General features: G+C 66.1%; 56 protein-coding genes, 2 tRNA genes, 1 pseudogene and 1 CRISPR repeat array (2 of these 60 cut by a window edge). Of the genes and pseudogenes, 41 read left to right on the forward strand and 18 right to left on the reverse strand.

All coding sequences use genetic code 11. The features are described 5' to 3' along the window. The 7 genes in view from casA to cas2e are tightly spaced (at most 14 nt apart) and all read left to right on the forward strand, a layout consistent with a single transcriptional unit that may run on beyond the window. Positions 1–90, forward strand: partial view of a type I-E CRISPR-associated protein Cse1/CasA gene (gene casA / locus B0B01_RS10555; protein WP_076649821.1) — the 3' portion only. The gene continues 1,392 nt to the left of window position 1, outside the view; only the last 90 of its 1,482 coding nucleotides appear in the window; its start codon lies beyond the left edge, outside the window; it ends in the stop codon at positions 88–90. After that, positions 87–596, forward strand: a complete 510-nt coding sequence (casB, locus tag B0B01_RS10560; RefSeq protein ID WP_076649822.1) for a type I-E CRISPR-associated protein Cse2/CasB — start codon at positions 87–89, stop codon at positions 594–596. Before casA ends, casB begins: the two co-directional genes overlap by 4 nt. Then, positions 593–1,669 (forward strand): type I-E CRISPR-associated protein Cas7/Cse4/CasC, encoded by a 1,077-nt coding sequence (gene cas7e, locus B0B01_RS10565; protein ID WP_076649823.1) that lies wholly within the window; start codon positions 593–595, stop codon positions 1,667–1,669. The genes casB and cas7e overlap by 4 nt, the downstream gene beginning before the upstream one ends. Then, on the forward strand, positions 1,662–2,348 hold the full coding sequence (cas5e, locus tag B0B01_RS10570; RefSeq protein ID WP_076649824.1) for a type I-E CRISPR-associated protein Cas5/CasD: 687 nt from the start codon (positions 1,662–1,664) through the stop codon (positions 2,346–2,348). Before cas7e ends, cas5e begins: the two co-directional genes overlap by 8 nt. Beyond that, the gene (gene cas6e / locus B0B01_RS10575; protein ID WP_076649825.1) at positions 2,345–3,082 is read left to right on the forward strand and encodes a type I-E CRISPR-associated protein Cas6/Cse3/CasE; all 738 of its coding nucleotides are present in this window, start codon (positions 2,345–2,347) and stop codon (positions 3,080–3,082) included. The genes cas5e and cas6e overlap by 4 nt, the downstream gene beginning before the upstream one ends. Positions 3,083–3,096: 14 nt before the next feature. Further along, the gene (gene cas1e / locus B0B01_RS10580; protein ID WP_076649826.1) at positions 3,097–4,035 is read left to right on the forward strand and encodes a type I-E CRISPR-associated endonuclease Cas1e; all 939 of its coding nucleotides are present in this window, start codon (positions 3,097–3,099) and stop codon (positions 4,033–4,035) included. Continuing rightward, positions 4,035–4,313, forward strand: coding sequence for a type I-E CRISPR-associated endoribonuclease Cas2e (cas2e, locus tag B0B01_RS10585; protein WP_200805418.1), 279 nt, complete (start codon positions 4,035–4,037; stop codon positions 4,311–4,313). Before cas1e ends, cas2e begins: the two co-directional genes overlap by 1 nt. Positions 4,314–4,398: 85 nt before the next feature. Beyond that, positions 4,399–5,342: a CRISPR direct-repeat array (repeat unit 29 nt; unit sequence CTGTTCCCCGCACACGCGGGGATGAACCG). A 50-nt stretch (positions 5,343–5,392) separates the two neighbouring features. Here the strand turns inward: cas2e and B0B01_RS10590 are convergent. Both B0B01_RS10590 and B0B01_RS10595 read right to left on the reverse strand, forming a co-directional pair. Continuing rightward, positions 5,393–5,467 (reverse strand) — tRNA-Asn (locus B0B01_RS10590). A 54-nt stretch (positions 5,468–5,521) separates the two neighbouring features. Continuing rightward, positions 5,522–6,463: an MBL fold metallo-hydrolase gene (locus tag B0B01_RS10595; RefSeq protein WP_083946290.1), complete on the reverse strand. Its 942-nt coding sequence runs from the start codon at positions 6,461–6,463 to the stop codon at positions 5,522–5,524. Positions 6,464–6,534: 71 nt separating this feature from the next. Between B0B01_RS10595 and B0B01_RS10600 the strand changes: the two genes are divergently transcribed. After that, positions 6,535–7,854 carry an ATP-binding protein gene (locus tag B0B01_RS10600; RefSeq protein ID WP_076649829.1) on the forward strand — a complete coding sequence of 440 codons (1,320 nt, stop codon included), beginning with the start codon at positions 6,535–6,537 and terminating at the stop codon, positions 7,852–7,854. Positions 7,855–8,028: 174 nt separating this feature from the next. On the opposite strand, the gene bmt is transcribed toward B0B01_RS10600, so the two are convergent. Further along, complete coding sequence (gene bmt, locus B0B01_RS10605) at positions 8,029–9,051, reverse strand: betaine--homocysteine S-methyltransferase (RefSeq protein ID WP_076649830.1); 1,023 nt, start codon at positions 9,049–9,051, stop codon at positions 8,029–8,031. Positions 9,052–9,147: 96 nt separating this feature from the next. Continuing rightward, the gene (locus B0B01_RS10610) at positions 9,148–9,477 is read right to left on the reverse strand and encodes a DUF1476 domain-containing protein (RefSeq protein ID WP_076649831.1); all 330 of its coding nucleotides are present in this window, start codon (positions 9,475–9,477) and stop codon (positions 9,148–9,150) included. 168 nt (positions 9,478–9,645) lie between these two features. On the opposite strand from B0B01_RS10610, the gene purC reads away from it, so the two are divergent. The 4 genes from purC (at position 9,646) to B0B01_RS10630 (ending at position 16,798) form a co-directional block, all read left to right on the forward strand. Continuing rightward, on the forward strand, positions 9,646–10,401 hold the full coding sequence (gene purC / locus B0B01_RS10615) for a phosphoribosylaminoimidazolesuccinocarboxamide synthase (RefSeq protein WP_076649832.1): 756 nt from the start codon (positions 9,646–9,648) through the stop codon (positions 10,399–10,401). Positions 10,402–10,558: 157 nt separating this feature from the next. Further along, positions 10,559–12,301 carry a sensor histidine kinase gene (locus B0B01_RS10620; protein ID WP_234967757.1) on the forward strand — a complete coding sequence of 581 codons (1,743 nt, stop codon included), beginning with the start codon at positions 10,559–10,561 and terminating at the stop codon, positions 12,299–12,301. A gap of 16 nt (positions 12,302–12,317) precedes the next feature. Continuing rightward, positions 12,318–13,652, forward strand: coding sequence for a sigma-54-dependent transcriptional regulator (locus B0B01_RS10625; RefSeq protein ID WP_076649834.1), 1,335 nt, complete (start codon positions 12,318–12,320; stop codon positions 13,650–13,652). A gap of 479 nt (positions 13,653–14,131) precedes the next feature. Beyond that, positions 14,132–16,798 (forward strand): Rne/Rng family ribonuclease, encoded by a 2,667-nt coding sequence (locus tag B0B01_RS10630; RefSeq protein WP_076649835.1) that lies wholly within the window; start codon positions 14,132–14,134, stop codon positions 16,796–16,798. Between the two features lie 107 nt (positions 16,799–16,905). Here the strand turns inward: B0B01_RS10630 and B0B01_RS10635 are convergent, their stop codons facing one another. Next, entirely contained in the window at positions 16,906–17,139 is a 234-nt protein-coding gene (locus tag B0B01_RS10635; RefSeq protein ID WP_076649836.1) for a sulfurtransferase TusA family protein, read from the reverse strand. 120 nt (positions 17,140–17,259) lie between these two features. Here B0B01_RS10635 and B0B01_RS10640 point away from each other — a divergent pair, with 120 nt between their 5' ends. Next, positions 17,260–18,012 carry a cytochrome c biogenesis CcdA family protein gene (locus tag B0B01_RS10640; protein ID WP_076649837.1) on the forward strand — a complete coding sequence of 251 codons (753 nt, stop codon included), beginning with the start codon at positions 17,260–17,262 and terminating at the stop codon, positions 18,010–18,012. 139 nt (positions 18,013–18,151) lie between these two features. On the opposite strand, the gene B0B01_RS10645 is transcribed toward B0B01_RS10640, so the two are convergent. Genes B0B01_RS10645 through B0B01_RS10670 form a run of 6 tightly spaced genes read right to left on the reverse strand, consistent with a single transcriptional unit; the run spans position 18,152 to position 23,624 of the window. Further along, positions 18,152–18,952: an MBL fold metallo-hydrolase gene (locus tag B0B01_RS10645; protein WP_076649838.1), complete on the reverse strand. Its 801-nt coding sequence runs from the start codon at positions 18,950–18,952 to the stop codon at positions 18,152–18,154. Continuing rightward, positions 18,949–19,767 carry a TatD family hydrolase gene (locus tag B0B01_RS10650; RefSeq protein WP_076649839.1) on the reverse strand — a complete coding sequence of 273 codons (819 nt, stop codon included), beginning with the start codon at positions 19,765–19,767 and terminating at the stop codon, positions 18,949–18,951. The genes B0B01_RS10645 and B0B01_RS10650 overlap by 4 nt, the downstream gene beginning before the upstream one ends. Before the next feature lie 58 nt (positions 19,768–19,825). Beyond that, a complete protein-coding gene (locus B0B01_RS10655; protein ID WP_076649840.1) occupies positions 19,826–20,917 on the reverse strand; it encodes a DNA polymerase III subunit delta' in 1,092 nt (363 codons plus the stop codon). After that, positions 20,914–21,561: a dTMP kinase gene (gene tmk / locus B0B01_RS10660; protein WP_076649841.1), complete on the reverse strand. Its 648-nt coding sequence runs from the start codon at positions 21,559–21,561 to the stop codon at positions 20,914–20,916. The genes B0B01_RS10655 and tmk overlap by 4 nt, the downstream gene beginning before the upstream one ends. Further along, positions 21,558–22,847: a D-alanyl-D-alanine carboxypeptidase family protein gene (locus B0B01_RS10665; RefSeq protein WP_083946175.1), complete on the reverse strand. Its 1,290-nt coding sequence runs from the start codon at positions 22,845–22,847 to the stop codon at positions 21,558–21,560. The genes tmk and B0B01_RS10665 overlap by 4 nt, the downstream gene beginning before the upstream one ends. Before the next feature lie 18 nt (positions 22,848–22,865). Then, positions 22,866–23,624 (reverse strand): SPOR domain-containing protein, encoded by a 759-nt coding sequence (locus B0B01_RS10670; protein ID WP_234967758.1) that lies wholly within the window; start codon positions 23,622–23,624, stop codon positions 22,866–22,868. 385 nt (positions 23,625–24,009) lie between these two features. On the opposite strand from B0B01_RS10670, the gene B0B01_RS10675 reads away from it, so the two are divergent. From B0B01_RS10675 to der, 3 genes are all read left to right on the forward strand, one after another. Then, positions 24,010–24,702, forward strand: a complete 693-nt coding sequence (locus B0B01_RS10675) for a hypothetical protein (RefSeq protein WP_076649843.1) — start codon at positions 24,010–24,012, stop codon at positions 24,700–24,702. A gap of 115 nt (positions 24,703–24,817) precedes the next feature. Continuing rightward, positions 24,818–26,155 (forward strand): PQQ-like beta-propeller repeat protein, encoded by a 1,338-nt coding sequence (locus B0B01_RS10680; protein ID WP_076649844.1) that lies wholly within the window; start codon positions 24,818–24,820, stop codon positions 26,153–26,155. A gap of 69 nt (positions 26,156–26,224) precedes the next feature. Beyond that, complete coding sequence (der, locus tag B0B01_RS10685; protein ID WP_076649845.1) at positions 26,225–27,751, forward strand: ribosome biogenesis GTPase Der; 1,527 nt, start codon at positions 26,225–26,227, stop codon at positions 27,749–27,751. Between the two features lie 62 nt (positions 27,752–27,813). Here der and serS read toward each other — a convergent pair whose 3' ends face one another. Then, positions 27,814–29,106, reverse strand: coding sequence for a serine--tRNA ligase (serS, locus tag B0B01_RS10690; protein ID WP_076649846.1), 1,293 nt, complete (start codon positions 29,104–29,106; stop codon positions 27,814–27,816). Between the two features lie 205 nt (positions 29,107–29,311). Here serS and yajC point away from each other — a divergent pair, with 205 nt between their 5' ends. The 10 genes from yajC to B0B01_RS10740 all read left to right on the forward strand — a co-directional run bounded on the left by yajC (position 29,312) and on the right by B0B01_RS10740 (position 36,146). Further along, positions 29,312–29,596 (forward strand): preprotein translocase subunit YajC, encoded by a 285-nt coding sequence (gene yajC / locus B0B01_RS10695; RefSeq protein WP_076649847.1) that lies wholly within the window; start codon positions 29,312–29,314, stop codon positions 29,594–29,596. Between the two features lie 33 nt (positions 29,597–29,629). After that, positions 29,630–31,294, forward strand: coding sequence for a protein translocase subunit SecD (gene secD / locus B0B01_RS10700; RefSeq protein WP_076649848.1), 1,665 nt, complete (start codon positions 29,630–29,632; stop codon positions 31,292–31,294). A 1-nt stretch (position 31,295) separates the two neighbouring features. Then, complete coding sequence (gene secF / locus B0B01_RS10705; protein WP_076649849.1) at positions 31,296–32,264, forward strand: protein translocase subunit SecF; 969 nt, start codon at positions 31,296–31,298, stop codon at positions 32,262–32,264. Between the two features lie 113 nt (positions 32,265–32,377). After that, complete coding sequence (locus tag B0B01_RS10710; RefSeq protein WP_076650186.1) at positions 32,378–32,731, forward strand: Mth938-like domain-containing protein; 354 nt, start codon at positions 32,378–32,380, stop codon at positions 32,729–32,731. A gap of 53 nt (positions 32,732–32,784) precedes the next feature. Then, positions 32,785–33,405, forward strand: coding sequence for a heme ABC exporter ATP-binding protein CcmA (ccmA, locus tag B0B01_RS10715; protein ID WP_076649850.1), 621 nt, complete (start codon positions 32,785–32,787; stop codon positions 33,403–33,405). Then, positions 33,402–34,058, forward strand: coding sequence for a heme exporter protein CcmB (gene ccmB / locus B0B01_RS10720; RefSeq protein WP_076649851.1), 657 nt, complete (start codon positions 33,402–33,404; stop codon positions 34,056–34,058). Before ccmA ends, ccmB begins: the two co-directional genes overlap by 4 nt. 45 nt (positions 34,059–34,103) lie before the next feature. Continuing rightward, positions 34,104–34,853: a heme ABC transporter permease gene (locus B0B01_RS10725; RefSeq protein ID WP_076649852.1), complete on the forward strand. Its 750-nt coding sequence runs from the start codon at positions 34,104–34,106 to the stop codon at positions 34,851–34,853. Beyond that, positions 34,850–34,999, forward strand: coding sequence for a heme exporter protein CcmD (gene ccmD / locus B0B01_RS10730; protein WP_083946177.1), 150 nt, complete (start codon positions 34,850–34,852; stop codon positions 34,997–34,999). The genes B0B01_RS10725 and ccmD overlap by 4 nt, the downstream gene beginning before the upstream one ends. A 1-nt stretch (position 35,000) precedes the next feature. Next, positions 35,001–35,543, forward strand: a complete 543-nt coding sequence (locus B0B01_RS10735) for a DsbE family thiol:disulfide interchange protein (RefSeq protein ID WP_076649853.1) — start codon at positions 35,001–35,003, stop codon at positions 35,541–35,543. Positions 35,544–35,708: 165 nt separating this feature from the next. Further along, positions 35,709–36,146 carry an acetyltransferase gene (locus B0B01_RS10740; RefSeq protein WP_076649854.1) on the forward strand — a complete coding sequence of 146 codons (438 nt, stop codon included), beginning with the start codon at positions 35,709–35,711 and terminating at the stop codon, positions 36,144–36,146. Positions 36,147–36,237: 91 nt separating this feature from the next. Here B0B01_RS10740 and B0B01_RS10745 read toward each other — a convergent pair whose 3' ends face one another. Continuing rightward, positions 36,238–36,750, reverse strand: a complete 513-nt coding sequence (locus B0B01_RS10745) for a MarR family winged helix-turn-helix transcriptional regulator (protein WP_076649855.1) — start codon at positions 36,748–36,750, stop codon at positions 36,238–36,240. A 210-nt stretch (positions 36,751–36,960) separates the two neighbouring features. Between B0B01_RS10745 and ectA the strand changes: the two genes are divergently transcribed. Genes ectA through B0B01_RS10765 form a run of 4 tightly spaced genes read left to right on the forward strand, consistent with a single transcriptional unit; the run spans position 36,961 to position 40,681 of the window. Then, positions 36,961–37,500, forward strand: coding sequence for a diaminobutyrate acetyltransferase (ectA, locus tag B0B01_RS10750; RefSeq protein ID WP_076649856.1), 540 nt, complete (start codon positions 36,961–36,963; stop codon positions 37,498–37,500). Positions 37,501–37,545: 45 nt separating this feature from the next. Continuing rightward, entirely contained in the window at positions 37,546–38,838 is a 1,293-nt protein-coding gene (ectB, locus tag B0B01_RS10755) for a diaminobutyrate--2-oxoglutarate transaminase (protein WP_076649857.1), read from the forward strand. A gap of 4 nt (positions 38,839–38,842) precedes the next feature. After that, entirely contained in the window at positions 38,843–39,238 is a 396-nt protein-coding gene (locus B0B01_RS10760; RefSeq protein WP_076649858.1) for an ectoine synthase, read from the forward strand. A 6-nt stretch (positions 39,239–39,244) separates the two neighbouring features. Then, positions 39,245–40,681 carry an aspartate kinase gene (locus B0B01_RS10765; protein ID WP_076649859.1) on the forward strand — a complete coding sequence of 479 codons (1,437 nt, stop codon included), beginning with the start codon at positions 39,245–39,247 and terminating at the stop codon, positions 40,679–40,681. A 170-nt stretch (positions 40,682–40,851) separates the two neighbouring features. Here B0B01_RS10765 and B0B01_RS10770 read toward each other — a convergent pair whose 3' ends face one another. Then, positions 40,852–41,202 carry a RidA family protein gene (locus B0B01_RS10770; RefSeq protein WP_076649860.1) on the reverse strand — a complete coding sequence of 117 codons (351 nt, stop codon included), beginning with the start codon at positions 41,200–41,202 and terminating at the stop codon, positions 40,852–40,854. Positions 41,203–41,540: 338 nt separating this feature from the next. On the opposite strand from B0B01_RS10770, the gene B0B01_RS10775 reads away from it, so the two are divergent. From B0B01_RS10775 to B0B01_RS10825, 11 genes and pseudogenes are all read left to right on the forward strand, one after another. Continuing rightward, entirely contained in the window at positions 41,541–42,077 is a 537-nt protein-coding gene (locus B0B01_RS10775) for a TetR/AcrR family transcriptional regulator (RefSeq protein WP_234967759.1), read from the forward strand. 123 nt (positions 42,078–42,200) lie between these two features. Further along, positions 42,201–43,298 (forward strand): efflux RND transporter periplasmic adaptor subunit, encoded by a 1,098-nt coding sequence (locus B0B01_RS10780; RefSeq protein WP_083946292.1) that lies wholly within the window; start codon positions 42,201–42,203, stop codon positions 43,296–43,298. Positions 43,299–43,307: 9 nt separating this feature from the next. Continuing rightward, on the forward strand, positions 43,308–46,424 hold the full coding sequence (locus tag B0B01_RS10785) for an efflux RND transporter permease subunit (protein WP_076649862.1): 3,117 nt from the start codon (positions 43,308–43,310) through the stop codon (positions 46,422–46,424). Continuing rightward, a pseudogene (locus tag B0B01_RS10790) lies at positions 46,390–47,178 on the forward strand (TrbI/VirB10 family protein); the annotation flags it as partial. The gene B0B01_RS10785 and the pseudogene B0B01_RS10790, both read left to right, overlap by 35 nt. A gap of 2 nt (positions 47,179–47,180) precedes the next feature. After that, positions 47,181–47,417 carry a DUF2274 domain-containing protein gene (locus B0B01_RS10795; protein ID WP_076649863.1) on the forward strand — a complete coding sequence of 79 codons (237 nt, stop codon included), beginning with the start codon at positions 47,181–47,183 and terminating at the stop codon, positions 47,415–47,417. A 106-nt stretch (positions 47,418–47,523) separates the two neighbouring features. Then, complete coding sequence (locus tag B0B01_RS10800) at positions 47,524–47,892, forward strand: hypothetical protein (RefSeq protein ID WP_076649864.1); 369 nt, start codon at positions 47,524–47,526, stop codon at positions 47,890–47,892. Beyond that, positions 47,889–48,086 carry a helix-turn-helix transcriptional regulator gene (locus B0B01_RS10805; protein WP_076649865.1) on the forward strand — a complete coding sequence of 66 codons (198 nt, stop codon included), beginning with the start codon at positions 47,889–47,891 and terminating at the stop codon, positions 48,084–48,086. Before B0B01_RS10800 ends, B0B01_RS10805 begins: the two co-directional genes overlap by 4 nt. A 162-nt stretch (positions 48,087–48,248) precedes the next feature. Next, positions 48,249–48,569, forward strand: coding sequence for a hypothetical protein (locus B0B01_RS10810; RefSeq protein ID WP_076649866.1), 321 nt, complete (start codon positions 48,249–48,251; stop codon positions 48,567–48,569). Further along, positions 48,566–48,919 (forward strand): toxin-antitoxin system TumE family protein, encoded by a 354-nt coding sequence (locus tag B0B01_RS10815; protein ID WP_076649867.1) that lies wholly within the window; start codon positions 48,566–48,568, stop codon positions 48,917–48,919. The genes B0B01_RS10810 and B0B01_RS10815 overlap by 4 nt, the downstream gene beginning before the upstream one ends. Next, positions 48,916–49,305: an HVO_A0114 family putative DNA-binding protein gene (locus B0B01_RS10820; protein ID WP_076649868.1), complete on the forward strand. Its 390-nt coding sequence runs from the start codon at positions 48,916–48,918 to the stop codon at positions 49,303–49,305. Before B0B01_RS10815 ends, B0B01_RS10820 begins: the two co-directional genes overlap by 4 nt. Next, positions 49,302–50,855 (forward strand): recombinase family protein, encoded by a 1,554-nt coding sequence (locus tag B0B01_RS10825; RefSeq protein WP_200805419.1) that lies wholly within the window; start codon positions 49,302–49,304, stop codon positions 50,853–50,855. Before B0B01_RS10820 ends, B0B01_RS10825 begins: the two co-directional genes overlap by 4 nt. 65 nt (positions 50,856–50,920) lie before the next feature. Here B0B01_RS10825 and B0B01_RS10830 read toward each other — a convergent pair. The 4 genes from B0B01_RS10830 to B0B01_RS10845 all read right to left on the reverse strand — a co-directional run. Further along, positions 50,921–51,010: transfer RNA gene (locus tag B0B01_RS10830), tRNA-Ser, on the reverse strand. 105 nt (positions 51,011–51,115) lie between these two features. Next, positions 51,116–53,080, reverse strand: coding sequence for an ABC transporter permease (locus B0B01_RS10835; RefSeq protein ID WP_076649869.1), 1,965 nt, complete (start codon positions 53,078–53,080; stop codon positions 51,116–51,118). Next, positions 53,077–54,108: a quaternary amine ABC transporter ATP-binding protein gene (locus B0B01_RS10840; RefSeq protein WP_076649870.1), complete on the reverse strand. Its 1,032-nt coding sequence runs from the start codon at positions 54,106–54,108 to the stop codon at positions 53,077–53,079. The genes B0B01_RS10835 and B0B01_RS10840 overlap by 4 nt, the downstream gene beginning before the upstream one ends. Before the next feature lie 171 nt (positions 54,109–54,279). Next, positions 54,280–54,867: the 3' portion of an ABC transporter substrate-binding protein gene (locus B0B01_RS10845; RefSeq protein WP_076649871.1), read on the reverse strand. 369 nt of this gene lie beyond the right edge of the window; 588 of the gene's 957 nt are visible here — the last part of the coding sequence; its start codon lies off the right edge, out of view — the gene reads right to left on this strand; it ends in the stop codon at positions 54,280–54,282.

The raw sequence follows: 54,867 nt of genomic DNA on the forward strand, positions 1-54,867 counted from the left end.
GCCACCTTCGCCGGGTGGAACAGGCTGGGCAGGGATGCCTATCAGAAGCTGGGTCTTCAGCCCCGCCGGCGCAGGAAGGAGGCCGCATGAGCGATGCGACAAAAAACCCCGGCCAGATCGCCCTTGGCTGGTGGAAGCAGACCCTCCGCCCTGATGACGACACCGGCCCCGCGCGGGCCTTGCGGGCAAGGCTGCGGCGGGCGGATCATGTCACCGATATTCTGGCCGAGGGCCGGGTGATCGAACTGCATGACCGACTTGGCCGCAAGACCGACGCTTTGACACTGGCCGCGCTGGCGCAGGTTCTGGCGCATGTCGAGCGCCATGACGGGCGCCGTATCGCGCAGGTTTTCGGCGCGGGCGATCCCGAGGCGCTGTCGCCCCTGCGCTTTCAGCGGCTGATCCGCTCGGACGACCGAAGGGAGCTGGCGACGGGCCTGCGTCGCGCGCTGCCTTTGGCCGGGCGCGCCTGCAACGTGGCGGCGCTGGCCGAGGACATTCTTTTCTGGGGCGAAAAGTCCCGGATCCGCTGGTGTTTCGATTATTACGGTGCCGCGCCCCCGCGCCCGGCCGCCGCCGAGGAGGAGACCGAATGACCACCTTTCTGCAACTTCACCTGCTGACGGCCTATCCTCCGTCGAACCCCAACCGCGACGACCAGGGCCGCCCGAAAGAGGCGCATTACGGCGGCGCCCCCCGGCTGCGGCTGTCCAGCCAGTCGATCAAGCGGGCGCTGCGCATGTCCGACGGGTTCCAGCAGGCGCTGGTCGGGTCTTTGGGCGAACGCACGAAACGGCTTGGCGATGTGATCCGCAAGGCGCTGGCGGATGACGGTGTGGACGCGGCGAAAGCGCGCGAAATCGCCGAATCGGTGGCCAAGGTCTTCGGAAAGATCGAGCCGGTGGACAAGAAAAACCCCGATCTGGTCCAGGGCACGACGCTGGCCTTCATCTCGCCCGAGGAACGGACCCATGCGCTGGACCTCGCGCGCCGCGCCGCTGCGGGAGAGGGACTGCCGGCGGACAAGGATCTGGCGAAAACCGTGCTGCGCAGTGCGGGCGGGGCGGTGGACATCGCCATGTTCGGCCGAATGCTGGCCGACAACCCGGATTTCAACCGCGAGGCCGCCGTTCAGGTCGGCCATGCCATCACCACCCACCGCGCGCAATCCGAGGACGATTTCTTCACAGCCGTCGATGACCTCAAGACCCGCGATGAGGATGCGGGCGGGGCGCATCTGGGCGAACATGCCTTCGGCTCGGGCGTCTATTACCTCTATGCCTGCGTGAACACCGATCTGCTGGTCGAAAACCTTGGCGGCGACCGCGAACTGGCCGCGAAGGGGCTGGACGCGCTGGCCCGCGCGCTGGCGACCGCCACGCCCAGAGGCAAGCAGAACAGTCATGCGCATCACCCCTTTGCGGGCTATGTGCTGGCCGAGATCGGCAGCCATGCGCCTCGCGACCTGACCGGCGCTTTCCTCAAGCCGGTGCAGGACGAGGATCTGCTGGCGGCCTCGATCACGGCGCTGGAGGCGATGCGCGGCCGGATCGACGCCGCCTATGACAGCGCGCCCGTGCGCGAGGCGGTGATGAATGTCGCGGCGGAAGAAGGCAGGCTGAACGACATTGCGGCCTTCGCGGCTTCGGCGGTGGCGGCGAATGGCTGAGCATCTGGTCTTCACCCTCTGCGCTGCACTGGGCAGCATGGGGGAACTGGCCGGGCATGAGCGGCGCGGCTCGCTGACATGGCCCGGTCGTTCTGCTGTGATCGGGCTGGTCGCGGCGGCAATGGGCGTCCGGCGCGGCGATGATGCCGGGTTCGCGCGGCTGGACGGCTTGCGCATGGCGGTGGGGGTGATCGACGATGGCGTGCCGCTGCGCGATTACCACACCGTCGAGACCGTGCCGACCGCCGCCGCCCGCAATCCCGACAGCCGCCCCGCCGCCATCGCTCGCGCCGGGCGCAAGACGAACACGACCATTACCCTGCGCGACTATCGCGCGGGAGTGGCCTATGTCGTGGCGCTCTGGCCCGGCCCGGGGCTGGAGGACCTGGCGCAGGCGCTGCGCCGGCCGGTCTTTACCCTTTATCTGGGCCGCAAGTCCTGCCCGCTGGCCGCGCCGCCGGCGCCGCGTGTCCTCGAGGCCGAGGGGCCCTTGCAGGCGCTGGCACTGACCGACCGTCCGCCCTTCGGCTATCGGGGCGCGCTGCGGCTGGTGGCGTCGGACGAGCGTCTGTCGCCGGGGGACGCGCAGGACAGCCGCAACGATCTGCCCGTGGATCGCGCCAAGTGGCACTTTGCTCAGCGCCCTGTGTTCATCCACCGGCCTGCGGAGGCGACATGACGCTGTATCTGTCGCGGGTGACGCTGGCGCGCAATCCGGCGACGACGGCACTGAAGGCGCTGATCGACCCGATGGAAGGCCCTGCTGCCCGCGACCGGCTGCACGATCCCGACCGGGGCCGGATCATGGATGCCCATCACCGGCTGATCTGGACGCTGTTCGCGGATGATCCCGACCGCACTCGCGATTTCCTGTGGCGGGCCGAGGGAGGTGGGCGCTTCCTGATCCTCTCACCTCATTCTCCCGCGACGGATGGCGCGGGGCTGTTCCTGCCGCCCGAGGTCAAGCCCTTTGCCCCCGATCTGCGCGCCGGCGACCGGTTGGGTTTCGTCCTGCGCGCCAATGCCACCAGAACGCGCAAGACCGTACCCGATGCCCGTGCAAAACGGGTCGATGTGGTGATGGATGCCCTCCACGGCCTGCCTTCGGGGCGCCAAAGCGATGCCCGGCGCGAAGCGCGCATGGCGGCTGCCGAAACCGCTGGCCGCGACTGGCTGGCGCGGCAAGGCGAGAGCGCGGGATTTCAGATCGCGGATTTCGCCGCAGCCGATTATTCGGTGGTCCCGCTGCCGGCCCATATCGGCCCCCGCAAGGGCCAGCCGCAATTCGGCGTGATCGAGATGACCGGGCGGCTGACCGTCACCGATCCCGGCACCTTCGTCGGCCGGCTTGCCCGTGGTTTCGGCCGCGCCAAGGCGTTTGGCTGCGGGCTGATGCTGATCCGGCGGGCCTGAGATGGGGCGCTGAGATGGCGATTCCCGGTCTGCCGCCGCCAAAGCCGATTCCGCTCAAGGATCGCGCCTCGCTGGTTTTCGTCGAGCGGGCGCAACTGGATGTGCAGGACGGCGCCTTCGTCGCGGTCAATGCCGACGGCACGCGGACGCATATCCCGGTGGGCGGCCTTGCCGGGATCATGCTGGAACCCGGTGCCCGCATCAGCCATGCCGCCGTGGCCTTGGCGGCGCGCGTGGGAACCCTGATCACCTGGGTGGGCGAGGCGGGCGTGCGGCTTTACTCTGCCGGCCAGCCCGGTGGTGCCCGATCCGACCGGCTGCTCTGGCAGGCGTCCATCGCGCTTGATCCCGCCGCGCGGCTGCGTGTGGTGCGCAAGATGTATCAGGTGCGCTTTCGCGAACCCGCGCCCGAGCGCCGCTCGATCGACCAGCTCCGCGGCATCGAAGGGGTGCGGGTCCGCAAGGCCTATGAGCTTCTGGCGCAAACGCATGGTGTCACCTGGAAGTGGCGGCAATACGATGTCGCGGATTGGGAGGCGGGCGACGTGCCGAACCGCTGCCTTTCCGCCGCGACCGCCTGCCTGCACGGTCTGACCGAGGCGGCGGTTCTGGCCGCGGGCTATGCCCCGGCCATCGGCTTTCTGCATACCGGCAAGCCGCTGTCCTTCGTCTACGACATCGCTGATCTCTGGAAGCTGGAAACCGTCGTTCCCGAGGCGTTCCGCATCGCCGGGCAACATGCGCGCGGCAAGCTGGACATGTCGCCGGACCGGGCCGTGCGGCTTGCCTGCCGCGATGCCTTTCGCCGCACCGGCCTGCTGGCGAAGATCATCCCCGGCATCGAGGAGGTGCTGGCGGCGGGCGATCTGCCCCGTCCCGAGCCGCCGCCGGATGCGATCGGCCCGGCTTTCGACGACGGGGCCGGTTCAGGAGACGAGGGGCATCGCGGATAATGGTCGTCGTCCTGAACAACGCCCCGCCCCGCCTGCGTGGCCGCCTTGCCGCCTGGCTGCTGGAGGTGAGGGCGGGCGTCTATGTCGGCAACTATTCCGCCAGGACCCGGGCCCGCATCTGGGAGCAGGTCGAAGCCTATATCGAGGGCGGCGATGCGGTGATGATCTGGAAGGCGCCCACGGATCAGGGATTCGAGTTTCTGACCATTGGCCGCAACCGCCGGATGCCGGTCGATTTCGACGGATTGAAGCTGGTTTCGTTCTATCCACGCGAATAGCCGGAGGTCGTGCCGGAGCGGCGCAATAATCGGTGCCTCGATTGACATCGTGAATATCATTGCAGCACAAAGGCTTCCAGGAAGTCTGTTCCCCGCACACGCGGGGATGAACCGCGGATGCGATGATACGCGTTCACAAACACGTCCTGTTCCCCGCACACGCGGGGATGAACCGCCCGATGGATTCCAGTGGCTCTCGCCCGAGAACTGTTCCCCGCACACGCGGGGATGAACCGCAGGAGGCGATGACGATTGAGCGCGACGTTGCCTGTTCCCCGCACACGCGGGGATGAACCGCGGTTGCGCGGTAAATGCGCATCCCGACCCGCCTGTTCCCCGCACACGCGGGGATGAACCGGCTTGCATTCCGGATAGCGTGACCCGCGCTGACTGTTCCCCGCACACGCGGGGATGAACCGTTCGACCCCCATAACGGAATCGGCTAGTTTCCCTGTTCCCCGCACACGCGGGGATGAACCGCCAGACCTAACGGCCTGGCTTCCCAGATAGGCCTGTTCCCCGCACACGCGGGGATGAACCGGACAGGATGGGGCGGAGCGGGTCATGGCTCCGCTGTTCCCCGCACACGCGGGGATGAACCGGATCTGCGAATGGCACTTAACCCGGCGCTGATCTGTTCCCCGCACACGCGGGGATGAACCGTGCTCCCGATTTCGCATCGGCGCTCAACGCCCCTGTTCCCCGCACACGCGGGGATGAACCGGACCCGAAAACATGGCCGCTGGTCAATCCCGCCTGTTCCCCGCACACGCGGGGATGAACCGTTTGATCGGCGGGTTCGACACGGCCGCCGCGCCTGTTCCCCGCACACGCGGGGATGAACCTGGATGAAGGCCAGCCGGCAAATCCTGTCGGACCTGTTCCCCGCACACGCGGGGATGAACCGCGGGCGCAAACCCGTCTCCAATGACTTTGCGGCTGTTCCCCGCACGCGCGGGGATGAACCGCAACTCGCCCCTCGGGTGGGATCGCTGCCCATCTGTTCCCCGCACACGCGGGGATGAAGACCACCCTGCAGGGCTATGATCTGCCAGACGCTTGACCTTGCTCGAGGATTTTGGCTCCGGCGGTAGGGATCGAACCTACGACCAATTGATTAACAGTCAACTGCTCTACCGCTGAGCTACGCCGGAACGGTGATCGCGATATAGCAATCGCTTTCAGCGAGGTCCAGAGCCGATTTCCGCTCATTGCGCTCCGGGTTTATGCCGGGGGGACGTGATCGAAAACCGGCCCTTGCTGCCCGGCGGACCGGTCATGCGGACATGGTCGCGGCGCAGCAGATCGAGCAGATGCGCGAGCACATTGCGTTCCGCCGCGGGCAGCAGCGGTGCCGGGATGTCGGCATATATGCGCCGGGCCAGATCGCCTATGCGCGCGGCACCGGCGGCGAGTTCGCGCAGGATCTCGGCCTCGCGGCTGCGGCGATGCGCCATCAGCCAGTCGAGTCGCCCCGCCGGATCGGTGACGGGCGCGCCATGCCCGGGGTGGAAACAGTCCCAGTCGTCCCGCCGCAGGCGTTCGCAGGAGGCCATGAAGTCACCGAGATCGCCGTCGGGGGGCGACACGAGCGAACTTGCCCAGCCCATGACGTGATCGCCGGTAAAGCAGTGCCGTCCCCAGGCAAGGGCGATGTGATTGCCGAAATGGCCCGGCGTGTGGATGACGCGCAGGTGCCAGCCGTCGCCCGAGACCGATTCGCCGTCGCACAGGCGCCGGTCGGGGGCAAAGTCGCGGTCGATGCCTTCGCCGCCGCCGGACAGCCCCTCGGCCAGAAGCCGGCTCATGAAGGGGCTGCGCCCGGCGTTCGAATCGCCAAACGCGAACACGGGCGCGCCGCTCTGCCGGGCCAGCGCCCCGGCCAGTGCCGAATGGTCCAGATGCGAATGGGTGACGAAGATGTGGCTGATCCGCTGCCCGGGGCCGAGTGCCGCGCGGATCGCGTCAAGGTGCGCGCGGCTGGCGGGCCCCGGGTCGATCACCGCCAGATCGCGCGTGCCGAGCAGATAGGTGTTGGTCCCCGCGCCGGTCATGGGTGACGGGTTGGGCGCGAGAATCCGCCGCAACCCCGGCAGCAGCGTCACGGCGCGGCCGGGTTTCGGGGCGAAATCGGGGCAGGGGGTGTTCATGATGACAGGCATCTGCCGCGGGGCGGCGAAAGGCAATACCGGAGCGCCGAATCCTGGTCTAGGGTCGGCGCATGATGTTTCGCTGGCTCAAACGCTTTACTCCGCGCGGGCTTTACGGGCGCACCGCGCTCATCCTGGTGGCGCCGGTCGTGGTGCTGCAGCTCGTGGTGTCCTTTGTCTTCATCGGCCGCCATCTAAGCAAGGTCACGACCGAACTCGCCTATGCCGAACTGCGCGAGCTCGCGGTGATTTCGGATGTGGTCGACGGGTCCATGACGCAGGGCGAGGCGCTGGCGCGCATGGCGCCGCTTCTGCACCGTTTCGGGATGGGCGCGCGGTTTGTGGAGCCCGGGGCGATGCCGGACGAGGATTTCATCCAATGGTATGATTTTTCGGCCCGCGTGGTGCGCGACACATTCCGCGAGCGGATGCCGCAGATCGCGGTGCTGGAATTCGGCAGCGACAACATGGTTCTGGCCTACCGTGAAACCGCGCTCGGGGTGCTTCGTCTCAGCTTCAGCCGCCGCCGGGTGACGGTCGCGGCGCCGCATCAGCTGATCGTGACCATGGTCGCCTTCGGGGTTTTGATGACCGTCATCGCCTTTGTCTACATGCGCAACCAGCTGCGCCCGATCACCCGGCTTGCCCGCGCGGCGCAGGCTTTCGGGCGCGGGCATCACATGCGCTACAAGCCCTCGGGCGCGGTCGAGGTGCGCGCGGCGGGCCATGCCTTTCTGGACATGCGCGACCGGATCGAGCGCCAGATCGAACAGCGCACGATGATGCTGTCCGGGGTCAGTCACGACCTGCGCACACCGCTGACGCGGCTGAAGCTCGGGCTTTCCATGATGGAAGATTCCGAGCCGCTGCTGAACGACGTCGCCGAGATGCAGAAGCTGCTGGACGCGTTCCTCGATTTTTCGCGCGGGGCGGTCGAGGACGAGGCGGAGCCGGTCAATCCGCTCGATCTGGTCGGGCAGATCGTTGCGGATGCGCAGCGGGCGGGCATGGGGGTCGAACTTGCCCTGGCCGAGGGCGACAGCGACGCGACGCTGATGCTGCGCCCGAGCGCGATCCGCCGGGCGGTCGAAAACCTTATTTCCAACGCCCTGCGCTATGGGAACCGGGCCGAGGTCTCGGTGCTGCTGACGCCCCGGCAGTTGCGGATCCGGGTCGAGGACGAGGGGCCGGGCATCGCCGAAGCCGACCGCGAAGAGGCGGTGAAACCCTTTACCCGGCTCGATCCGGCGCGCAATCAGGATCGCGGCAGCGGGGTCGGGCTCGGGCTTGCCATCGTCGCCGATGTGGCGAGCATCCACGGCGGGCGGCTGGTGCTGGGCCGGAGCGAGCGGCTTGGCGGTCTGCTGGCCGAGATCGTCATCGCCCGCTGAGCGCGGCGCCCGGGCGGCGCGTCTGCCGGCAGGCTGCGGGGAACGGAGCATGAGGGGCAGCCGGGCGACCGGCGCCCTTTTCCCGCCCGCTGCAGCGCGGTATGCGGGCGCCGCCGCGCGCCCGGCCCGCCGCCGGTCGGCGGAACCGGCGGCGCTTTGCTGCGTGGCGCCGGTTCAGTCGCGGTGCCGGCGGCGGCCGCTTCGGGCCGGGCGCGCGGCGGCGCCGTTGTCCTCGTTCCCGTCATCGGGGGAACTGAACGGGCCGAGCGCCTGGGCGATCACCTCGAGCGTGGGGCGCTCGCCCTTCGGGCGTTCATCGAGCGCGGCGCGCATGTGGCGCAGATGTTCGGGCGTCGTGCCGCAGCAGCCGCCGACAATACGCGCGCCGCAGTCCCGGGCCATCACCGCATAATCGGCCATGAGTTCGGGCGTGCCGTCGTAATGGATTTCTCCATCGGTGAATTTCGGGATGCCGGCATTGCCCTTGGCGATGATCGGCCGCTCGGTCCCCTGTGCGACGAACCCGAGCACCGTGCGCAGCAGATCCGATGCGCCCCGCCCGCAGTTCGCGCCGAAGGCGACGGGCGGGTTGTCGATCGACTCGACCATCTGCGCGAGCGCGGCCGGGGTTACGCCCATCATGGTGCGCCCGGCGGTGTCAAAGCTCATGGTGCCGCACCAGGGCAGGCCGGCCAGCTGGAACGCCTCGGCGGCCGCGCGGTATTCCTCGGGGGCGAAGACGGTTTCCAGCCAGGCGACATCTACGCCGCCCTCCCGGAGCGCGTCGGCCTGTTCGTGGAACATCTCGACCGCAAGCGCGTGGGACAGCGTGCCGACCGGCTCCATGATCTCGCCGGTGGGGCCGACGGAGCCGGCGACCACCACCTTGCGCCCCGCGGTCTCGGCCACGTCGCGGGCGAGTTCGGCGCCGATGCGGTTCAGTTCATGCACCCGCGCCTGCGCCTGGTGCAGCTTGAGCCGCGCCGCGTTGCCGCCGAAGGTGTTGGTCAGGAACAGGTCGCTCCCGGCGTCGACGGCGCCGCGATAGAGGGCGCGGATCTTCTCGGGCTGTTCGGCGTTCCAGATTTCCGGCGTCTCGCCCGCCGGAAGCCCCATGGCGAAAAGATTGGTGCCGGTCGCGCCATCCGCGAGCAGCACATCCTTTTCTGCAAGCATGCGGGTCAGCAGGTCGGTCATGGTCGTGATCCTGTGCAGCAAGTGGTCTGGCCTGTCCACTCCCGTCCGGATCTGTCATGTGCCACGGCCTCTGGCAAGCCGCATTCGGCCCGGCGGTCAGCCCTCCTGGTCGTCTAGTTCCGCGATCAGTTGTGCCTTGGCCACCGGCAGCAGTTCGTCGAGCTTGGCGCGGATGGTCGCCGCATCGGCGCGGGCGCCCAGATCCGCCTCGAGCCGCTCGATCACGTCATCCGGCCCCGGCAGTTTCAGATCGGCAAGCACGATCTCCTTTGCATATGCGTCGGCTTCGCTGCCGGACTTGCCCAGCAGTTCCGCCGCCCAGAGCCCGACCAGCCGGTTGCGGCGGGCCACGGCCTTGAACAGCATTTCTTCGTCATGGGCATATTTCTTCTCGAAGGCGTTCTTGCGGTCGTCGAATGTGGTCATGGCGGGACTCTTTCCAAACATGGGTGGCGTTTTCGGGGGCAGAATGCCCGCGCACGCGGCATCGCGCAAGTGCCGCGAAGGGCGCGCCGCTTGCGGGAACAGCGGCCTTGGATTATAGCGGCGCCAGAGGGCAGATCATCTGCCGGACATTACCCCGAAAGGCGAAACATGGCTCGGCGCAAGAAGATCTATGAGGGCAAGGCCAAGATTCTCTATGAAGGCCCCGAGCCCGGAACGCTCGTCCAGTATTTCAAGGACGATGCCACCGCATTCAACGCCAAGAAAAAGGACGTGATCGACGGCAAGGGCGTGCTGAACAACCGCCTCTGCGAATATTTCATGACCGGGCTCAACAACATCGGCGTGCCGACCCATTTCATCCGCCGCCTGAACATGCGCGAACAGCTTGTGCGCGCCTGCGAGATCGTCCCGCTCGAGGTGATCGTGCGCAATTTCGCCGCCGGCAGCCTGAGCGAGCGGCTCGGCATCGAGGAGGGCACGCAACTGCCGCGCCCGATCATCGAATACTGCTACAAGGACGATGCGCTCGGCGACCCGCTGGTGACCGAGGAACATATCGCCGCCTTCGGCTGGGCCAGCGCCCAGGACATGGACGATATCCTGAGCCTTGCACTGCGGGTCAACGACTTCCTTGCCGGGGTCATGTATGGCGTCGGCATCAAGCTGATCGACTTCAAGATCGAGATCGGCCGCATCTACGAGGGCGATTTCCAGCGCCTTGTGGTCGCGGACGAGATCAGCCCCGATTCCTGCCGGCTCTGGGACATCGAATCCGGGCGCAAGCTCGACAAGGACGTGTTCCGCCGCGATCTCGGCAACCTGAGCGACGCCTATTCCGAGGTCGCGCATCGCCTGGGCGTGCTGCCCCGCGCGCAGGTCACGAAGCCGAAGCTGATCAACTGAATGCGGGGCAGGGCCGGCGTGGAACCGCCCGCGGACCGGCTGGCCGGCACAGTTTTGCCCATCCGCGCCGCCCGCGCGCGGCAGATCGCTTGAGCGCGGCTGCGGCTGCGCGTAGCTTGTGAAAATGTCCCGGGCGCGCAATCCTCTTCTCAGAACCATGCTTCCCGGTCGTCGCGAATCGACCGGGGGCTGGCGGTTCCGCGTGCTCCTGTTCGTGGTGCTGGTGGCGGCGGTCGCGACCGTCTGGGTCACCAACCGTCTGCTGACCGACCGGTTCACCGAGGTCACGCGCAACCGTGCCGAGCTGCGGCTTGCGCTGTATGGCGGCAACCTCGTGAGCGAACTGCGCCGCAATTCGATCGTGCCGCAGCTTCTGGCGCGCGATCCGACGCTGATCGCGGCGCTGAACTCCAAGGATTTCAGCCAGTCCACCCAGCGGCTGATTTCCTTCGTGGAAGAGATCGGCGCGGCCTCGCTCATGCTGCTCGACAGCAGCGGGCGTACGGTGGCGGCGACCGACCGCAGCCGGCTGGGCGCTTCGCACCGGGGTGAACCCTATTTCGTCGATGCGCTGCGCTCCAACACCACGGTGTTCTCGGTCATCCCGCGCGATGCGGGCGGCTATCGTTTCACCTATTCGCGCCGCCTCGACAGTGCCGGATCGGTGCTCGGGGTGATCGTGGTCGAGGTCGATCTGCAGAAATTCGAACGGGCCTGGGCCGGGATTTCGGATGCGATGATGGTGACCGATGCGTCCGGCGCCATCATCCTGTCGACGGAATCGCGCTGGCGCGGCCTGACCGAATCCGAGGCGGTGCAGTTGCAGCCGCCGCGCAACGCCATCGAGCGCGCGATCCGGGCCACGGCCGACTGGACCGCGCTGCCGGCCGACGCCTATTTGCGCGGCGAGGCGGTGATGCGCACCTCGACGCGGATCCCGTTCCGGGGCTGGCGGATGATTTCCTTCAGCACCTATGAATCGGTGCGCGAACGGGTGAACGGGGTGCTCGCGCTCGAGATCATGGGGTTCGCGCTGCTTCTGGCCGGTGGATTCTACGTGCTGAACCGGCGCACGGCGCTGCGCATGGCGCTGTTCGAGCGTGAATCCGCCGAATTGCGCCTGCTGAACGCCCGGCTCCAGCGCGAAATCGCCGAGCGCGAGCGGGTGCAGGAGAACCTGGCCGTGGCCGAACAGACGCTGGCGCAGTCGAGCAAGCTCGCCGCGCTGGGCGAGATGTCGGCGGCGGTGAGCCACGAACTGAACCAGCCGCTCGCGGCGATGAAGACCTATCTTGCCGGTGCGCGGCTCTTGCTGCGGCGCAACCGCCCCGAGGAGGCGCTGGCCTCTTTCGGGCGCATTGACGCCCTGATCGAGCGCATGGGGGCGATCACGCGTCAGTTGAAATCCTATGCCCGCAAGGGGGCCGAGAGCTTTTCCCCGGTCAACATGGGCGATGCGCTGGCGTCGGCCCTGTCGATGATGGAGCCGCAACTGCGCCAGCGCCAGGTGCAGATCACCCAGATTCTGCCGGACGAGCCGGTCTGGGTGATGGGTGACCGGATGCGGATCGAACAGGTGATGGTCAATCTCTTGCGCAACGCGATCGACGCCACCAAGTCGGTGGCGGAACCCGAGGTGCAGATCATTCTCGCGGCCGGCGAGACGGCGACGCTCACGGTGCGCGACAACGGCGAGGGGATCGAGGATCTGGATGCGCTGTTCGAGCCGTTCTATACGACCAAGACGCCGGGCGACGGCGTCGGGCTGGGGCTTGCGATTTCCTCGGGGATCGTGAACGACCTGGGCGGCCGCCTGACGGCGCGCAATGCGCGCGATGGCGGTGCGGTATTCGAAATGCAGCTTCCGATTCTCGACGACGGGATGGAAGCGGCGGAATGACGGGAAGGTGACAGGAATGGCCCAGGCCATGAAGATTGCGATCATTGATGATGAACAGGACATGCGCCAGAGCATCAGCCAGTGGCTCGCGCTGTCGGGCTACGATACCGAGGCCTTTGCCAGCGCCGAAGAGGCGCTGAAGAAGCTCGGCCCCGATTATCCGGGCATCGTGATCACCGATATCCGCATGCCGGGCATGGACGGGATGCAGTTCCTGAAAAAGCTGATGGGCACCGACAGCGCGCTGCCGGTCATCATGATCACCGGTCATGGCGACGTGCCCATGGCGGTCGAGGCGATGCGGCTCGGGGCCTTTGACTTTCTGGAAAAGCCCTTCGATCCCGACCGCATGTCCGAACTGGCCCGCCGCGCCACCGCAACGCGGCGCCTGACCCTCGACAACCGCGCGCTGCGCCGCGAACTGAGCGACGGCAGTCAACTGATGAAGAAGCTGATCGGCTCCAGCCCGCAGATCGAGCGGCTGCGTGAGGATATCCTCGACCTCGGGCAGGCCGACGGGCATGTGCTCATCGACGGGGAGACCGGCACCGGCAAGACCCTGGTCGCCCATGCGCTGCACGCGGTCGGCAGCCGGGCGGGCAAGAAATTCGTGCTGCTGAGCTGCGCCGCGATCGAGGAAGAGGCGCTCTCGCGGCGGCTGTTCGGCCCGATGCAGCCCGAGGATACGCAGCTTCCGGCGATCGAGGAGGCCCGCGGCGGCACGCTCGTGCTCGAGGATATCGAGGCGTTGAGCGAAACGCTTCAGGCCAAGCTGCTGAGCGCGATCAACGCCCAGGGCACCCCGTCGGAGACCCGCATCATCGCCATTTCCAACATGCAGGAGGCCGGCCGCACCTGCGAGGACGCGCTGCGCCCGGACCTGTTCTATCGCCTTGCGGCATTGCGCATCACCGTTCCGCCGCTGCGCCAGCGCGGCGAGGACATCCTGACCCTGTTCACGCGGCTCAGTGAACAGTTCGCCGATGAATACGGCTGCGACGCGCCCCAGATCTCGGCGCAGGAGGCGGCCCAGCTGCTGCAGGCGCCGTGGCCGGGCAATGTCCGTCAGCTCATCAACATCGCCGAACGCGCGGTGCTGCAGTCGCGCCGCGGCGCCGGCACCATCGCTTCGCTGCTGATGTCCGACCACGAAGAGATGCAGCCGGTCATGACCACCGAGGGCAAGCCGCTCAAGGAATATGTCGAGGCGTTCGAGCGCATGCTGATCGACAACACCATGCGCCGCCACAAGGGGAGCATCGCGAGCGTCATGGACGAGCTTTGCCTGCCGCGGCGCACCCTGAACGAGAAGATGGCGAAATACGGGCTGCAGCGCGCGGATTACCTTTGAAACCGGCGCGCCCCGCGCCGGGCGGCACCGTTACCTGGGCGGCACGAACGCCAGCCCGCCGCCCTGGGCGGCAAATTTGGCATTGTCATTGCCGCTCACGTCAGCATATTGTGCGGACGAGGTTCGCATTGGCGGTCGCCAGCGAATCCGGATGAATTTTCATCGCGCCGTCCGGGACGTCCAAACAACAGCCTCTGCCGGTGCGGGTTTACTTGATCCCCTGCGGGATCGACGCAATGCCCTTGCCCCCAAGACCCACCGGCAAGGGAACGGATGGGCAGCGCCGGAACCGTTCCGCGCTGTCGGAGAAGAACCGCGATGACGCGCGCGCGAGGATCGAGCACAGGGGCAGGGCGCCGGACAGCGGCCGCCGCCCCCGACTCATGTCCGCCTGCGTCACCTATCGCCCAGATCAGTCACCATCGCCACCGCGCCCGCCCACCCGGGCAGCGCGGTCGGGCGCGGTGCAGCAAGGTAACATGTCAAGAAAAATGCTCATCGACGCCACCCACGCGGAGGAAACCCGCGTCGTGGTGGTGGACGGAAACCGGGTCGAGGAATTCGACTTTGAATCCGAAAGCAAGCGCCAGCTTGCCGGGAATATCTATCTCGCAAAGGTAACGCGCGTCGAGCCGTCGCTGCAGGCGGCCTTTGTCGATTACGGCGGCAACCGTCACGGATTTCTGGCCTTTTCGGAGATCCACCCCGATTACTACCAGATCCCGGTGGCCGATCGCGAAGCGCTGATGGCCGAGGAACACGCCCGCGCCGAGGCGCTGCATGCGCGCGAGGAAGAGGCCGCGGCCGCCGCGACGAAGGCGGAACGCGCGGTCACCTCGGATGCGATCTCCGGCATGGAGACGGTCGAGTTCGACGAAGGCGACGACGCGGACGCGGACGAGGGCAGCTCTCCCATGGAGCGCGTGGCCGAGACCCCCGTCGCCGACCCGGAGGACGAGGATTCCCCGGGCGACGACAGCAACGGGGACTCCGGGACCAATGGCACGATCGAGTCGGTGGTGGACGACGATGACGGCACCGGCGACAGCGACGATCTGCGCCATGCGCGCAAGCCGCGCCTGCGCCGCTACAAGATCCAGGAAGTCATCAAGGTGCGCCAGATCCTGCTGGTGCAGGTGGTCAAGGAAGAGCGCGGCAACAAGGGCGCGGCGCTCACGACCTATCTTTCGCTTGCCGGGCGCTATTGCGTCCTGATGCCGAACACCGCCCGGGGCGGCGGCATTTCGCGCAAGATCACCAACGCCGCGGATCGCAAGAAACTCAAGGAGATCGCCGCCGACATCGACGTGCCGCGCGGGGCCGGTCTGATCATCCGCACCGCCGGGGCCAAACGCACCAAGGCCGAGATCCGGCGCGATTACGATTACCTTCAGCGGCTCTGGGAGCAGATCCGCGAACTCACGCTGAAATCCATCGCGCCCGCCGGCATCTATGCCGAGGGCGACCTGATCAAGCGGTCGATCCGCGACCTTTACAGCCGCGAGATCGACGAGGTTCTGGTCGAGGGCGAGCAGGGCTATCGCACGGCCAAGGATTTCATGAAGATGATCATGCCGTCGCACGCCAAGAACGTGAAACATTACCAGGACGTGATGCCGCTGTTCGCGCGCTATCAGGTCGAAAGCTATCTCGGCGGCATGTTCAACCCGGTGGTGCAACTGAAATCCGGCGGTTATCTCGTGATCGGCATAACCGAGGCGCTGGTGGCGATCGACGTGAACTCGGGCCGGGCCACGCGCGAAAGCAGCATCGAGGAGACCGCGCTCCATACCAACCTCGAGGCGGCGGAGGAAATCGCGCGGCAATTGCGCCTGCGCGACCTTGCCGGGCTCATCGTCATCGACTTCATCGACATGGACGAGCGCAAGAACAACTCGGCCGTGGAGAAAAAGCTCAAGGACAAGCTGAAGACCGACCGCGCCCGCATCCAGGTCGGCCGCATCAGCGGCTTCGGCCTTCTGGAGATGAGCCGCCAGCGGCTGCGCCCCGGTATGCTCGAGGCGACGACCCAGCCTTGCCCGTCATGTCACGGCACCGGGCTGATCCGTTCGGACGACAGCATGGCGCTCAATATCCTGCGCCAGATCGAGGAAGAGGGTGTGCGCAAGCGTTCGCGCGAGGTTCTCGTGCGGGTGCCGGTCGGGATCGCGAATTTCCTGATGAATCAGAAGCGCGAACATATCGCCCAGATCGAGGCGCGATACGGGCTTTCGGTGCGTATCGAAGGCGACGGGCAGCTCGCCAGCCCCGATTTCGTGATGGAGAAATTCAAGACCGCGAGCCGCCCGACCCCGGTCGCAAGCAGCCCCGTGGTCTCGGCCGATGCGTCGCTGATGGAACCCGAGGCCGAGCCGGATGAAGACGAAACTGCCGATGAGGACGGAAAATCCGCCGTCGGGCAGGACGAGAACGGCGGATCTTCCGGCGGCGATAACGGCAGCCACGAAAACGGCGAGGGCCGGTCGCGCCGCCGCCGCCGCCGCCCGCGCCGCCGCGGCAAGGGCAATGGCCATGGCGCCGAGCAGAACGGGCGCGACCGCGCCGATGATGCGGATGAGGCTGACGCAGCCGTGACCGGGGCCGGGGCGGCCGCGGACAGCACGGCCGCGGATGCCCCCGCCGCACAGCCGGCGGAACCCGCGCCGCAGGCCCCGACGCGCACCCGTGCACCGCGGCCAGCCGGCAACGCCACCGAACCCGAGGCGGGCGACACCACCGAGGCCCGGACCGCGCCGGGCGAAGCGGAGCCGGTCACCGAGGGCGAGACTGCCACCGCGCCGCGGCGGGTCGTGCGCAGCCGCCGCTCTGGTGCCGCAGCAAAAGCGCAGGTGGCCCCGGAGGCGCCCGCGGCCGCCGGCAACGCCGAGACCGATACCGCCGGGGCACCGGCGACGCCCGCACCCGATGCGACGCCTGAGCCGAGCGCGCCGCCGGTTGCGGCGGTCGAGGATGCGGCCCCGGCTCCCGCACCGGAGCCGGCGCCGGCACCTGTCCCGACCCCCGCGCCCGAACCCGAACCGCAGGCCGCGCCCGGTGCGGAGGCCGCCGGCGAGGAAGAGGACAAGCCGGGTGGTGAGGAAACCGCGCGCCCCAGGCGTCAGGGCTGGTGGACGGTGAACAGCTGACGATCCGCACGGCGCACTGAACAGATGAATCGCGGGGGGCGGGCCGGCCGGAAAACCGGCCCGCCTTCCTGTCTTTCCGCAGGGACGATATGCGCCCGGAGCCCGGGTCAGCCGCCCTTGCGGATCAGGTAGCCTTGCGCCCCCTCGAATTCCTCCTGCGCGAGCAGCGCATGGCCGGATTCGGCGCAGAAATGGGGCACGTCGACCACCGCCGCCGGGTCGTCGGCGACGAGCCGCATCACCGCGCCATCCGCGAGCGCGCCGAGCCGCTTGCGCGCCTTCAGCACCGGCAGCGGGCAGAGCAGGCCGCGGGCATCGACGGTTTCATCCACCTTGGTCATGGGAGACTCCTTGGCAGCAGATGCCGGGCGAAGGGGACACCTCCGGCCCGTGCGGGCGGGCACGCAGTTGTGACAACATGTTGCGTGACCTCGATTCCCCTATCGCCTAAAGCATGAATCATGTTTGGAATCGAGATCATTGACGCCGCGCTCCTGCCGGCGATGACGGTGGCGCTCCTGGCCGGGGTCGTGAGTTTCCTTTCGCCCTGCGTGCTGCCGATCGTGCCCCCCTATCTGGCCTATATGAGCGGCGTTGCGGTTCAGGATCTGAGCCGCGACACGGCCGGGCGCAACCGGGCCATGCTGCCCGCGCTGTTCTTCGTGCTCGGGCTTTCGACGGTGTTCCTGTTCCTCGGCTTCACGGCCTCGATGATCGGTACGCTGTTCCTGCAGTATCAGGACTGGTTCAACACCATCGCCGGGATTCTCGTGATGGTGTTCGGCGCACATTTCGTCGGCGTCTATCGCATCGGATTTCTCGATCGCGAGGCGCGGATCGACGCCGGAGACCGCGGCGGATCGGCATTCGGGGCCTATGTCCTGGGGCTTGCCTTCGCTTTTGGGTGGACGCCCTGCATCGGTCCGCAACTGGGCGCGATCCTGTCGCTTGCCGCCTCGGAAGCGTCGGTTGCCCGGGGCACGTCGCTGCTTGCGGTCTATGCGATCGGGCTCGGCGTGCCGTTCCTTCTGGTCGCGGCGTTCCTGCCCCGGCTCGGCGGGCTCATGGGCTGGATGAAGCGGCACATGCAGCAGATCGAGCGCAGCATGGGGCTGTTGCTCTGGACCATCGGGCTTTTGATGCTGACCGGCGGTTTTTCAAGCTTTTCCTACTGGCTGCTTGAGACATTTCCCGCGCTTGCCAATCTCGGCTGAGGCGGGCAATCGGCAGCTTTGCTTCCACCTGGGCCCCGATATCCCGCGGTGTGACCCGGGCCGGCGGCGGGGGCCTCCGGCGGGGATATTTCCGGCCAGAAGAAGGCATGGGCGCGCCCTGTCCGCCGCCGGCGCAGGATCAGAGCGGGACTTCGATCACCATGCCGTCATGGGCCGGCAGCACATGGTCGGGCGTGTCGCGGTCGACCTCGCTGTAGTCCATGTCGATATGCAGGTTGGTGAGCACCGCGCGGCGCGGGCGGGCGCGGCGGATCCAGTCGAGCGAGCGGGCGAGATGCGCATGGGTCGGATGCGGGGTACGGCGCAGCGCATCCAGAATCCAGCAGTCGAGTTCCGAAAGCTCGCGCCAGGCGGCTTCGGGGATTTCGGCGACATCGGGAAGATAGGCCAGCCCGCCGATGCGGAAGCCGAGCGCATTGATCGAGCCGTGATTGACGAGGAAGGGCCGCAGCGGGATCGGGCCGCCGGGGCCGGTGATCTCGAACGGCCCCTCGATGATGTGGAGGTCGAGGATCGGCGGGTAGGTCGAGCCTTCGGGGCGGACAAACGCATAGCCGAAGCGGGCCAGGAGTTCGTCGCCCGTATAGTCGTCGGCCCAGACGCGCAGCCGTTCGCCCATGTTGAAGACGATCATGCGCAGATCGTCGATGCCATGGACGTGATCGGCATGGGAATGGGTATAGACCACCCCGTCGAGCCGCCCGGTTCCGGTGTCGAGAAGCTGGCTGCGCATGTCGGGCGAGGTGTCGATGAGCACGCTTGTCGTGCCGTCTTTACCGTCGCGCTCGAGCAGGAGCGAACAGCGGCGGCGCCGGTTCCTCGGGTCGTCGGGATCGCAGGCGCCCCATTCGCCGCCGAGGCGCGGCACCCCCCCGGAAGAGCCGCAGCCGAGGATCGTGGCCCGCAGCATCCCGCTCATGCCGGTGCGGCCCCTTTGCCCTGCCAGGCGGCGGCCCGGGTAAAGAGACGATCGAAGTTTTCCTGCGTGCGGGCCGCGAAATCGGCATAGTCGAGCCCGAAGACTTCGGCCCCGACCTTCGCGGTATGGGCGGTGAAGGCCGGTTCGTTGCGTTTGCCCCGATGGGGCGGGGGGGCGAGATAGGGGGCGTCGGTCTCGACCAGGATGCGGTCGATCGGGGCGCGGGAAAAGATTGCGCGCAATTCGCTGCTGCGGGGAAAGGCGGCGATTCCCGACATGGAGAGATAGAAGCCGAGGTCGAGCGCCCGGCGCGCCAGGGCCTCGCCCGAGGAAAAGCAGTGCATCACGCAGGAAAAGGCGCCCTCGCGGTGTTCCTCGGTCAGGATGCGGGCCATGTCGTCATCGGCGTCGCGGGAATGGATGATGAGCGGCAGTCCGGTTTCGCGCGCGGCGGCGATATGGATGCGCAGCGACTCCTGCTGCGCGCGGGCGCTTTCGGCGGTGTAATGATAATCGAGCCCGGTTTCGCCGATGCCGACGAATTTCGGGTGGCGCGCGAGCGCGACCAGCTGGTCGGTGCGCGCCATGGGCGTCTGCGCGACACTCATCGGATGGGTCGCGGCGGCATAGAACACCGGGTCATGAGCCTCGGCTATGGCGCGGACGGCGGGCTCCTGTTCGAGCCTTGTGCAGATCGTGACCATCCGCGTCACGCCGGCCTTTGCGGCATTGGCGATGATCCGGTCGAGTTCGCCCTCGAAATCGGGGAAGTCGAGGTGGCAGTGGCTGTCGGTGATTTCTGGTGTATCGGGCATCGGTCCCCGGAATTTCCCCGCGCTGCGGCCGGTGGGCCGGTGGCCGGACAAGGGTGGATCAGCGGCGCGCGGTCTTTTCTATCCTCAGCACCGTATCGAGGACAAGGGCGGCCGGGTCAAGGTTGACCGCCCGCCCGTGGCGGCTGCGGTCGGAGATGGTGGCGGCGAGTGCGGCCCAGCGCCGGGCGCTCGCCGGATCGGGGGCAAGGCGTGCGAGCATCTCCGCTTCGCCCGGCGCGCCCTCGGGACCGGGCCTGCCGGTGGCGCCGTGACGCGCGAGCCGGGCAAGCAGCGTGTCGATCAGATCGAGCAGGAGGTCGAGCCGCTCTTCCTGCCCGCGCCGCGCCATGCTTTCGGCCAGCGCGATCAGGCGCGGGCGGTCGAGCCGGGGCAGCGAATCGAGGATTGCGACCAGATCGCCGTACAGGTCGAGCCCGCCGAGATTGACGAGCCTGAGCGCCCCGCCGGCCGATCCCGCGGCGAGCGCGGACAGTCTTTCCGGCTGCTCGGGCAGTTCGGCCCCGGCCTGTCGCAGCGCCGCCTCGAGGTCGGCGGGGGCAAGCGGGGCCAGCCGCAGCATCCGGCAGCGCGAGCGGATCGTGGGCAGCAGCGCCGAGGGCTGATGCGCGACCAGCAGGATCGTCGTGCGCGCGGGCGGCTCCTCGAGCATCTTGAGAAGTGCATTTGCGGCTGCGGTGTTCATCTCGTCCGCCGCATCCACAATCACGACGCGCCGCCCCCCGTCCGCGGCCGAAAGGCTGAAGAACCGGTGCAGGGCGCGGATGTCATCGACCACGATGGCGCTGCGCAGGGCGCCCTTGTCGTTCAGGCTGCGGGTGACATGGGCAAGCCCCGGTTCGCTGCGGGCAAGGATGCGCCGTGCGACCGGATGATCGGGCGCGACGTCGAGCGAAGCCCCCGCCCCGGGTGCATCGGTGGCGAGCAGGAACCGCGCCACGCGCCAGGCCAGCGTGGCCTTGCCGATGCCGCGCGGCCCGGCGAGCAGCCAGCCGTGGTGCAGCCGGCCCGCATTCCAGGCATCAAGGAAACCGGCCTCGGCTTCGGCCTGTCCGAACAGCGTCTGCGCCTCGCGCGGGTGCGGGGCGCCGGCGATCTGGTCGGGGGCGGTGTCGGTCTCGGGCGGGCTCATGTCCGTGGCGTGCCGGTGGCGAGCGCGCCCTCGATCAGCCCGCGGATTTCGCTGGCGACGGCCTCGGGCGGATGATTGCCGTCGATGCGCCGGACCCGGGCGGGAAATTCATCGGCAAGCGCCAGGAACGCGGCGCGGATCCGCTTCTGCATGGTGCTGCCCCGGTTTTCGAACCGCGCCTCGGCACCGCCTCGCGCCAGTGCCCGCGCCAGTGCCTGTTCGGGATCCATGTCGATCAGCAGGGTAAGGTCGGGTTCGCGCCCGATCATGAGCGCGTGGAGCTGATCAACGAGGACGCGCAGGTCGGCGCGGTCGAGCCCCTGATAGACGCGCGTGCTGTCCGCGAAACGGTCGCAGATGACCAGCTTTCCCGCCTTGAGCGCCGGGGCGATCACGCGTTCCATATGATCGCGGCGGGCGGCGGTGAACAGCAGGATCTCGGTCTCGGGCGACCAGCGTTCCGACTCGCCCTCGAGCAGCAGGGCGCGGATCTGTTCGGCCCCCTCGCTGCCGCCCGGCTCGCGCGTCAGGACGACCTCATGCCCGGCGGCGCGGAGCGAATCGGCCAGGCGCCGCGCCTGGGTGGATTTGCCCGAACCGTCCGCCCCTTCGAAACTGATGAAGAACCCGCTGCCTTGTGTCAATTTTCTGCGGCGGCTCCGCTGTCGGGCGCCTCGGCGGGCTGCTCGGCATCGGCCTCTGCTGCCCTGGGGGTGGGCGCGGGGGCGGATTTCTCTGCCTCGCCGTCGCCTTCGCCCGTGGGCGCGGGTGCGGGGGCCGGGCCGCTTGCGAAGCGGTGCAGCAGGTGTTCGGCGGCGCTGCGCAGGCGGACGGTGAAACCGCCCGCGGGGACGCTGCGGTCGGCGACGAGCGGCACGCGGACTTCGGGCAGTTCGGAGCGCGCGATCACCAGTTCCGCAAGCTCTTCGCCCTTGGCGATCGGTGCATTGAACGGGCCACTGTAACGCACCTCGGCGCTCAGCGTTTCGCCGCCGAGGCTCGGCACGAGGATCGTCAGATCCTGCGCCGGGGCAAGCCCCACCTGCGATTGCGCGCCGCGCCAGACCGGGGCCTGGGTCACCGCCTCTCCGGCGCGGGCGAGGGTCTTTTCGTCGAACTGGCGAAAGGCCCAGTTGACGATGGATTCGGCCTCCTTCGCGCGCTGGGTTTCGCCCTCGAGGCCGGAGATCACGAAGATGATGCGCCGGTCGCCCTGTTTTGCCGAGCCGACAAGACCATAGCCCGCTTCCTGCGTATGCCCGGTCTTGAGCCCGTCAGCACCGATCCCGAGCCGCAGCAGCGGGTTGCGGTTGCGGGTGTTCGAGGGCGCGCGCCCGTCGAATTCGAACTCGGATTCCGCGAACAGCGGGTAGAATTCGGGAAAATCGGAAATCAGCCGGTCCGCGAGAACCGCGAGATCGCGCACCGACATGCGATGCCCGGCCTGCGGCCAGCCGTTCGAGTTGGTGAAATTGGAATGGGTCAGGCCAAGCTGCTTGCCCCGCTGGGTCAGGAAACGGGCAAAGCCCGCTTCGCTTCCGTCCGGGCTCAGCGCCTCGGCCAGCACCACGCAGGCATCATTGCCCGACATCACGATCACGCCGCGCAGCAGATCCTCGACCCGCACCCGGTCCTGCGTGTTGAGGAACATGGTCGAGCCCTTGTAGCTCATGGCGTGTTCCGAGACCGGCAGGCGTTCGTCCAGTGTCAGGCGCCCGTCGCGCAGCGCCTCGAAGGCGACATAGAGCGTCATCAGCTTGGACATCGAGGCCGGCGGAAGCGGCTCGTCCGCGTTCTTGGCCAGAAGGACGGTGCCGGTGCCCTGGTCGAGCACATAGGCCGCGCGGGCCTGGGTGTCGAAAGCGACGGCGGACAACGCTGAAAGGCAAAGCAGGGCGGCAGCCAGCAGGGGGCGAACAAGATAGGTCATGGGGCAGTCATGCTCCGGTCAGTCGGCGACGGCATAGGCGTCGGCGTAACCTGCGGCCTTTGCCTTTGTCAAAAGAGTCATGCGCTCGCTTTCGCTTTGCGCCGGCCCAGCGAGGACGCGCCAGGAGGATTTGTCACCGGCGCTGTGTTCGCGCAACTGTGCGGGAAGCCCGGCGCCGCGCAGTTGCGCGGCCGCGCGCTCGGCGTTCTGTTCGGTGCTGAAGATCCCGACCTGCACGAAGGGGCGCGAAAGAGTCGTCGCCGGTTCCGCGCCAGCGCCCGCCTCTGGTGGATCCGCTGCGGCCGGGGTTTCTGATGCGGCGGCACCGTCTCCGGCGGGTTCGGTCTCGGGCGGCGTTTCGGCCTCAGGTGCGCGTTTCAGGGCGATCACGTCAAGTTCGGCCGGCGCCCCGGCCAGCAGGCCAAGCGCCGCCGCCGCTTCCGACGAGACCTGGAAGCGTGGGCCGGGCAGGGCGCGTTCGCGCCGGAACAGCGCCCCGACGATGGTTTTCTGATTGCTCTGGTTGCGGATCCGCACCCGCTGGGGATCGTTCACATCGGGATGCGCGACCCAGATGCCGCCAAGCGACGGGCGCCCGTCCCACAGCCCGGTTTCGGTCCTTGCGAAAAGCTCGGGTGCCTCGATGTCGCCGCCCTCGGGCTGCGGGGCAGGCGACGCCTTTGCCGTGGCGGTTGCATCCTTGCCCTTCAGGAAGCCGAGCGGGGAGTTTTCCCCGCAACCGGCAAGTGCCGCCGCAACCAGGAGTCCCCCGGTCATCTGCAGGAGTCGCCTGCTGGACACGATATTCCGTTTCATCGTCTGTCCCTGCCTGTCCGTCCGGGGCGCGCACTGCCGGGCCGCTCTGCGATGGCGGTTTCCGGGCATGGGCGGAAACTGCCCGCGCTGCTGTTGGCAACATAGCGACAGCCGCGCGGCAGGGAAAGTCCGCGAAGGCGCTTCGGGCGGATTTCCCCCGGCATATCCGGCGCGGCGTTTCGCCGGCTGCCTGCGCGATGTTTCAGGAGTTCGTTGCGCTGCGGACACTTGGCTTGCCGATAAAGGCGCGTTAAGAGGTGACGGATCCATTCAGGATGCGCCGGAGGCCGCAGGCACTCGCGCGGGGAACGGCGAGAGAGACGGGCGAGAGGGACGACCGGGCGGCATGAGCCAGAGCGACAGCTTTATCAACGAAGTCACCGAAGAGGTGCGCCGCGACCGGCTCAAGGCGCTGATGCGGCGCTATGGCTGGATCGTCGCGCTCGTGGTCGTGGTGGCGCTGGTGGCGGCCGGGGGATATGAGCTGCGCAAGGTGATGGCCAATTCGCGTGCCGAGGAACTCGGCGATGCCATTCTTGCCGCGCTCGAGAACGACGAACTCGATGCCCGGCAGGACGCGCTGCAGGCGATCGAGGCGCGCAGCACCGGCGGCAAGGCCGTGGTGGCGTTCCTGACCGCTGCCGCCGAGGCCCGCTCGGGCGAGAACGACGCGGCGGTGGCGCGACTGGAAGAAATCGCGGGCGATGGCGACCTGCCCGTAATCTATCGCCAGATCGCCGCCTTCAAGGCGCTGACCCTGCAGGGCGAAACGCTGCCGCCGGCAGAGCGGCGCCAGAGGTTCGAGGCGCTGGCGACGCCCGGCGCGCCGCTGCGGCTGCTGGCGCAGGAACAGCTTGCGCTGATCGACATCGAAGAGAATGAGCGGGAAGCGGCCATCGAGCGCCTGCAGGAGCTTCGCAATGACGCCGAGGCGCCTGCGGACTTGCAACAACGCGCGGCACGGGTGATTGTGGCGCTTGGCGGCTCGGTCACGGACGGCCCCTCGGGGCGTGCCGATACGGAACCGGGAGAAGGGTGACGCGACATCCGCCGTGCTGCCGCCCGCTGCACGACGGCTGTGACGCTCTTCCGGGTGAAACAGGAGCCCGGCCGAACGAGACGGAAACGAGACAAGGCAGGACAGGCCGACAAAGATGACTCCAGCGACCATCCCCTCCCGCTTCGGGCTTGCCTGCGTTCTGGGCAGTGCCCTTCTGCTTTCGGCCTGCGCGGAAAAGCAGGTCATCCTCCCCGGCGAGCGCGAGTCGGTGCGCCCGGAGGCCGACCTGTCCGAAAGCCGGATCCGGCTCGACGGCAATACTGCCCGCGCCATTCAACTGCCGGCGCAGCGGGTCAATGCCGAGTGGACGCAGGGCATCGGCTCCCCCGCCTTCCGGGTCGATCATGCGGCGCTCGGCGGGCAGCTTCAGCATCTTTGGGAAGTGCCGATCGGCAATCCCGACAGCCGCCGGGCCCGCATCACCGCAAGCCCGGTCGTGGGCGGGGGGCTTGTCTATACGCTCGATTCCGGCGCGCAGGTCTCGGCAGTCACCCCCGAAGGTGCTGTCGCCTGGAGCACGAACCTCACGCCGGCAAGCGAACGGGCGATCGATTCGACCGGCGGCGGGCTCGCCTATGCGAACGGAACGGTCTATATTTCCTCGGGCTTCGGCCTGCTTTCTGCGCTTGATGCGCGCACGGGCGAACTGCGCTGGCGCCAGAAGCTCGAGGCGAACGGCAGCGGCATGCCGCTGGTGCGCGACGGGGTCGTCTATGTCGTCGCCGGCGATCATACCGGGTGGGCCGTCGATGCCGGGAACGGGCGCGTGCTCTGGCAGATCATGGGAGCGCCGAGCGTGACCACCGTGCTGGGCTCGGGGGCACCGGCGACCAGCAGCGATCTGGTGGTGTTCGGTTTCGGCTCGGGCGATCTGGTTGCGGCCTTCCGGCAGGGCGGCATGCGCCACTGGGCCGAGGCGGTGGCCGGCAACCGTCTGGGGCGTGCCGTTTCCCGCATCAGCGACGTGACCGGTGCGCCGGTGATCGCGGGTGACCGGATATTCGCCGGCAGCCATTCCGGCCGGCTCGCCGCCTTCGATCTGCATGGGGGCGAGGAACTCTGGCTCGCACGGCAAGGGGCGCTCGGCCCGGTCTGGCCGGCGGGGGACAGCGTCTTTGCCGTGACCGACCTCAACCAGCTCGCGCGGTTCGATGCGAGCAACGGCTCCCCGATCTGGGCGGCGGATCTGCCCGGCTTCGTGAACGACAAGCCCCGCAAGCGCGGCGAGACCTGGGCCCATTACGGCCCGATCCTGGCCGGCGGGCGCATCATCACCGCCAGCAATGACGGGCTGCTGCGCTTCTTTTCGCCCGAAAGCGGGCAGCTTGTCGGTCAGGTCGAGGTGCCCGGCGGTGCGACCACGGAGCCGGTGGTCGCAAACCGGACGCTCTATGTGGTGAGCAGCGACGGCAAGCTGCACGCCTACCGTTAACCACACCTGCCGCCGATCGCGGGCCGGGCAGGGAAGGAACAGCCGCTTTGCGGCACATGAGTGCACGCCATGACCTTTACCCTCGCGATCATAGGGCGGCCCAATGTGGGCAAGTCCACCCTGTTCAATCGCCTTGTCGGCAAGCGGCTGGCGCTGGTCGATGACACCCCGGGCGTCACCCGCGACCTGCGCGAAGGCGCGGCGCGGCTTGGCGATCTGCGCTTTCGGGTGATCGACACGGCGGGGCTGGAACTCGTGACGGACGACAGCCTGCAGGGGCGCATGCGCCGGCTGACCGAACGCGCGATCGGCATGGCCGATGCCTGCCTGTTCATGATCGACGCCCGGGCCGGCGTGACCCCGAGCGATGAAATTCTTGCCGATCTTCTGCGCCGGCGCGACGTTCCGGTGATCCTTGCCGCGAACAAGGCCGAGGGCCGCGCCGGCGAGGCGGGCGCGGTCGAGGCCTGGGCGCTCGGCCTTGGCGAACCGCTGCCGCTCTCGGCCGAACACGGCGAGGGGATGGCCGAGCTTCATGCGAGGCTGGCTCCGCTCGTCGACGAATACGCCCTGCCGCTTGCCGATCCTGACGAGTCAGAAGAGCCCGAGACCGATGTCGATCTCGATGATGACGAGTTCGACGAGGAGGACGGGAATGACGGGGAAATCCGCGGGGGCAAGACGCGGGCCGGGGCGATCGACCCGTCGCGGCCGCTGCAGGTTGCGGTGATCGGGCGGCCGAATGCGGGCAAATCCACGCTCATCAACCGGATCATTGGCGACGAGCGGCTGCTGACCGGCCCCGAAGCCGGAATCACGCGGGATTCGATCGCGCTCGACATCGACTGGGGCGGCACCCGCATGCGGATTTTCGACACCGCCGGCATGCGGCGCAAGGCGCGGGTGCAGGAAAAGCTGGAAAAACTTTCGGTCGGGGATGCGCTTCGGGCGGTGAAATTCGCCGAGGTCGTGGTGGTGCTGCTCGACGCGGCGATTCCCTTCGAGAGCCAGGATCTGCGAATCGCCGATCTGGCCGAGCGTGAAGGCCGCGCGGTGGTGGTGGCGGTGAACAAATGGGATCTGGAGCCGGCCCCGAACCAGAAACTGCGCGATCTGCGCGAAGCCTTCGAGCGGCTGCTGCCCCAGCTTCGCGGGGCGCCGCTGGTCACGGTTTCGGCGCAGACCGGGCAGGGGATCGAACAGCTTCGCGCCGCGATCCTGCGCGCCTATGATGTCTGGAACCGGCGCGTTCCGACCGCTCGGCTGAACCGCTGGCTGGCCGAGATGCTGGCCCAGCATCCGCCCCCCGCGCCGCAGGGGCGGCGGATAAGGTTGCGCTATATCACACAGGCCAAGACCCGCCCGCCCGGTTTCGTGGTCATGTGCAACCAGTCCGACAAGATCCCCGAAAGCTATACGCGCTATCTGATCAACGGGCTGCGCGACGATTTCGACATGCCCGGCACGCCGATCCGGCTGCACCTGCGCGAACAGGGCGGGCAGAACCCCTATCGGAGCCGTCGCAAGCCGGGGCCGTCGCGGCTGCGCAAGCATCTCGAGGGGCGGCGGCCGGTTGACCGGCGCCCGAAACGCTAGCGCTGCGGGCCCGCCGCGGCGGAGAGGGCTGCCGCCGGCAGCCCCCGCCCGGGCCGGGGATTTCAGATCAGGTTGCCGTCGATGCTCAGCATGGTGCGCCCGCCCAGATAGGGCGCAAGCACGGCGGGCAGGCGGACCGAGCCGTCCTCCTGCTGGCCGTTTTCCAGCACCGCGATCAGGGTGCGCCCGACCGCGAGCCCGGAGCCGTTCAGCGTGTGCACGAACTGCGGCTTGTCCCCTGCTGCGGGGCGGAACCGCGCATTCATGCGGCGGGCCTGAAACGCGCCGGTGGTCGAGACGCTGGAGATCTCGCGATAGGTGTCCTGCCCGGGCAGCCAGGCTTCGACGTCATAGGTGCGCCGCGCCCCGAACCCCATGTCGCCGGTGCACAGAAGCACCGTGCGGTAAGGCACTTCGAGGCGTTCCAGCAGGTTTTCGGCGCAGCGCAGCATGCGCCTGTGCTCGGCCTCGCTGTCCTCGGGGCGGGTGATGCTGACCATCTCGACCTTTTCGAACTGGTGCTGGCGCAGCATGCCCTTGGTGTCCTTGCCGGCGCTGCCCGCCTCCGAGCGGAAACAGACCGTGTGGGCGGTCAGGCGAATCGGCAGGTCATCCGCGCGCAGGATCTGGTCTGCCACCGAATAGGTGAGCGGGACTTCCGAGGTCGGCACCAGCCACCAGCCATTCGTGGTCTCGTAGCTGTCGCCGCCGAATTTCGGCAGCTTGTCGGTGCCGAACATCGCTTCGGGGCGCACCAGGACCGGGCAGTTCACCTCGGTCAGGCCGTTTTCGGAGATATGCGTGTCCAGCATGAACTGCGCAAGCGCGCGGTGGATGCGGGCCACGCCCCGGCCGAGGTTGACGAAGCGCGCGCCCGATGTCCGCGCGGCGGTCTCGAAATCCATGCCGGCGGCGGCGCCCTTGATCTCGAAATGTTCCTTCGGGGCAAAGCCGAAATCGCGCCGCTCGCCCCAGCGGTTCACCTCAATGTTATCGGTCTCGTCCGCGCCGTCCGGCACGTCGTCGGCGGGCAGATTCGGAATCCGCGCGAGCTTGTCGGCCAGCGCCGCGTCAAGGGTGCGGGCCTGTTCCTGCAGGGTGGAGATTTCCGATTTCTTCCGGGCGACAAGGTCGCGAAGGCGCTCGAACTCGGCCTCGTCGCCGCGCGCCTTGGCCGCACCCACTTCTTTTGCGGCGCGATTCTGCTCGGCCTGGGCGGTTTCGGCCGCGAGGATGCTTTCGCGGCGCTTTTCGTCAAGGTGCAGAAGCTCGGCCGTCACGCCGGATTCGCCCCGGCGGGCCAGCGCGGCGTCAAAGGCTTCGGGGGCTTCGCGGATGGCGCGTATATCGTGCATTCGTGCTGTCCCTGATCGTTGAATCGCCGCCCATCATGACGCAACGCAGCGGCGAGTGTAAGAGTGCTGTTGCCGCCTGACGCGCCTTGCATTGCGGGGCTTCTGCGCTTAGGTTCCGCGAAATTCTCCGGCCGGGTCTGACCCGGCCCAGCCCGGCCAGACCGGACAATGCGCCCGATAGAGCCCGATACAGAAGGATCCCCTGATGGACACCAGCGCAATCGCCCAGTTTCTTCCGCTGATCCTGATCTTCGTGATCATGTACTTCCTGCTGATCCGGCCCCAGCAGAAACGCGCCAAGGCCCATACGGCCATGGTCGAGGCGCTGCGGCGCGGCGATATCGTCATCACCCAGGGCGGCGTGATCGGCAAGGTGGTCAAGGTCCGCGACGACAACGAACTCGAGGTCGAGATCGCCGAGAACGTCAAGGTGCGCGTCGTGCGCAACTCGATCACCAGCGTCGCCAGCAAGACCGAGCCGGCCAGCTGACATCTTTCCGCAGGCTGACCGGAAGGCGAGGCTATGTTTCGGATCAATATCTGGGTACGGGTGCTGATCGGCCTGATCTGCCTTGGCGGCATCCTGCTTGCGTTGCCCAATGCGTTCTATCCCCGGGTCGAACAGCATAACGATGCCGTGGCCGCCATCGCCCAGGGCGATGACAGTCCCGAGAACGAGGCCGCCGCAGCGGGCTGGCCGGGCTGGATGCCGTCGCATCTCGTCAATCTCGGCCTCGACCTGCGGGGGGGCGCGCATCTTCTGGCCGAAGTGCGGGTCGAAGACGTCTATGAAAGCCGCATGGAGGCCATGTGGCCCGAGATCCGCGATGCGCTGCGCCCCGAACGCGACACGATCGGCACCATCCGGCTGCTGACATCGCCGCCCGGCGAATTGCGCATCCGTCTCGGCAACCCGGAGGGGATGCAGCGGGCCGTGGCGCTGGTGCAGGATATCGCCCGCCCGATCCAGTCGCTGACCGGAACCGGGTCGAACGACATCGAAGTCAGACGGCAGGGGGGAGACACGCTCCTCGTGACCCTGTCGGACGCGGAAAAACAGGCGAGCGACGACCGCACGGTGCGCCAGGCGCTCGAGATCGTGCGCCGCCGCATCGACGAGGTCGGCACGCGCGAACCGACGATCCAGCGCCAGGGCAGCAACCGGATCCTGATCCAGGTGCCCGGCATCGGCAGCGCGGCCGAGCTCAAGGACATCATCGGCACCACCGCGCAGCTGACCTTCAACCCGGTCGTCTCGATCGGCAGCGACGCCAACGCGAATCCCGGCGCGGGCAACAAGCTGCTGCCGGCGATGGACGACCCGAATGTCTATTACACGATCGAGGCCGCCCCGGTCGTCACGGGCGAGGAACTGGTCGATGCCCAGCCGAGCTATGACCAGGACGGGCGCCCGGCGGTCAGCTTCCGGTTCAACACGTCGGGGGCACGCAAGTTCGGCAATTACACCGCCCAGAACATCGGCAGCCCCTTTGCCATCGTGCTGGATGACGAGGTGATCAGCGCGCCCGTGATCCAGAGCCACATCGCCGGCGGATCGGGCATCATCACCGGCCGCTTCACGGTCGACGAAAGCACGAGCCTTGCGGTGCTGCTGCGGGCCGGGGCGCTGCCGGCGGGGATGGATTTCCTCGAAGAGCGCACCATCGGGCCGGAGCTTGGCCAGGACAGCATCGACGCGGGCAAGATCGCGGCCATCATCGGTTTCCTGATGGTGCTGGTCTTCATGATCCTGACCTATGGCCTGTTCGGGGTCTTCGCCAACGTGGCGCTGCTGATGAACATGGTCATCATCTTTGCCGCGCTATCCCTGATCGGGGCGACGCTCACATTGCCGGGCATCGCGGGGATCGTGCTGACCATCGGCATGGCGGTCGATGCGAACGTGCTGATCTTCGAGCGGATCCGCGAGGAACTGCGCGCCGGACGCGGGCCGGTGCGCGCGATCGAGCTTGGCTATGAACGGGCGCTCAGCGCCATTCTGGACGGCAACATCACCACATTCATCACCGCGGTGATCCTGTTCGTCATGGGGTCGGGGCCGGTGCGGGGCTTTGCCGTGACGCTCGGGATCGGGATCATCACCTCGCTGTTCACGGCGATCTATGTGACACGCCTGCTCACGGTCATGTGGTTCGAGCGCCGCCGCCCCAAGACGATCGAGGTCTGACATGCGCCTGAAACTGGTTCCCGCGGAAACGAAGTTCGACTTTTTCAGGCTGGGGTGGTTCTGGCTTGGCCTGTCCATCCTGCTGGTGATCGGCTCGATCGGTTCCTACGGGGTGCGCGGGCTGAATTACGGCATCGACTTTCTCGGCGGCACCACGATCCGCACCGAAAGCGCGCAGACGGTGGACGTGGGCGAATATCGCGCGGCGCTGAGCGCGCTGAATCTCGGCGACGTGCTGATTTCCGAGGTCTACGACCCGAGCTTTGGCAGCGACCGCAATGTCGCCATGGTGCGGATCCAGTCGCAGGACGCCACCGCCGCGGTGACGCCCGAACTGATCGCCGAGGTCGAGGCAGCCCTGAAGGAGGTCGCGCCCGACATCCGCTTCGTTTCGGTCGAATCGGTCGGGCCCAAGGTCTCGGGCGAATTGATCCGTACGGCGATCCTGGCCGTCGCGGGCGCGCTTGGGGCAATCCTGATCTATGTCTGGTTCCGCTTCGAGTGGCAGTTCGGCGTCGGGGCGGTGCTGGCGCTGCTTCATGACGTGATCCTGACCATCGGCATCTTTTCGGTGCTGCAGATGAAATTCGACCAGACCACCATCGCGGCGCTGCTCACGATCGTCGGCTATTCGATCAACGACACGGTGGTGATCTTCGACCGCGTTCGCGAAAACGCCCGGAAATACAAGAAAAAGCCGCTGCGCGATCTGCTGAACCTGTCGATCAACGAGACGCTTGCGCGCACGGTGATGACCGCATTCACCACGCTGCTGGCGCTTTTCGCGCTGTTCTTCCTGGGCGGAGATGTGATCCGGGGCTTTGTCTTCGCGATGATCTGGGGGGTCGTGGTCGGAACCTATTCCTCGGTATTCGTGGCCTCGGCCGTCGTGCTGCGGCTTGGGCTCAAGCGCGACTGGACCACCCCGAACAAGCCGAGCGGCAACAAGTTCGCCGATATCGACGCCTGAGGGCAAGGCGCCCCGCGGGCAGGGTGGTTCGGCAGCGCCGCCGGTTCGTCCCGTTTGTCGGCGCGCCGGTTTCCTGTCATCCTGCGGGCCTTGCCGTGCCGGGGGAGCAAATGATGCAGATCAACGAGGTGAGCTTTGGCGATGCCATGCCGGTCGACGGCTACGGCCCCGGTTTCTTCCGCCTGGGGGGCGAGATCCGCAGCGGCGCGATCCTGATCAGCCCGCTCGGCGCGCGCTCCTGGGGCGGATTTGAATCGCTCGATCCGCTGCTGGCCCTGTCGGGGGTGGTCGATGTCCTTTTCATCGGCACCGGGGCCGAGATCGCCCATCTGCCCGAGAGGCTGCGCCATGCGCTCGACGACGCCGGGGTCGGAATCGAAACCATGGCTTCCCCTGCCGCCTGCCGCACCTATAACGTGCTCCTGGCCGAGGGGCGGCGCGTTGCGCTTGCGGCCCTGCCGGTGTGAGCCGCCGCCGGTGGCGCGGTCTGGTCGAGTGACGGGAAACGGGTGAGGGGCACATGAGGCTCGAGGTCAGCGATCTTGCCATCGCGCGGGGCGGCATCCCGGTGCTCGAAGGGGTGGCGCTTGCGCTGGACCCGGGGGCGGCCCTGGTGCTGCGCGGCCCGAACGGCATCGGCAAGACCACGCTTCTGCGCACCATCGCCGGGCTGCAGCCGCCGCTTGCCGGCCGCATCGCTGGCGGCGGAGAGCGGATCGCCTATGCCGGCCATGCCGACGGGATCAAGCCCACCCTCACCGTTGCCGAGAACCTGTCCTTCTGGGCCCGTGTCTTCGGTGGCGGCGCGATCGCACCGGCGCTCGATGCCTACGCGCTTTCGGATCTTGCCGCGCGGCCGGCCGGGGCGCTTTCCGCCGGGCAGAAGCGCCGGCTCGGACTTGCGCGGCTTCTGGTCACGGGGCGGGAACTCTGGATCCTCGATGAACCCACGGTTTCGCTCGATACGGCGGCGGTCGGGATGTTCGCGGATGCGGTGCGGGGCCACCTCGGCCGGGGCGGGAGCGCGCTCATCGCCACGCATATCGACCTCGGGCTCGAGGCCGGGGCGCTTGATCTCACGCCATTCCGCGCCGTTCCCGCGCCGCTTGCGGCCGATGATTTCGACAGGGCATTCGCATGAGCGCGCTGCTGCTGCGCGAGCTGCGCCTTGCGCTGCGGGCCGGGGGGGGCTTCGGGCTTGCGCTTGCGTTCTTCCTGATCGTGGCGGTTCTCGTGCCGCTCGGTGTCGGGCCGGAGGGCGCGCTGCTCGGCGCGATCGCGCCCGGGATCCTCTGGCTCGGGGCGCTGCTCTCCTGCCTGCTGTCGCTTGACCGGCTGCTGGCGCTCGACTGGGAGGACGGCACGCTCGATCTTCTGGCGACGGCGCCGCTGCCGCTCGAATCGGTGCTGATCGTCAAGGCCGCCGCGCATTGGCTCACCACGGCGCTGCCGCTCGTGCTCGTCGCGCCGGTGCTCGGCCTGCTGCTGCATCTGCCGGGGCCGGCGCATGTCTGGCTGGTGGTCTCGCTCGCGGCCGGCACGCCGGCGCTGTCGATGATCGGCACGTTCGGCGCCGCGCTCACCGTCGGGCTCAAGCGCGGCGGGCTGCTGCTCAGCCTGCTCGTGCTGCCGCTCTATGTGCCGAGCCTGATCTTCGGCGCCGAAGTGGTGCGCCGGGGCGGGGAGGGACTCGCGACCTCGACCCCGCTCATGCTGCTGGCCGGAATCAGCGCCGCCTCGGTCGCCCTGCTGCCCTTTGCCAGTGCCGCGGTCCTGCGCGTCAATCTGCGCTAGGGAATGTGAATTGTCGTGCCGCGAGAGAAAGGCTAGAGAGCGCCCATGTCGCTTTGGGAATATGCCAATCCGAAGAAATTCCTCGCCCTTTCGGAGCGGGTGATGCCGGTGCTCTGGGTGCTGGCGCTCGGGCTGCTCGTGGGTGGCCTCGCCTGGGGATTCTTCTTCACGCCGGATGATTACCGGCAGGGCTCCACGGTGAAGATCATCTATCTGCACGTGCCCGCGGCGCTGCTGGCCATCAACATCTGGCTGATGATGCTTGCCGCCTCGCTGGTCTGGCTGATCCGCCGCCACCATGTGAGCGCGCTGGCGGCCCGGGCCGCCGCGCCGATCGGGGCTGTGATGACGCTGATTGCGCTGGTGACGGGCGCGATCTGGGGGCAGCCTATGTGGGGCACCTGGTGGGAATGGGATCCGCGCCTCACCTCGTTCCTGATCCTGTTCCTGTTCTACCTTGGCTATATGGCGCTCTGGTCGGCGATCGACGATCCCGACACGGCGGCGGACCTGACCGGGGTGCTGTGCCTCGTCGGCTCGGTCTTTGCGCTGCTGTCGCGCTATGCGGTGAATTTCTGGAATCAGGGGCTGCATCAGGGGTCGTCCTTCCTGCGGGTGGCGGCGCTTGGCGGTGACAGCGCCGAGCGGGTCAGCAACGTGTTCTTCTATCCGCTCCTGACCTGCATCGCGGGCTTCGTGCTGCTGTTCCTTGCGCTGCTGCTTTACCGCACCGGGACCGAGATTCGCGCCCGCCGCATCAAGGCGCTGCTGGCCCGCGAAAGGATCGCCTCGTGATCCCCGAGCTTGGAAAATACGCGCTTCCGGTGCTTTCGGCCTATGGCGCGACGATCGGCCTCCTGATCGCGCTGGTGCTGGCGTCGATCTGGCGCGGGCGGCGCGTGCGGACCATGATGCGCGAACTCGAGAAACGGATCGGATAGCATGGCTCGACTCTCGCCGATGATGATCATCCCGCTGGCGATCTTCGCCGGTTTCGTTGGTCTTGCGCTGGTCGGGATGATGCGTGAAGACCCGGAGGCGCTGCCCTCGGCCCGCCTGAACCAGCCGGCCCCCGCGGTGCAGGTCGAGGCGATGCAGGGAGAACCCGGCTTTACCGATGCCGACCTGCGCGACGGGCAGGTGAAGCTTGTGAATTTCTGGGCAAGCTGGTGCGCGCCCTGCCGGGTCGAGCATCCGAACCTGACCGCACTGGCGCAAGAGGGCATCCCGGTCCTTGGCGTGAACTACAAGGACAAGCCCGAAAATGCCCGCGCCTTCCTGGACGAACTGGGCAATCCCTATGCCGCGCTCGGCGCGGACCGGTCGGGGCGCATGGCGCTTGACTGGGGCGTTTACGGCGTGCCCGAAACCTATGTGATCGGGGCTGACGGCACCGTGCTCATGCGCTTTGCCGGCCCGGTCACCCAGCGCGTGATCGACGAGAAATTCCGCCCGCTTCTGGAACGGCAAACGGCTGCCGACTAGGCCGTAAACTCATAAACTCATAAACTCATAAACTCATAAACTCTCAGCCACAGCCGCATTGAGCCGAGTTGGCCATGGCGACCCTTACTCGGGATCGGCGGCGAAGCATAAGCCTTTTCAGCGGCTCTCTTCACTCAGTTAATCAAAATATCATATCCTGAGACCATGACTGTGATCCGACGTTCCCGCCCCGCCGACTGGCCCCGCATCATCGAAATTTGGCGAGGCGCGGTTGACGCTACTCATGACTTTCTAACGCCTGAGGATCGTCTCGCCATTGACGAACTGGTGTGCGGTTTCCTTCCGCAGGCTCCACTCTGGCTAGCGGTTGATGAACATGACTACCCGTTGGCCTTTATGCTGATCGACGATGGACACATGGAGGCTCTGTTTGTTGATCCCGCCCGGCGCGGAACCGGTATTGGTGCTGCCCTGGTGCAGCACGGCCTGACGCTTCATTCCCAAATGACAACCGATGTCAACGAGCAGAATGGTCAAGCTGTTCGCTTCTATGAACGAATGGGATTCAGACGGACAGGCCGCTCGCCCATCGACGGACAGGGCAGGCCATATCCGCTCATCCACCTGGAATGTTCGAGCTGATTGGCCGCCCTCCGGGCATCAGACCCGGCAGCTTCATTGTGCTGAAATTAATGGGTTCACGGGCCTGGACAGCCCCCGGGGGGTGCAGTTGTCAGCCTCTGCGCGGCGAGCGGTCGTTGCGGATGTCGCGCACCGCGAGGACGGGCGAGGCGTCGATGTCTTCTGCATTCAGCAGCGCCGCCACCCGCTCGAGCGAGGCGACAAGCTGCGCCTGTTCCCAGTCGGCAAGCTGTTCGAAGGCGCGCACATATTGCAGTTGCAACGCATCGGGCGCGCTTTCCACGGCGGCAAGGCCCGCATCGGTGATGGTCACATCGACCTGCCGGCGGTCGGTGCGTGACGGCACGCGGGTGACGAAACCATTGCGCTCGAGCCGGTCCACCAGCGCCGAGATCGTGGCCTGGGTCACGCCCATCCGGGTCGAGAGCATCTTGGGCGTCGCGCCCGCCCGCGGATTCGCCGCCACGAGCTGCAGCACGCGCAGCTGGGCCGGAGAAAGGCCGGCGGCCTGCGCAAGCTTGCGTTCGTAAAGCTCGGTCGCGCGGAGAATGCGCCGCAAAGCGACCAGACTTTCGTCGGTGCGGTTTCTGGAGGATGTCGCCATATGCGGAGTGTCGCATGTGACGCCGAGGTAAGGCAACGGGATAAATAGATAGACAAGCGATGTAAAAATTGCGGCCCTTTCCGTGCGCAATCCATAAATTACACATGATTTTGTATGGTTATGCGGCAAACCTAATGTAGACATGAGAGCTTGAAATTTCAGACCACCTGCATTATTTAGCTTGTCGAACGAAAGTAGAGGGACCAGACCATGCCGAAAGACGCTGAAGAACCCCGAACCCGGATGCCCCGCCTGCGCAAACCTGTTGCGCGGGACGGGGCCGAAATCTGGGAGCTTGTGCGCCGTTGCAAGCCGCTCGATGAAAATTCGATGTATTGCAACCTCGTCCAGGCCGAGCACTTTCGTGACACCTGCGTGCTTGCCGAAGACCCCGACACCGGCGCCTTGCTCGGCTGGATCTCGGGCCATCTGATCCCGGGCACGGGCGCGCTTTTCGTCTGGCAGGTCGCGGTCAGCCCCGAGGGGCGCGGGCAGGGGCTTGGATGCCGGATGCTCGCCGAACTGGTGAGCCGCCCCGAATGCGGTTCCGCGCAGGAAATGTGCACCACCATCACCCGCGACAATCAGGCGTCATGGGCGCTGTTCCGCCGTTTCGCCCGCGACATCGGCGGCACGCTGAGCGAAGCCCCGCATTTCGAACGCGACGCGCATTTTGACGGGCGGCACGCGACCGAACATCTGGTCACGATCAGCCTGCCTGCTGAGAGTTCCGCGAAAAGAGCGGCCTGAGCGCGTCATTCCATCCCGATCCGACCTTCAATGAAAGGAAGACCCATGCCCCTGAGCATGAACGATAACGCTGTTTCCATTTTCAAGCGCCGCGAAAGCGCCGCGCGCTCCTATTGCCGCAGTATCCCGGCGCTGTTCACCCGCGCCAGCGGTTCGACCCTGACCACCGCCGAGGGGCGGGAGTATATCGACTTTCTCGCCGGCTGCTCGTCGCTCAACTACGGGCATAACGATCCGGACATGAAGCAGGCGCTGATCGACCATATCGCGGAGGACGGGCTGGCCCACAGTCTCGACCTGCATACCGACGCCAAGGGCGCGTTCCTGACCGCTTTCGAGCGCCATATCCTGCGCCCGCGCGACATGGATCACCGCGTCATGTTCACCGGACCGACCGGCGCCAATGCGGTCGAGGCGGCGATGAAGATCGCCCGCAAGGTGACGGGCCGGAACAACATCATCGCCTTCACCAACGGCTTTCACGGCGTCACGCTCGGCGCGCTTGCCGCGACCGGCAACGGCTATCATCGTGGCGGCGCCGGGGCGGATCTGGGCGGCGTGACGCGGATTCCTTATGACGGCTTCCTTGGCGACGAGGTGGACAGCGCCGATTATCTCGAGGCCATGCTGACGGATTCGTCCTCGGGCGTCGATGCTCCGGCGGCGGTCATCTTCGAAACCGTGCAGGGCGAGGGCGGACTCAATGCCGCAAGCCGCGAATGGATCGAGCGTGTGGCGAAACTCGCCCGTGATCATGGCGCGCTGCTGATCATCGACGACATTCAGGCCGGCTGCGGCCGCACGGGCACGTTCTTTTCCTTCGAGGGAATGGATATTCAGCCCGACATCGTCACCATGGCGAAATCCATCTCGGGCTTTGGCCTGCCGATGGCGCTGACGCTGGTGCGCCCGGAACACGACGTGTTCGGCCCGGCCGAGCATAACGGAACCTTCCGCGGCAATTCGCATGCCTTCGTCACCGCCCGCGTCGCGATCGAGAAATTCTGGGCCGACGATGCCTTCCAGACGGAACTGGCCGAGAAGGCCGAGCTTCTGACCGAGGGGCTGCGGCGCATGGCCGACGTGGTGCCGGGCGCCCGGCTCAAGGGGCGCGGCCTCATGCAGGGGGTCGATGTGGGCAGCGGTGAACTCGCCGGTGAAATCTGTGCCCATGCCTTCGAGCAGGGGCTCGTGATCGAGACCTCGGGTTCGGACGATCAGGTGGTGAAGGTGCTGGCGCCGCTCACGACCCCGGCCGAGACCTTCCGCAAGGGGCTCGACATCATGTTCGACGCCACACGCGCCGTGACCGCAAAAACCAGCATCGCCGCGGAGTGACATCATGATCGTTCGCGATTTCAATGAACTGAAACACACCGACAAGGCGGTTTCCGATGCGCGCTGGACCTCGGTGCGGATGCTTCTGGCCGACGACGGGATGGGATTTTCCTTTCACATCACCGTGATCGAGGCCCGTTCGGAACATCAGTTCCATTACAAGCATCACTTCGAAAGCGTCTATTGCGTCTCGGGCCGGGGTTCGATCACGGACCTCGGCACCGGAGAAACCCACGAGATCCGCCCGGGCGTGATGTATGCGCTGAACCTGAACGACAGGCATGTCGTGCGGGCCGAGGAAGAACTGGTCCTGGCCTGCGTGTTCAACCCGCCCGTCACCGGAACCGAAGTGCACCGAGAGGATGGATCCTACGCGCCGGCGCAAGAACTGGTCGGCTGACATATCATGACCCAATCAAATCACACCGTGGAAAAGATCGGCGGAACCTCCATGTCGCGGCTCGACGAGTTGCGCGACACCCTGTTCACCGCCGGCCGCTCGGGGGACGAACTTTACAACCGCGTCTTCGTGGTCTCGGCCTTCGGCGGCATCAGCGACCTGCTGCTTGAACACAAGAAGACCGGCAAGCCCGGCGTCTATGGCGAATTTGCCAGCGCCGACAACCACCATGGCTGGCACGAGGCACTGACCCGCGTGAGCGCGGCCATGAATGCGGCGCACAAGGCGGTGCTCGACCACCCCGCCGACGTGGCCCAGGCCGACGATTTCGTGCAGGAACGTATCGAGGGGGCGCGCAACTGCCTTGTCGATCTTCAGCGTCTCTGTTCCTACGGCCATTTCCGCCTGTCCGAACATCTGCTGCAGATCCGCGAGCTTCTGGCCGGGCTGGGCGAGGCGCATTCCGCCTTTGTCACCGCGCTCATGCTGCAACGCGCCGGCATCGACGCGCGCCATGTCGACCTGAGCGGCTGGCGTGACGACGGCGGCGTGAACCTGGACCAGCGCATCAGGGATGCGATGGATGGCATTGATGTAACGAAAGAAATGCCCATCGTCACCGGCTATGCCCAATGTGTCGAGGGCCTCATGCGCGAATATGACCGTGGCTATTCCGAGGTGACGTTTTCCCGGCTTGCGGCGCTGACCGGTGCGCGCGAGGCGATCATTCACAAGGAATTCCACCTCTCCTCGGCCGATCCGAAGCTGGTCGGCGCCGATGCCGTGCGCAAGCTCGGGCAGGCGAATTACGATGTGGCGGACCAGTTGTCCAACATGGGGATGGAGGCGATCCACCCGAGCGCCGCCAAGACCCTGCGCCAGGCCGGGGTGCCGCTGCGCGTGACCAACGCGTTCGAACCCCAGGATCCGGGCACGCTGATCGACGACCGGCCTGCGGAACGGCCGGCGGTCGAGATCGTCACAGGGCTCGACATCATCGCGCTCGAAGTGTTCGAGCAGGACATGGTGGGGGCCAAGGGCTATGACGCGGGGATTCTGGACGTGCTGACGCGCCACAAGGTGCGGATCGTGTCGAAAGTGTCGAATGCCAACACGATCACCCATTACGTGGACAGTTCGCTCAAGACCATGCGGCGGGTCGAGCGCGACATCGCCGCGCTGTTCCCCTCGGCGACGATTTCCTCGCGCACGCTGGCCATGGCCTCGGTGATCGGGCGCGATCTTTCGGGGCTCTCGGTGCTGACCCGGGGGCTCGTCGCCATCGGTGAGGCGGGACACGAGGTGCTCGGCGCCTCACAGGGGCCGCGCAACGTGGATGTGCAGTTCATCCTCGACCGCGACCAGCTCGCCCCGGTGATCAAGGCGCTGCACCGCGTCTTTGTCGAGGAAGAAGACAGTGCGGGGTTGCGCCGCGCGGCCTGAACGGTTGCGGCAGTTCCCGCGCGTCGCGCGGTGCCTTGAGATACAAGTGAAAAACGCCACCCGGATTCGGGTGGCGCTTTGCCGTGTGATAGTTCTTGCGGATCGGGTCGATCAGCCGGCACATTTGATGAAGCGCCGGCCGGGATCACCGGCCCGCGCCTGCGAGCGGATCAGGACTCCGGCAGTGCCGCGACGATGATGATCTCGACGCGGGCGCCGGGCACCGCGACGCTGACCTGGCCGCAGTTGCGGGTCGGCGCGCAGCCCTCGGGAACCCAGGCGTCCCAGACCTCGTTCACGGCATCATAGTCGCCCATGTCGTGCAGCCAGAGCGTGGCCTGCAGCAGGTGCCGCTTGTCGGTGCCGGCTTCCGCCAGCAGCGCGTCGATCCGCGCAAGGCAGCTATGAGTCTGGTCCGTGACCGTGTCGCCCTCGCCGACCTGACCGGTCAGATAAACGACGCCGTTGTGGCGCAGGACGGGGCTGGAGCGGGTTTTGGTGCGAAACCGTTCGATGGTCATGTCTCGTCTCTTTCAGTTTACCAAAGATCAACGGACGGTCTTGCCCGCCCCGCCCGAAAGGTCAAGGGCGCCCCCGATCGGCCGGCCGACGCCCCGGCCCGGCGGGTCCGTGACCGTCTCCGCGCGGAATATGCTCTGCCAGGCCTTGGAGGTCGGGTCGAGGCCGATGCGTTCCGGACTCGGGAAGCCGCGTTTCCGCAGAAGTTACGCGTGCAAAGCATAAAGTTTCCAGCTTGACCTTCTTTTTTGATTTCCATACGAACGGTCGGACTGAAATGAGGATCACCATGACGTGCAGGCGTGCAGGACGCAAGCGGAGGATCGACAGCGAAGAGCTGATGGCTGCCATCGAAAGGGTCGCCCGCCGTACCGGTATGGATGGGCTCAGCATTGATGCCGTCGCGCGCGAGGCCGGCATCAGCAAGTCCAGCGTCCTTTATGATTGTGGCAACAAATCTGCCCTGCTGGCCGAGTTCATACGATACCGGCTCGAAACCTACAGCCGGAATTGCGATGAGGCGCGGACCCGTTATCAGGGCCAATCGAACCCGTCATTCCGGGCGATGATCGAAAATCACCGTACCGCTCCGACGGATGAGGAAATGTCGGTCGCCATGTTGATCTGCGCAGGCGCTGGAAAAGATGCCAATTGCCGGGAGATCATGCGCGAAAAGATCACCGAGGACACACAGCGCGTCATCGACGAATCTGCGGATAAAAACAGGATTTTACAGGCTTTTCTTGCGTTGCACGGATTGGCCTTTCTTGAGTATTTCGGCTTTTGCCATTTCGATGAAGGCATCCGGAACCAGTTGCTTGATGATCTGATGTCCATCGCGGAAAACGATCATGGCGACCGGCCGGCTGGAGCCTGACCTCCCTTCACCTATCGCCAGCTTGAAAGAATGAAGATGCCTTCCATGAAAAGGATCTCGGGCGCGGCAGTCCTGCTGCTGACCAGTCTGTTTTTTCCCGCCGTTCCGGCCGTCGCGCAGGATATGCCTCCTGTGGCTGTCACTGTGCAGCAGATGCGCGGCCATCCGTTGCCGGTCGTCAACGAATTGCCTGGCCGCGTGGCGGCAACGCGCACCGCCGAAGTGCGACCGCGTGTCGACGGCATCGTCGTGTCGCGGGTGTTCGAGCAGGGCCGGTTCATCGAGGAGGGGGAGGTTCTCTACCGGATCGACCCGGCGGGTTTCAAGGTGCGTGTGGCCAGCGCCCAGGCCACGCTGGCGCGCGCGAAGGCTGCACAGTTGAACGCCGCTGACCGGTTGCGCCGGGTCGAGGCATTGCGCGAACGCGGGGTGAGCGCCGGAGTGGAGCTGGACAATGCCGTCACCGCGGTCGCGCAGGCTGATGCGGATGTTGCCATAGCCGAGGCCTCATTGCAGGAGGCGCAGCTGAATCTCGGCTACACCGCCGTTACCGCTCCGATCAGTGGCGTTGTCGGTCGTGCGCTGGTCACCGAGGGCGCGCTGGTCAATGCCCAGAGCGACGTGATGGCAACGATCCAGCAGCTTGACCCGGTCTATGTGGATTTCACGCAGTCCTCGTCCGAAGTCTTTGCGCTGCGACGCGCCCTCGCTGCAGGCCGCCTGAACATGATCTCGGACGACGCGGCGCAGGTTCAGCTTCTTTTCGACGACGGGAGCGAATATGCCCATGCCGGCAGGCTGCTGCTGTCCGAGGCCAGTGTGGACAGCACGACCGGCCAGATCACCTTGCGGGCCGAGTTCCCGAATCCCGATGGCGACCTGCTGCCCGGTCTTTACGTTCGCATCCGTATCGAACAGGCCCTGCGCGAAAATGCTTTGACCATCCCGCAGATGGCGGTGCAGCGCGACCAGTCGGGTCAGGCATATGTCTATGTCCTGAAACCGGAAGATGAAGACACGGTTGCCCGGCGCGATGTGATCCTCGGTCGGACCACCAACAATCTCTGGCTGGTCGAGGAAGGTCTGCAGGAAGGTGACCGCGTGGTGATCGCGGGTGCGCAGAAGCTCTATCCTGATGCCCAGGTCGCGCCCCAGATGGTCGAACAGGATGATGACGGCGACGCGGATGACGACGCGGTTGCCCCAGAGACAGCAGAGTGAGACAGGCAGATGGCACAAGTTTTCATCCATCGGCCGGTACTGGCCTGGGTCATCTCGATCTTTATCGTGATTGCGGGCCTGATTGCGCTGCCGATCATTCCTGTGGCGCAGTATCCGCAGGTCGCGCCGCCGCAGATCTCGATCTATGCCACCTATACCGGCGCCTCGCCGAATGAGATCTATCAGTCGGTTTCGCAGCCCATCGAAGAGGAACTGAACGGCGTCGAGGGGCTGGATTACTTCGAATCCACCTCGGCCGCGTCCGGTTTCGTGCAGATCACCGCGACTTTTGCGCCCGGCACCGACATCGCCCGCGCGCAGGTCGATGTGCAGAACGCCGTGTCGCGGGTGGAACCGGTGCTGCCGCAATCGGTCGTGGATATGGGGATCACCGTGCAGGAGGCCGGCGCGGGGTTTCTGATGATGGTCGCGCTGGTGTCGGATGACGCCAGCATTGATGCCACCGGACTGGGCGACTACCTGAACCGCAACGTCGCGGGCGAATTGCGTCGTCTGGAAGGTGTCGGCCGGGCGCAGGTGTTCGCTTCGGAACGCGCCATGCGCATCTGGGTCGACCCCGACAAGATGACCGGTCTGAACCTGGCCTCGTCCGATGTCGTGAATGCGGTCCGGGCGCAGAACGCGCAGGTCTCGGCCGGGCAGATCGGGGCCGACCCGAACCCCTATGGCCAGCAGTTGACCGCCACTGTATTGATCAAGGGCCAGCTGACCGATCTTGAGGAATTCGAGAACATCGTCCTGCGCGCCAATCCCGATGGATCCACCGTGCGGCTGAAGGACGTGGCGACGCTGGAGATCGGGGCCGAGGATTACATGTTCAGTTCAAAACTGAACAACCAGCCCGCTGCCGCGCTCGGGGTCCAGCTTTCGACCACCGGCAATGCGCTGAGCACCTCGGGCCTTGTGCGCGACAAGATGGAGGAACTGTCGCAGTTCTTTCCCGAGGGCGTCAGCTATGTGATTCCCTATGACACGACGCCCTTCGTTCAGGCATCGATCGAAAAGGTGGTGCACACCCTTCTGGAAGCGATCGCGCTGGTCTTCCTTGTGATGTTCCTGTTCCTGCAGAACATGCGCTACACCATCATTCCGATCATCGTCGTGCCGATCGCGCTGATGGGCACGGTCGGAGTGATGCTGGCGGCGGGGTTCTCGATCAATGTCCTGACCATGTTCGCGATGGTGTTGGCCATCGGGATCCTGGTCGATGACGCCATTGTCGTGATCGAGAACGTCGAACGCATCATGGCCGAGGAAGGATTACCCCCCAAAGAGGCGACCCAGAAAGCCATGGGCCAGATCTCCGGGGCGATCATCGGCATAACGCTGGTTCTGGCAGCGGTTTTTGTTCCGATGGCGTTCTTTCCCGGTTCGTCCGGGATCATCTATCGCCAGTTCGCCCTCACCATGGTGGTGTCGATCCTGTTCTCGGCCTTCCTGGCGCTGACGCTGACCCCGGCGCTGTGTGCCAGTTTCCTGAAACCGATCAAGGGCCATCAGGAAAAGCGGGGTTTCTTCGGCTGGTTCAATCGCCGCTTCGAGGCCCTGACCGCGCGTTACAGCCGCGCCGTGGCCATTGCGGTGCGTCGTGTGGCGCTGGTCATGCTGGTCTATGTGGCGATTGTTGCCGGAACCTTCATGGGCTTTTCCAGCCTGCCGAGCGGCTTTCTGCCCAACGAGGATCAAGGCTTCATCATCGCCGATATCCAGACCCCGCCGACCGCCAGTTCCAGGCGCACGGATGAGACCATCGCCGCAGCGACCGACATGTTCCTGCAAATCGAAGGGGTCGAGAACTCCGTCGGCATTCAGGGCTTCAGCTTTTCGGGGCAGGGGCCGAATGCCGGGCTGATGTTCATCACCTTCAAGGACTGGGCCGACCGCGACCTGACCGCGCAGGACATCGCCAATGACGCGAACGCAAAGATGTTCGGCTATCAGGATGCTCAGTTCTTTGCCCTGTCTCCGCCGCCGATCCCCGGCTTCGGCACCTCGGGCGGTTTTTCCTTCCGGCTGCAGGACCGTGGCGGACTGGGTCAGGATGCCTTGCAGGCGGCGGCGAACCAGTTGATGACCAGCGCGCAGGATGGCGGACTTGTCACCGGGCTGCGGATCGAGGGGCTGCCGCCCGCCGCACAGGTCTTTGTCACCATCGACCGCGAAAAAGCCAATGCCTTCGGTGTGGCCTTTGCCGATATCTCGACCACGCTGTCGCAATATCTGGGTTCGGCCTATATCAACGACTTCCCCAATGCCGGCAAGATGCAGCGGGTGACGATGCAGGCGCAGGACGGATCGCGCATGCAGGCCGAAGACATCCTGAACCTGACCGTGCGCAACAGCCAGGGCGGCATGGTGCCGTTTTCGTCCTTCGCGGCTGTGGCATGGGAACAGGGGCCGTCGCTGGTCGTGGGCTACAACGGCTATCCGGCGCTGCGCATCGCCGGTCAGGCGGTCGAGGGCGTCAGCTCGGGCGATGCCATGGCCGAGATGGAGCGTCTGGCGCAGGAACTGCCCGAAGGCTTCGGTTATGAATGGACCGGCCAGTCGCTGGAGGAGCTTCAGTCGGGCAATCAGTCCACGATGCTGTTCGCGATGAGCTTTCTGTTCATCTTCCTGCTGCTGTCGGGCCTGTACGAAAGCTGGTCGATCCCCCTGTCGGTGATGCTGGTGGTGCCTTTGGGCATCCTTGGCTGCGTGCTGGCGGTAATGCTGCGCGACATGCCCAACGACATCTATTTCAAGGTGGGGCTCATTGCGATCATGGGGTTGTCGGCGAAGAACGCCATTCTGATCGTGGAATTCGCCAAGGATCTGCGGCAGGAGGGGGAAAGCCTGATTGACGCGGCAGTCCATGCCGCCCGGCTGCGCTTCCGCCCGATCCTGATGACGTCGCTGGCCTTCACCCTGGGCGTGGTGCCGCTGGCAATCGCTACCGGGCCGTCCGCTGCGAGTCAGAACGCCATCGGAACCGGTGTGATCGGCGGTATGATCGCCGCCACCATTTTGGCCATCTTCTTCGTGCCGGTGTTCTTCGTCTTCGTGATCGGAATTTTCAGCCGCCTGAAGTCCAACACCAGATCGGCGCCTGAAACGGCGGGATGAGGCGGCCCGCCTCAGTAACGTGTTCTTCCAGTCCGGACCGCGTTCTGGTGGGACAGCCGGAACGGCAATGCCCAGCATCGGCGGGATAGGCGGACAACAACCAGATGAGTCTGGGCAGAACCGGCATGCCGCCTTCCTCAATGGGCCGGTGGACCGGCAGACCGTCGCCCCGGATCGCGTCGCGCCGCCGGCATCGCCCTACATCCTTCAGGCCGGGGCCGTGATCCCGGCGGCGCTCATCACCGGCATCCGTTCCGACCTTCCGGGCCAGATCACCGCACAGGTGACGGAAAACGTCTATGACAGCCCGACCGGCTCGCTCCTCCTGATCCCGCAGGGCACGCGCATCATCGGTCAATACGACGATGGCGTGACCTTCGGCCAGCGTCGCGTGTTGCTGGTGTGGAATCGCCTGATCCTGCCAGGCGGCCGTTCCATCGTTCTGGAGCGCCTGCCGGGTGCGGACGCCAGCGGCTATGCGGGCCTTGAGGATGGCGTCGATTACCATTGGTGGGATCTGATGAAGGCGGCAGGGCTTTCCACGCTGCTCGCAGTCGGCACGGAACTGGCGACGAGCGACGAGGATCGGCTGATCCGCGCCATCCGCGACGGGGCACAGGATACCGTCAATCAGGCCGGCCAGCAGATCGTCCAACGCCAGTTGCAGGTTGCGCCGACATTGACGATCAGGCCCGGTTTTCCGGTCAGGATCATCGTCACCTGCGACCTTGTATTCGAGCCGGCAGGAGGCTGACCATGACCAAGTTGAAACTCGGCCCGCTGCCCGACGACAAGCCCGTGAAAGTCACGCTAGAGCTGCCCGCAACGCTCAACCGCGATCTGATCGACTATGCCACGGTGCTGACCCGAGAAACCGGCAAGCCCGTTGCCGATCCCATCAAGCTCATCGTGCCGATGCTGGAACGGTTCATCGCCACGGATCGCGGTTTCGCCAAGGCTCGGCGCGCTATGGCAACCTTGCGAGTTGGATGACGGCTATACGGGCGGAGTGGCCACTCGCCCAAATGTAAAGTAAGCTTGACATGCACTGTCTTGCCACCTAAAAGTAAAGTATGCTTTACACTATGCGGAGACAAAAATGCGCGGACTGCTTCTTCTCTTGGTCGGATTTGCCACCTACGCTGCGATGCTGATCGTTTCTCAGCGGGTTCTCGCGGGCGGTATCGAGAGCCAATCGGCCAGCACTCTGATTGCACTTAGCCCGATGTTGCCAGCCGCGTTCATTTGCGGAGTGGTTATACGCAGCATCCGGCATCTGGACGAAATGCAACGCAAGCTCCAGTTCGAGGCTCTTGCGCTGTCATTTGCAGGAACTGCTTTGATTACGTTCGGTTACGGCTTTCTTGAAGGTGCAGGATTTCCGAAGCTCTCAATGTTTGCTGTGTGGCCTTTGATGGCAGCGATCTGGTTCGTCGGCGTCATGATCGGACGTTTGCGCTTCAAATGAACAACCGCATTCAGGAGTTTCGCCAGCAAAGGGGGTGGTCACAAGCGGACCTCGCCACCCGTCTAAAAGTCTCGCGACAGACAGTGAATGCCCTTGAACGCGGGCGCTATGATCCAAGCCTTCCGCTCGCGTTCAGCATCGCACGGCTCTTCGGCTTGACAATCGAAGAGGTCTTTCAGCCAGAGCAGGAGTGAAACCGTAGGTCGGATATGGGCTCCTTTGCGACATGACGTAAGGGGTGCCGCCAGCGCGTAGGCGCAAATGCGGCACGCTACAGGCCGCCGACTGCCCTCCATGGTTCGCCTAATTCCGGGGCTTAGAGCGCCCCGGAATCCACCTGAACCAAGGAGGATTCCATGTCCGCAGAGCGCCGCCGTGCCCGCAAAGGGCGACCGCGACAGCCCGTTCCCGAGACACTTCCCGACGATCTTTTCGACTATGCCGACGAACCCACGCCGGACGCCCGGGAGCGCCGCAGGTCGCCGCTTCGCATCGTCGATGTGGAGTCGTTGCCCGTCGTCGACGACTGGCCCGAGAAGGTGCCGATCACCGAGGAAGAACTGCAAATCTTCGAGCGGTATTTCGGGGATGTGCTCGACCGGCTGTTCGGGCCAATCGACGATCCTGACAATGAAGGCTTGCCTAAGTTACCATCAGATGGTAACAGTGAGTCATGAGCGAGGATCGTGACCCGAGCCTCGACACGCTTCTTCACCTCGACGGTCAGGTGCTCGTTGTCGATCCCGAGGGCGGCCATTGGGTGAAATTCGTTGTCACCCGCGTTCCGGCCTCGCCGGAAAAGCCGCACGGCCTCGATTACTCGCTCACGCTTCACGGGCCTTCGGGCGAACGGCTGGTTGGTTTCGACAATGCCCATCCGGTCGGCCGAGGCAGGAGGGGCGAGCCGATGGACCATAGGCATCGTCTCCAGACCGTGAAGCCCTACGCCTACGAGGATGCGGCCACGCTGTTGGCCGACTTCTGGCAGGCGGCGGACGCGGTTTTGAAGGAGCGAGGTGACCTATGACCACATTGAAAGTCGGGATTGCCGACTATGAAGAAATGAAGGCCCGTACCATGCGGATCGCGCGCGGCGAGGAAAAGCCAGCGGCGGACGATCCGAAGGTGTGGTTCACGTCAACGGAATCCTTCGCGCAAATCCTGTCCAGCGGGAACCGCGAGTTGCTGCGCGTCATCGACGAGCAGTCTCCCGGCTCGCTGGAGGAACTGTCGCAGATCACCGGGCGGACCAAACCGAGCCTGTCCCGAACCCTCAAGACGATGGCGAGCTACGGCCTGATCCGCATGGACCCCGGTGAGGGTCGAAAGCTGATGCCGAAGGTGTTGCACGATCGCGTGTCGCTGGAACTGCCGCTGATCCAGCGCCCGGCCGCGAAAGGAGGCGCACTATGAATATGCAAAGTCCCCATGTTGCGCTGCGCGCTGCACTCTACCTGCGCGTCTCCACCACGCGGCAGGCAGAGCATGACGTGTCGATCCCCGACCAGCGCAAGCAGGGCGAAGCCTATTGCGCCTCACGTGGCTATCAGCTTGTCGAAACCTTCGTGGAAGCGGGCGCTTCGGCCACCAATGACCGCCGCCCCGAGTTTCAACGGATGATCGAGGCCGGCACGTCCAAGCCCGCGCCTTTCGATGTTGTCGTGGTCCATTCGTTCAGCCGGTTCTTCCGCGATCACTTCGAGCTGGAGTTCAACGTCAGGAAGCTCGCCAAGAACGGCGTCAAGCTGGTGTCAATCACGCAGGAAATGGGCGACGACCCCATGCACGTCATGATGCGGCAGATCATGGCGCTGTTCGACGAATACCAGTCGAAGGAGAACGGCAAGCACGTCATGCGGGCCTTGAAGGAGAATGCGCGGCAAGGCTTCTGGAACGGCTCCCTTCCTCCCATCGGCTACCGTGTTGTCGATGCCGAGCAGCGCGGCGCGAAGATGAAGAAGAAGCTGGAGGTTGACCCGCTCCATGCCGACACCGTGCGGCTGATCTTCCGTCTCGCATCGGAAGGCGACGGCACGTCCGGCCCCATGGGCGTCAAGAACATCGTCAACCACCTGAACAAGCATCGCATGTTCACTCGCAACGGCGGGCGTTGGGGTATCGGCCAGCTTCATCGTGTTCTGACCCGCCGCACCTATATCGGCGAGCATCGCTTCAATCGCCGCTCCAACAAGGGCGTGGTGAAGCCCGAGGAAGAAATCGTCACTGTCGCGGTGCCGCCCCTGATCGACCTTGAGATATTCGAGGCCGTGCAGAATCGGTTGAAGGTCAACAATCCGAAGGTGACGCCGCCGCGTGTCGTCAGCGGCCCGAACCTGCTGACGGGCATTTGCCATTGCGGCAATTGCGGAGGCGCGATGACGCTGCGCACCGGCAAGAACGGCCGCTATCGCTATTATGCCTGCTCGATTCGGGCACGGCAGGGCGAAACCGGCTGCAAGGGCCGCGCGATCCCGATGGACAAGCTCGACCGCATCGTGGTCAGCCACATCGAGGAAAGGCTGCTGGACCCCGAGCGGATCGAAGATGTGCTCGCCTCGCTGCTAGATCGCCGGCAGGAGAGCGTCGAGCGGCGCGGCCAGCACATCGCCGAATTGAACCAGCGCGCGGCCGAGGCCGACATGCGCCTCAAGCGGCTCTACGAGGCTATCGAGGCCGGTTCGCTCGACCCGGCCGAATCCGCCCTCGGCGAACGCATCGCGGGCCTTACTGCGATACGGGATCAGGCACGGGCCGACGCCGTAAGGACCGAAGCCATGCTGAAAAACTCGGCCCATAAGGGCCTCACAGGGGCGGCCGTGCGAGAACTGGCGGCCGAGGCCCGCACCGGGCTTCGGCTCGAAAAGGGCGGCTATCGGCGGGATCACGTCCGGGCTTTCGCCCGAGCCATGTCGAGGTCGCGGACGACGCGATCTACATCAACGGCAGCAAAAACACGCTGTTGAGGACGCTGATAGCCACTAAGGGAGGGAAATCGGCGGGAATCGGCGTTCCCGGTTTTATACCGAAGTGGCGGAGACGATGGGATTCGAACCCACGAGACGGTTTCCCGCCTACTCCCTTAGCAGGGGAGCGCCTTCGACCACTCGGCCACGTCTCCGCGGACGGGTATGCCGCGCGGCTTCGGGGAAGACAAGACGAAATCGGCCCCCTTTCCGGTCGGAAAGGGGGCCGCGGGAGAAGGCGGAAGGAGAAGGTGCCGCCTTTACAGACCCAGCGCCGCGCGACGGCGCGCGCCCCAGGTCTGAACCAAATGATCGACCAGCAGCCCCATGAAGGCGACCGCAGTCCCGAGGACCAGTCCCTTGCCCACGTCGGCGGCGCTCAGCGCGCGCTGCATCTCCTGTCCGAGATCCTGCGTGCCGATGAAGGCGGCGATGATCACCATGAACAGCGAGAACATGACCGACTGGTTCAGCCCGACCATGATCGTCGGCAGGGCAAGCGGCAGGCGCACGTTCCACATGGTCTGGCGATAGGTGGCGCCGGACATGGCGGCGGCCTCGATCATCTCGGGCGGCACGCCGCGCAGCCCCTCGATGGTGTAGCGGGTGAGGGGGACGGCCGCGAACATCACCACGGCGCCGATCACCGCGACGTCGTTCACGCCGAACAGCATGACCACCGGGATCAGGTAGATGAAGCTCGGGAAGGTCTGGAGGCTGTCGCAGAGCAGCAGCACCTTGGTCGCCCGGCTTTGCTTGCGCGCGCCCCACATGCCCAGCGGAAAGCCGATCAGCCCCGCGATCACCACCGAGACGAAGACCGTGTAGACCGTGATCATGGCCCGGTCCCACCAGCCCGACATGGCGATGAAGCCGAAGAAGGCAAGGCACACGAGCGCCGAGCGCAGGCCGCCCACGGCCCAGCCCGCCGCCGCCAGCAGCAGCAGCACCGCCGAGAAGGGCGCGAACAGGAAGGCGCTGCGCAGCGGGATCAGCACCTGCGTGATGAGGAACCAGCGCAGCCACCTGGTGATCGGATCCACGGCACCGATGAACCAGCCCACCGCATCCTCAAGCGGGCCCGCGATGCTGAGCGTGTGGCGCCGCCCGATCGATTCGAAAAACGGAAACACCTGTGCCAGTGCGACGAGCACCAGCACCACCACGGCCCAGCCGAGCAGCAGGCGGTGGCGGATGAACCAGGGCGTGCCCCTGGGGTGGTTCTGCGGCTGCCGCGTCGCCCAGGCGATGGAGCAGCGGTCGAGCATGATCGCGAGCAGCACGATGGTGATGCCGATCTCGAAGGAGCGCCCGATCTTCAGCGCCTGCAGCAGTTGCAGCAGCTTCTGTCCGAGCCCGGGCATGCCGATGAAGGCGGCCAGAACCACCATGGCGAGGCACTGCATGATCACCTGGTTCACGCCGATCAGGATCTCGGTGCGGGCGGTCGGGATGCGCACCGACCAGAGCATCTGGAACCGCGAGGCGCCGCTCATCTGGCCGCTTTCGATCACCACCTCGGGCACCTTCCTGAGGCCGAGCAGCGTCATGCGGATCATCGGCGGCACCGAAAAGATGATGGTGACCACGGCGCCCGCCTTGGGGCCGACGCCGATAAAGACGACCACCGGGATCATATAGGCGAAATGCGGCATCGACTGGGCGATGTTCAGCACCGGGTTCAGGATCCGCTCCACCAGCACCGAGCGCCAGGCGGCGATGCCGAGAAGCAGGCCGGTCAGGATCGAAAACGGGGCGGCGACCATGATCACGGAGAGCGTCTCCATCGACCAGGTCCACTGGCCCATGAGCGCGATCCAGCAGAATGTGCCCCCGGAAAGCAGCGCCAGCCGCCAGCCGTTCAGGGCATAGCCGACGAAGGCGGCGCTCGCCGCGATCACGGTCCAGGGGATCGGGCCGAGATGGGGCCAGCGGCTCTTGCCGTAGAGCAGGTTCGCCGTCACGTCGAGCAGCCACTGGATCATGTCGGCGATGGTCCGGGTCACATGGATCAGGCCAAGATCGTCGCGCAGAAATGCGAATGCCGCGTTGATCCAGTCGGCAAAGGGCCAGACCAGCCATTCCGGCGGGCGGACCAGACCGGCGGGCAGGACGGTCTTGGCAACGATGAGGACGAGCGCCGCCGCCAGCATCACCTGCGCGGTGCGGTGACGGGGCAGGAAGGTGGCGGCGGGTGTGGCGGCGTTCGTTGTCATGGTGCTCATGCGTGGCCTCCTAGCAGAACGTCGAGCGCCGCCTTGCGCGGCAGCACGCCGAGAAGCTTCCCGTCGCTGCCGGAGACCGGATAGCTGTCGCGCGGATCATTGATGATCTGGCGGGCGAGTTCATGCAGCGTCTGGTCGCCGCCAATGGTGCCGCCTTCGGGCGCGGTGCCGTTCAGGGGCTGCATCAGCGCCTGCGCCCGCACCACCCGGGCCTTGTCGATTTCATGGGTGAATTTCGCGACATATTCGGTCGCCGGATTCATCACGATCTCGTCGGGGCGGGCGCATTGCTCGACCGCGCCGTCCTTCATGATGGCGATGCGGTCGGCAAGGCGCAGCGCCTCGTTGAAATCATGGGTGATGAAGACGATGGTCTTGGACAGCATCTGCTGCAGGCGCAGGAATTCGTCCTGCATCTCGCGGCGGATCAGCGGGTCGAGCGCCGAAAACGGTTCGTCCAGGAACCAGATGTCGGGTTCGATGGCGAGGCTGCGGGCGATGCCGACGCGCTGCTGCTGGCCGCCGCTCAACTCGCGCGGGAAGTAGTTTTCGCGCCCGGCGAGGCCGACGAGTTCGATCACCTCCATGGCGCGGGCGCGGCGTTCGTGGCGGTCCTGACCGCGCATCTCGAGCGGAAAGGCCACGTTGTCGAGCACGGTGCGGTGCGGCAGCAGGCCGAAGCTCTGGAACACCATGCCCATCTTGTTGCGGCGCAGGTCGATCAGCTCGCGTTCGCTGAGCGTGCCGATGTCCTGCCCGTCCACGTGGATTTCGCCGCCGGTGATCTCGATCAGCCGCGACAGGCAGCGCACGAGGGTCGATTTGCCCGAGCCGGAAAGCCCCATGATGACCAGCATTTCGCCACGCGCAATGTCGAGCGTGACATCGCGCACCGCGGCGATATAGCCGGCATCGCGGATGCTCTCGAAGCTCGGGGCGCCGTGCAGGGTAGAGAAATAATGTTCGGGACTGGGCCCGAAGAGCTTCCAGACGCTCTTGCAGGAAATCACGGATTGCTGGGCTGTCATTGGCTTTTCCCTTCTGGTTGCCACTCACCCGGGGGCCAGTCCCGGGAGAGTGGCAGTCCTGCACGCGCTTCCATGAAGCGGGTCCGTGAAAAGGCGGGCAGGGTTCGGAAATGGATGGTCCGGGGTCGGGCCGGTCGGTCGCCGCGACCCCGGGCGCGCATCAGGCGCGGATCACTCGGGGCAGGCGTCGATGGCCGGCTTCCAGCTGTCCTCGTTGTCTTCCATCCAGGCGACCGCGGCCTCTTCCGGCTCGAGTTCGTCCACATCGACGAGCTTGGCCATTTCGGCGATCTGCTCGTTGGTGAAGGAGACGTTCTGCAGCACGCAGTAGGCGCGGGGCCATTTCTCTTCCATGCCGTCCCAGGCGGCCTTTTTCAGGTAGCCGTCGGCGGGGTTGCCGCAGTCATAGACCCGGTCCGGATGCAGCCCGACCTCGGGATTGGTGTCGCAGCCCTCTTCCCATTCGGGGAATTCGACGAATTCACCGGGCCAGACAGCTTCGGCAAAGTTCGGCGTCCAGTTGAACAGGACGATCGGGGTCTTGTTGCGCTCGGCTGCGGCCACTTCGGCCCAGAGCGAGGAGGCGGAGCCCGCATTCACCACGACGAAATTCATGTCCATGCCTTCGACACGTTCCTGATCGTGCTTCAGCCAGTCCACCGGTCCGCCGAGAAAGCGGCCCTTTTCGCCGGTTTCCGGGGTGGCGAAGACCGCCGCACATTCGTTCAGCGCTTCCCAGTCGGGCAGGCCGGGGCAGGA

Source organism: Pontibaca methylaminivorans (genome assembly GCF_900156525.1).
Classification (GTDB): domain Bacteria; phylum Pseudomonadota; class Alphaproteobacteria; order Rhodobacterales; family Rhodobacteraceae; genus Pontibaca; species Pontibaca methylaminivorans.

Coding starts and splice junctions, on each gene's coding strand:
- B0B01_RS10765 (WP_076649859.1), top strand. CDS start 39,245: ATGACCCAATCAAATCACACCGTGGAAAAGATCGGCGGAACCTCCATG.
- B0B01_RS10825 (WP_200805419.1), top strand. CDS start 49,302: ATGAATATGCAAAGTCCCCATGTTGCGCTGCGCGCTGCACTCTACCTG.
- B0B01_RS10670 (WP_234967758.1), bottom strand. CDS start 23,624: ATGACCGGGGGACTCCTGGTTGCGGCGGCACTTGCCGGTTGCGGGGAA.
- cas6e (WP_076649825.1), top strand. CDS start 2,345: ATGACGCTGTATCTGTCGCGGGTGACGCTGGCGCGCAATCCGGCGACG.
- B0B01_RS10820 (WP_076649868.1), top strand. CDS start 48,916: ATGACCACATTGAAAGTCGGGATTGCCGACTATGAAGAAATGAAGGCC.
- ccmB (WP_076649851.1), top strand. CDS start 33,402: ATGAGCGCGCTGCTGCTGCGCGAGCTGCGCCTTGCGCTGCGGGCCGGG.
- cas2e (WP_200805418.1), top strand. CDS start 4,035: ATGGTCGTCGTCCTGAACAACGCCCCGCCCCGCCTGCGTGGCCGCCTT.
- secF (WP_076649849.1), top strand. CDS start 31,296: ATGCGCCTGAAACTGGTTCCCGCGGAAACGAAGTTCGACTTTTTCAGG.
- yajC (WP_076649847.1), top strand. CDS start 29,312: ATGGACACCAGCGCAATCGCCCAGTTTCTTCCGCTGATCCTGATCTTC.
- B0B01_RS10710 (WP_076650186.1), top strand. CDS start 32,378: ATGCAGATCAACGAGGTGAGCTTTGGCGATGCCATGCCGGTCGACGGC.
- B0B01_RS10795 (WP_076649863.1), top strand. CDS start 47,181: ATGACCAAGTTGAAACTCGGCCCGCTGCCCGACGACAAGCCCGTGAAA.
- B0B01_RS10740 (WP_076649854.1), top strand. CDS start 35,709: ATGACTGTGATCCGACGTTCCCGCCCCGCCGACTGGCCCCGCATCATC.
- B0B01_RS10650 (WP_076649839.1), bottom strand. CDS start 19,767: ATGCCCGATACACCAGAAATCACCGACAGCCACTGCCACCTCGACTTC.
- purC (WP_076649832.1), top strand. CDS start 9,646: ATGGCTCGGCGCAAGAAGATCTATGAGGGCAAGGCCAAGATTCTCTAT.
- B0B01_RS10675 (WP_076649843.1), top strand. CDS start 24,010: ATGAGCCAGAGCGACAGCTTTATCAACGAAGTCACCGAAGAGGTGCGC.
- B0B01_RS10655 (WP_076649840.1), bottom strand. CDS start 20,917: ATGAGCCCGCCCGAGACCGACACCGCCCCCGACCAGATCGCCGGCGCC.
- B0B01_RS10595 (WP_083946290.1), bottom strand. CDS start 6,463: ATGAACACCCCCTGCCCCGATTTCGCCCCGAAACCCGGCCGCGCCGTG.
- B0B01_RS10775 (WP_234967759.1), top strand. CDS start 41,541: ATGGCTGCCATCGAAAGGGTCGCCCGCCGTACCGGTATGGATGGGCTC.
- casB (WP_076649822.1), top strand. CDS start 87: ATGAGCGATGCGACAAAAAACCCCGGCCAGATCGCCCTTGGCTGGTGG.
- B0B01_RS10810 (WP_076649866.1), top strand. CDS start 48,249: ATGTCCGCAGAGCGCCGCCGTGCCCGCAAAGGGCGACCGCGACAGCCC.
- B0B01_RS10745 (WP_076649855.1), bottom strand. CDS start 36,750: ATGGCGACATCCTCCAGAAACCGCACCGACGAAAGTCTGGTCGCTTTG.
- B0B01_RS10640 (WP_076649837.1), top strand. CDS start 17,260: ATGTTTGGAATCGAGATCATTGACGCCGCGCTCCTGCCGGCGATGACG.
- serS (WP_076649846.1), bottom strand. CDS start 29,106: ATGCACGATATACGCGCCATCCGCGAAGCCCCCGAAGCCTTTGACGCC.
- secD (WP_076649848.1), top strand. CDS start 29,630: ATGTTTCGGATCAATATCTGGGTACGGGTGCTGATCGGCCTGATCTGC.
- B0B01_RS10725 (WP_076649852.1), top strand. CDS start 34,104: ATGTCGCTTTGGGAATATGCCAATCCGAAGAAATTCCTCGCCCTTTCG.
- B0B01_RS10805 (WP_076649865.1), top strand. CDS start 47,889: ATGAACAACCGCATTCAGGAGTTTCGCCAGCAAAGGGGGTGGTCACAA.
- B0B01_RS10630 (WP_076649835.1), top strand. CDS start 14,132: ATGTCAAGAAAAATGCTCATCGACGCCACCCACGCGGAGGAAACCCGC.
- ectB (WP_076649857.1), top strand. CDS start 37,546: ATGCCCCTGAGCATGAACGATAACGCTGTTTCCATTTTCAAGCGCCGC.
- B0B01_RS10600 (WP_076649829.1), top strand. CDS start 6,535: ATGATGTTTCGCTGGCTCAAACGCTTTACTCCGCGCGGGCTTTACGGG.
- B0B01_RS10610 (WP_076649831.1), bottom strand. CDS start 9,477: ATGACCACATTCGACGACCGCAAGAACGCCTTCGAGAAGAAATATGCC.
- cas1e (WP_076649826.1), top strand. CDS start 3,097: ATGGCGATTCCCGGTCTGCCGCCGCCAAAGCCGATTCCGCTCAAGGAT.
- bmt (WP_076649830.1), bottom strand. CDS start 9,051: ATGACCGACCTGCTGACCCGCATGCTTGCAGAAAAGGATGTGCTGCTC.
- B0B01_RS10835 (WP_076649869.1), bottom strand. CDS start 53,080: ATGAGCACCATGACAACGAACGCCGCCACACCCGCCGCCACCTTCCTG.
- B0B01_RS10665 (WP_083946175.1), bottom strand. CDS start 22,847: ATGACCTATCTTGTTCGCCCCCTGCTGGCTGCCGCCCTGCTTTGCCTT.
- B0B01_RS10770 (WP_076649860.1), bottom strand. CDS start 41,202: ATGACCATCGAACGGTTTCGCACCAAAACCCGCTCCAGCCCCGTCCTG.
- B0B01_RS10800 (WP_076649864.1), top strand. CDS start 47,524: ATGCGCGGACTGCTTCTTCTCTTGGTCGGATTTGCCACCTACGCTGCG.
- B0B01_RS10645 (WP_076649838.1), bottom strand. CDS start 18,952: ATGAGCGGGATGCTGCGGGCCACGATCCTCGGCTGCGGCTCTTCCGGG.
- B0B01_RS10735 (WP_076649853.1), top strand. CDS start 35,001: ATGGCTCGACTCTCGCCGATGATGATCATCCCGCTGGCGATCTTCGCC.
- B0B01_RS10620 (WP_234967757.1), top strand. CDS start 10,559: ATGCTTCCCGGTCGTCGCGAATCGACCGGGGGCTGGCGGTTCCGCGTG.
- cas5e (WP_076649824.1), top strand. CDS start 1,662: ATGGCTGAGCATCTGGTCTTCACCCTCTGCGCTGCACTGGGCAGCATG.
- B0B01_RS10815 (WP_076649867.1), top strand. CDS start 48,566: ATGAGCGAGGATCGTGACCCGAGCCTCGACACGCTTCTTCACCTCGAC.
- B0B01_RS10635 (WP_076649836.1), bottom strand. CDS start 17,139: ATGACCAAGGTGGATGAAACCGTCGATGCCCGCGGCCTGCTCTGCCCG.
- B0B01_RS10840 (WP_076649870.1), bottom strand. CDS start 54,108: ATGACAGCCCAGCAATCCGTGATTTCCTGCAAGAGCGTCTGGAAGCTC.
- B0B01_RS10625 (WP_076649834.1), top strand. CDS start 12,318: ATGGCCCAGGCCATGAAGATTGCGATCATTGATGATGAACAGGACATG.
- der (WP_076649845.1), top strand. CDS start 26,225: ATGACCTTTACCCTCGCGATCATAGGGCGGCCCAATGTGGGCAAGTCC.
- B0B01_RS10680 (WP_076649844.1), top strand. CDS start 24,818: ATGACTCCAGCGACCATCCCCTCCCGCTTCGGGCTTGCCTGCGTTCTG.
- B0B01_RS10760 (WP_076649858.1), top strand. CDS start 38,843: ATGATCGTTCGCGATTTCAATGAACTGAAACACACCGACAAGGCGGTT.
- ectA (WP_076649856.1), top strand. CDS start 36,961: ATGCCGAAAGACGCTGAAGAACCCCGAACCCGGATGCCCCGCCTGCGC.
- B0B01_RS10785 (WP_076649862.1), top strand. CDS start 43,308: ATGGCACAAGTTTTCATCCATCGGCCGGTACTGGCCTGGGTCATCTCG.
- B0B01_RS10780 (WP_083946292.1), top strand. CDS start 42,201: ATGCCTCCTGTGGCTGTCACTGTGCAGCAGATGCGCGGCCATCCGTTG.
- ccmA (WP_076649850.1), top strand. CDS start 32,785: ATGAGGCTCGAGGTCAGCGATCTTGCCATCGCGCGGGGCGGCATCCCG.
- cas7e (WP_076649823.1), top strand. CDS start 593: ATGACCACCTTTCTGCAACTTCACCTGCTGACGGCCTATCCTCCGTCG.